The organism is Gimesia sp., from assembly GCF_048262075.1.
Classification (GTDB): domain Bacteria; phylum Planctomycetota; class Planctomycetia; order Planctomycetales; family Planctomycetaceae; genus Gimesia.
This window is the reverse complement of record NZ_JBLXFK010000014.1, coordinates 57672-115342: the sequence shown is the minus strand read 5'-3', so window position 1 is coordinate 115342 and position 57671 is coordinate 57672. Positions and strand designations below refer to the sequence as shown.

Genomic DNA, 57671 nt, shown 5'->3' with positions numbered 1-57671 from the left:
ACAGTAAAGCGGAAGGGTTGTTCTAATACGTCCGTTGACACTCTGTTTTTGGGGTCGGTTAAAACTTGAAGCAACCAGCTATGATATTTAGAATATCAGCTTAATTCTATTTACGTTAAACACTTGCGACACTAAATCAGGTATTCTGAAATGATCAGGGATAGACGAACATTCGCAAGAGCCGAAGAATTGGACCAGATTATTGTTCTCATAAACACTGAGTGGCTCACCTTGCTTTCGTATAGGGTAGCTTTGATTAGGAAGTATTAGTTAGAAATAAAGTCTGTAGAGCACGCCTAGGTCCGATTGTAGTAGTTATAATTATTGCTCTTGCGACAATTGGCCTCAAACTCAATAATCCCGTGTGGGCGCAACGAGAGTAAAGTCGATCGACACTTGCATACAGTATTAGCCAAGGGTATCCTAAGCTCAGAAGTTAGTATCAAAGCGACTTGCAAAAAACAACGGCCAAAGAAAAGCAAAATGAATCATCCTGATGACATGAGTAGTGAAGAAACGATCTACGCTGAAATTGAGCCAGTTGCGGATGTTGACGCATCACAAGAATTGGCTCGTCTCAAATGGCTTGTCGAACGCTACGAGGTTGTCGTAGGTGTCTTCGCACACTCGTTAACAGACGAGTTCCTGCCTTCTGAAGAAGCCTTAAAAGATTGGGTGAATAACCTATCATTACTTCGGGAGGCATCGTTCCCGATCAGCGACTACTTGCATAAAAATGCCGAAAAGATTCATGCATCGACACATCGAGCCTACTTCCAGCGGGTTAACTCACTAATCTCCCAAGCAATCCGAGTTCTTATAGAAGGTAAGCTTGACGAGTCTCCCGAAGCAAGTGATGAACCTACCGAAGTTAGTGACGATCCGATATGTGTAACTACCGCTGCTGACTTGTTGATCCAGGCAAATTTAAAACTGCGAAGTGCGAGTACTGTTCTTGTTAGTTGGTCCAAGGAATTTAAATCTATTGATGCAGCGATGCCCCAGTCGTTAGAAAATGCCGTACCACGTCGAGCCGTAGTTGAACGACTATTAGATCGGCAGGAACAACGTTTACAAAGCTTAGCTGATTATGATGACGTCAGTACTGCTCATGTTCACAAGCAATGCATGGCATCTCGAAAGCTCTACCTACTCTGTCACTTCATGGCGACTCTGTACCCCGATATGTGGACCCAAGAACGCCTAAACAATCTACTTAAAGTACAAGAGAACCTGATCAAGAGGATGTGTGATGGGTCACCCTCTAGGCAAAGCGTTACTCATCGACGCAATCACATACTGTCCTCAGCAGTTCTGAATCCTTGGGGTTCTTCTAAATAGTACTTGGACTTCCGCCGGAATAGTGGGCGCGAGATTAAGGCTAGGTTGCCTGCTAAAACTGTCCTGGGCTTTTATCGCCCAGGGCCGAATGTTTTCGTTTGCGATTACAAAATGTTTCGATGTGGACAAAGACACTTAAGCTTACTGTCTGACGAGTTGTGTACCGTTCCTGATATGCCAGTTCTTTTTCAGTGTTGTGAAGAATTATTCCAAGGGGGCATCATCCCAGCAGTTCCCCTTCCTAATCATAGTGCATTTGATCCTGAGTTCTCTTAACAACAGTTGAAACGCATCACAGGCGTACTGACTCCCGCGATCAGAATGAATCAGTAATCCCCCCCTGGGACACTTCCAGACGATGGCCATCCTCAAGGCATCGCATAACCGAGCAGACAGAGATTGGTATGCTGCCGGCCCCATTCGCCACGGGCCAACTCCAACCCCTTCTGTTTGTTAACTGATTTCATGGCCGCGAAGTCATAATCTTCCAGTCCTTTTTCCACTGGGAACTGAGCCTGTTTGATCCGGCTGGTCAGCGCATTCGTGGACCGGGCCGCCACTTCCAGTTCAGTCAACTGCAGCAGATATTGTTCGAACGTCTGATTTGAGCTAGCCGCTTCGTGGGCCAACTTCTCGAACTCCGCATTCATGGCCGGTAATCTCCACCCAAGATCCTAATCAATGTAACCGTTTTCCCAGGTACTGCCTGGTTCAATGAATAAGGTCTTCACTTCGCCCTGCTGAGCCAGTCCCGCACCCGCTCATCCGTGAACTCGGGACCATTGTCACTGCGAATATGATCCGGGACTCCACGACGCACAAACAGGTCGCTCAACATGCTGAAACCAAAGCAGTCTTGAATTATCTATGTATTGATTGCATCAGACCAGCTTTGGGCTTAGTATACCTTTATTCCATTTAAATCAAATGAGCAGAGGAAACACAATGACGCATGTCGACCATCTCATTCTCGTCTATATTGATTCAGATACAATTGATTTAGCACCTTTGAATGATTTGCTACCACCTAATCTAACAATTGAAACCCGTGCATTAGGTACGAAGGTCTCTATACCGCCAAAGACTATCGGTGCGGTCTTGCAAGCTCACGAATCAGCGGTGGACTGGATGACAAAACTTCAATTTCTCGACATTCCGGTAGCTTGCTTCATTTCAGATGAGGGGAATAATATCGATTTGGAGTTAGATCTGGAGCTTATGCCAGAACCAAGCTTAGGCGATGCATTTACCACCCTGCTCGAATTGATACAAGACCGCTCCAGCGAAAATCAAATGGATGATTCATCTCCAGTCGAACCCGAGTCATTTGATCTCGTAAGCTTAGTCAAGGCTCGTTTGCAGTCAGCAATGTATCGTGGAGATAGAATTGATGACGATCAACAAAGTTGGCAATCAGAAAACTATGACCGACATATCCAAACGCTTCTAACTACTATCTGTGAACCTGTAAAGAGTCAGTCAAAAACAACATTTCTAGATCTAGCCTCATGCGTTCTTGCGGCACGCTTGACAAAACACTTCATAAGTTATCGATACAAACAACCCTATCATTTGAGCAAGCAACGCACAACACCACCTGGATTGTCCACACCAACCGAAAGCATTCGAAAGCTACTGATAGGTTGGGATGGATTATTCACACTAATCTTTTCATTGGTGGATTTCATCGAAGATAATCCTGATGGGATCGAATTTAAGTTCAAGGAATTCGAAGCTGACCCCGAGTGGGTGGCATTGACCATCAATCGACTTCCTGACTTCAATACTCCTCCATCTGACTTTCGCAAAATTCCACTTATTGGTATCAAATACTGCGAATTAGCAAAGTCTACTCTTATAGACGATGAGCATCGCGCTAATAAATTGTGGAAGTATTCCACCGAAGAAAATCAAGTGATACTAAAATTATATGCACCATCTCACCAAGGTACTGAAGAATGAGTGATTTCACGAATGGCGCATCCTACTTGGTTATCGATCTCGGAGGTGAACAGGCTTTTCAGGGACTAGGTGGGCAACTAGCTTCGTGTCTTGAATCAATCACAGGTATTGAGCCAAATAAAATCTGCCTTAGCTTTGATGAGTCTCAAACATATTGCTCGGAAGACAAAAGTGATATTATCAAGCTTCAGCAACTTAGCGATCAGGTCACAATCGAGAACTCTTTTTGCCATCATAACCGCGGTGTATTTGTTGTACTCTCATGTCAGCAGTCAAAGAAGCTTAATGAACTTTTTAGTGGCGGTACGGCACTCGCGGTCAGCACTATGGGTGTTGACGAAACAAATCCAATTGCGTTTGAAGAGAATGGGGATTCAAGTCCGTTCTGGCCTCGGTTTTTGGAATTACTTCAAAGAACCCATGCTAGAAACAGAGTGATACTGTTTACACTCGATCCATTAAATTTTCCGCAAGTGAAAGACTGGCGTTTTGATATCGTTCAACTGAGGAATGAGGACAGCATATCGGAATATGTACTTACCCGAATTGGACGTGATATCTTTAATTTCTCGTTAAGAGTTGATGAACGTGACAAGGAGTTATTCGTTCGAAAAGAAGCCAAACATGGCCAGACTTCGGGTACCCATACAGGAAGCTTACTACAATCGGAGTACCAAGACTGGTTTCGCCAAGAGTTTGGCAGTCTTTCCGTCTCTTTAGCATTTCTGAGTTCTTGCTGGAAACCACTCTGTAAATTGCCAATACCAAAGGAAGATGAGCCCACGGACCGATTTATGCTACCTTGGCAAGCTCAAATTGCTGTCGGAGTGACACGAATGTGTCGAAGAATGAGTACATGGACGCTTGAAGGTGAACCGTTTGAATGCACAGTAGTCCTAGTAGGACAGGAGCCAGATGCGATACTGAAAGAAAACGGGGCCCGTTTTCGCAGTTTGATAGAACTCGATACCCCATGCCCGTTTAATTTCGATTACGAAGATGAAATTCGCCAATATGCAGAGATGGCTCAAGGCCCCCCACTACTGATGATCATCTCTGCTAGGGACGGTCATTTGCACCATCTCGCAACTTCTTTAATGTCTGACAATTCTGGCTTGTCCCATCGTTATTTCAAAGAATTGGCAGGAGAACATGGAATTGTCTTTCGTGTTCGTCCACCTGCGAAAGTGGATATCTTCACCAGAGACAGACTAGCATTAGGATATGATGGCTTTCAGTGGAATGAGGCACCATTTGATAAACTTGAAAAGGCAGCAAATAACCACTTCGAAATAAAAGATGTTCAGCAGAAATGTGTCGATAGACTAATTGAGTCCACGCAGCGATTATTAGATCAATCGCAAAGTAGTATCTTCATCTTAGTGCCTGAGGCAGAGCGAAAAACTGCATTAGAGTTGACCAGTGAATCCTTACGTCCTTCGATTTTGTGGCCGACTCAAACACGTATCAAGATAGGTGAAGTAGATCCAGCAGTACTTGCTTCGATTCTGCAGTTAGATGGCGCACACCTGATCGATCAAGATGGAGAAGTTTTTGCTATCTCCCGAAGGATAAACGCGCGTCTGGATGCAAGACATCGAATCGGTCTTTCAGAAAAGGAGTTTGACTCTATTCGCCAGAAACTACACTGTCTTCCAAGTGGTGCTATGGCGAGACGAATTCAACAGCCTTCAAACGAGGACTTTGGCGAGCTAGTCTTTCCTCGTCGAATTTCTCCCCAGTGGATAGAAGATTGGGATGAAACCAACGTTCTACTCACTACGCCTGGATTAGGAGCTAAAATCAAAGCGGAGATCGTGGAAGAGCTAACCGAGCTATACGTACTTGGTTTCGTACAGGATTTTACAGTGCATTCTCTGAGAGGACTGCAAAGCCAACTTACCACTGAAAACGTCGATAACAATATTATACAATATGACGACGATAAGATTGGGTTGGTACTTTGGGATTCGCGCAAAGGAAAAAAAGCCCCGTCAGATGAAATGGTATTCGTCAAAACTGTAGTTGAAGATATCTGCAAACAAGCCAACAGAGGCAAGCATACACTAACGAAGGAATGGTTTGTTGATCGCATGATCCCTAAAACAACAAAAACTGACGATGGAGAAATTGTTTTTCCTGGTCTTGTTCTAACTCCCGATGGCCGAGTTCTCGTACTCGAAAGATTATTTATGCAGGTAATGAATGCTCGTGGGTTACCCACTGGACTGTATGAAGGGTTGTTTGATTGGCACCGCTACGGTAGTCATAACGCGTCTAAGTCATCGGGTACTGGTACGCGAGCTGCTGAAGAGATTCACCACTCGTTACCACAGAGCTCGGTAGTGAAGGTATCTGCTAGCGGAAAACTTTCGGTCAAACGCAGTACAAACTAATTCAGAAATACAAAAAGTATGAAGCTGAAACATCACATACATATTATCATCGCCTTATCACTGTTATGTTTTGGTTTAATTGGAATGATCGGGGCGACGTCCCTGCATCACAACCATGAGAATATAGCTCGCTTCCTCGATCATCTATCGGCTGCATTGATTGTAGTTGGTTTAATTTCAATGATTGAGAAAATATTTGTCGAAAAGGAACTGATTTCGTATCTGATCGAACTTTTCAAATTAAAGAGATCTGTTCATGAAGCCGGGATTAGTGAAGCTTATGTAGGACCAGATAAATCAAAATTTGAAGAGATACTCCTCAGTAGTCACCATTTAGCGATCGTTTTCAATGACGGATATAAATGGTGCTCTGACACGTCGATTGCCAGATTGTTGGGAACTCGATTTGCAAACAAACAGACATCAACAGAAATATTTCTACTAAACCCTGAGTGCAGTTTTCTGGATGAACTTGCCAAAAAAACGCGTGATGAAGATCAAGACATCCAACTTGAAAAAAGTCGGATCGCTGAAAAAATTGACAGAACCATCGCATTACTTCAAAAGTTACATTCTGATTCCAATACTGGCTCACTTTTAGAAATAAGATTGATCTCCGCCTATCCAACTTACACATTATTTCTAGGTGATCGCTCAGCTATAGTCTCTTTTTATACGATCACTTCCAGCTCACGACAACCTGTACCGGTACTAGAGCTGTGTCCCTTGGGCAGCGACTCATTTTATGAGTTTTTTCAAAAGGACCTAACGCGTCTTAAAAGTTCGCGAGAAACGATTCTCGTTGCACCATTACCGGAGAGCACCACTTGAGCCATACTCATCACCGAACTCCTTTTCGGTATTCCATTGAGGCTTGCTCCCAGTAACTTGCTTCCATATCTCGATAAGTCGTGATTCATTTTTCGGATCTCATTCACATCCATCTCCCAAGGACTTGTTGGGTTCGCTTCATCAGAAGCACTTACCGTCCCCATGATTCTGACAGCTAATTCCTGAACCAGAATTGAAAAACCCATGAGGTTTAGTTCAGATTCACCCAAAAATGATTCTATCTCTTGGAACTTACAAGAGGATACATCGCAATGTATCAGGCCAGCTCTCCGAACAGTTGGCTGTTTCTACTCCCACCTCACGGTGAAAACTCGATAGTCAATGCCGCCATTGCACATAATTATACCGCCCCGCTTCAGAGTTTTAAGCGGCCATTTCCTCCCGCTCACTTGGAGAAGTGTGATCTGAAAAGTAGGTCATGCTCAATCGCAACACATGGGGTTATTTTTGCACCTGGTAGCGCAGGTACTATTCAAGAGGTATTTCAAGACGCAGCTCAGAATCACTATAAATCCTTTGGAATATCAAGTCCAATGATTTTTCTGGGGCACGGATATTGGAAATGGCAGAAGCCCGTTTTTCCACTCTTATCGCAACTTGCAGCAGGTTATGAGTACGCGCCATTGTTGGCAATTACAGATTCTCGTGATGATATTATAAAGCGGATTACGACCTTTTCAGCAACTCAACCATAGCTATGGAGCCCGTGGGTTGTCGCTACTTGCAGGTAAACAAACCGTCGGCATGATGAATGAGGCTGAATATGAAGAGACTCTGGCCCTGGCTGAGAATCTGTTAAATCAGCAGTTCGACTCTCCCACGCAGGCGAACCAGATCTGGGTGAGTGATATCACGTATTTGTGGACTGATGAGGGTTGGTTGTATTTGGCTGGAGTCCTTCTTCGCAACGCTGAAAAAGGAACTGGTCTATCGGGAGCGGTAACACCTCGATTGAAATTTACTTGTAACCTGCCACTCGGGAAAACAGCTTACAAAACCCTACCACCCACTACCACTTTTTATTTAAATTACCACTTGAAACTGCATTTTTCAGCTATAAAATGCGATGGCATGAAACAACATCCCTTTTTTAAAATGGTCTAGAAATCACGGCGTTTAAGGGCACTTTTACCCGATCCTCAAGTTGTCTTCGGAACCGGGGGTTGGGGGTTCGAATCCCTCCGGGTGTATTTCTTTAAATAAATCAAATTGTAACAAAGCCTTTGTTTTCGCGACGAAGGCTTTGTTCATTCCCGGATATTTTTTTTCTCCGTTGGGGGAAGAGTCGGCAGCATCTTCAGATAAAGCAACGAGTCTTTTCGCCGGTATAACGGACTCTCAAACGGCATCACCGTCAGCTCCTGATAACCACTGCCTCCCCTGTTAAATTCAATACAATACCGCCTGATCTTTCCAGACCAGTATGTCTCCCACTCTGTATTCACTTTGCCATCTTTAGTAATTCGGACCGGTGTTTTCAGACCGTGGTATCCGTAACCGCCGTCAATTTCCTGCGGTTCTACCCCCTCTGCAATCAACTGTTGAATCAGCTGAAACCGTGCCGCAGACCAGCGCCAGTAATCAATCGTTCCTGTGATTGAGATCCCAGCCAGAACCAGGGAGAAACAGAGATAAAAACCTGTCATCAGCCGCCACTTATAAATCTTCCCCTTATAGAGAAAACCAGCCATCGCGATACAGATGAGTAAATAACGATCGAAAAGAAAAAATTGACTCAGGACACTGATGGTTACGACCACAGACAGCAGAAGTAAAAATGATGCCAGAGGCACGGGAACTGAACCAGGGAAACGTCGATATCCGTTCTCACACGCCTTGCTTAAAGCTTCAATAATTCTTGAGAGCAGTAATGTCCCCGAAATGAGTGAGACCAGATGGATCAACAGAATTATTTCTTCTAAGTCAGGGGTCCCGGGACGCAGTTGATGGATGATTGCGGTGTCATGTAAGCCTTCTCCGATAAGACCAAAATAATAGAAATGTGCCCAGGTAACACGATCGAGTGCAGCGAATCCAAACTCTGCCGGTGAAGAATAAATTAACTTGAGTTCCGAAAGCAAAAAAATAAGTGCGCATCCTAAAAGTACTTTGGGTTGCCATTTTCGAGGTGTCATCAATTCAAAAGGCAACCAGAACAGGCTGATCAGCGCAAGCCCTTGCTGCCAGGCCGAACAAAAGTTGGTGATGCTCTGCAGTGGTCTATCCGTCAGTGTTCTGAATATAATTTGCAATCGTGGTAGGAGGCCACTGACATTACCGCCGCCCTGATCCAGCCAGTGCCAGACCACAAATAAAAAGACAAAAGGAACCAGTATACCCACCAGAGTTACCCACACGCGCCTCCGTTGCCAGACAGCAGGCTGAATGAGAAAAACAAGTAATAAAGCCAGTCCATATTGGCGCTGCAGAGTGACCAGACCAATCGCTACACCTGTCAGCAAAAGCACAGGAAGCTTCATCGTCCGCCCTGACAAGCCGATCGCTGATACAGCAACAAGAATCAACAGCAGGAACATCATGTCTGTCATGAAGCTCCAGGAGAGCGGTACCACCAGGGGATTCACAGCCAGTAAGCAGGATTTTGCAGCAGCAGATAGAGGTCGATCACCAAAGATTCGGAGGCTGGCATAAAATAAATATACGCAGGCAATACCAATCGCCAGCCCTACCCAGCGAAGCAGTTCTCCACTGGCATTTCCTGAGATCAGGCAAACCAGATTGCCCAGGATCAATTGGGGCAGCCCCCACGCCATCGCAGCTGGATGTAATCGAAGGGTCCCCTGCTCGAACCATTGTTGACATGCCCAACTGTAGGCCCAGTCATCATTACAGACAACTTTTGTTTCCCAGGGAATCGAAAAAGCAATGATGGTATGTATCACGATCATAAGCAGTGACAGAAAAAACAGGGAAAGGATGTCTTCCTTACCATTTCCTGTGAATGACTGCTCTGAAGCACCAGTGGATTTCATATGGCAACTGATTTCTCTTTTGGATGGCAGCTTTGTCAGATCAGTCTCAGCACCGCCGAAAACAATCCATACGTACACCAACCCAAAATAACTTAATCAATTCACAAATCCAGTCTTTTCTGAAAAGAAGAATGCAAACTGCCCCAAGAGCCCCGGAGACGTTACAGGAAAACGGGACAGAGTCTAAACGACGGCCCCCTGCTCCTGCAGTGTTTTTCGCAGTTGTTCAATATCGACTTCGCGAGGTGTGACAGACTGTTTCAGGGAGAGACTGGCTGCGGTCCCAGCAGCCTGGCCGGTGGCATAGCAGGGGGGAATCACGCGTGCTGAGGCAGCTCCTTCGTGGTCTGCGGAGATGGGCCGTCCTGCTACGAGGAGATTACTGACCTGTCGCGGCACGAGGCAGCGATAGGGAATTTCGTAATGATCTGCATGAATGCCTTCCAGTCGACCACGTGGTCCCTGGGGATCGTGGATATCAATGGGATAAGAACACTGGGCAATTCCATCTTCGAACTTGCGTCCTTCGAGCACATCCTCTCCATTGAGAACATAGTCTCCCAGGATATGTCGCGTCTCCCTCACACCAACCTGACTGCCTGTGGCAAGCAGTTGTACATTTTCCAGGCCGGGACAATGCGAACGGAAAAAGCGAATCAGCTCCCATGCCTGCCTGCGACTTTCCACTTCGGCGCGAGACAGGTCATCGGGATTTGTTCCATCGACATTCTGAACGCGGGTCGTATTCACGCGCCACTGACCGGGTGTCGGCTCGCGATAGATGTTCAGAAACTCGCGTTCCAGAGTCCAGGCGCCGGTTTTGCGTGCCTCTTTCACAATACATTCAAACAAGCGTTCTCCCGGATGCAGTTTTTCATGCTCTCGCATCCAGTCGACCACACGGTCATCATCGACATTGCCGATCGTCAGAAATAACGTGACTGGCATCATCTTACCGTCTTCGCGGCGGCCCACTTCAAAAGGAGCACCTGCTTTGGCTGCAATGTCTCCATCACCTGAAGTATCAATGACGACTTTCGGTCGCAGCAGTCCCAGCCCGGCTTTATCCAGAATCACAATATCAGAAATGCGTTCGCCGTCCATGATGACATCGACGAACGAAGTATGAAAACGTATTTGTGCGTCGGAATCGCAGACCATTTCCAGCGCTGCCATCTTGAGCGCTTCGACGTGAAAGGGAGTCACATTGGCATGTCCCAGTTCGATAAACGAACCCCAGGCAGAACCGGCTTCTGTCGTGGAAGGATCAACGGCACCTCCCATGGCCACCATACGGTCAATGACTTCCTGAAACAGCCCGGCGACGAGCTGCCTTTTTCCATCGGGTGTGTAGGACGTCATGAAAGGCCCCACCATACCAGCCGTCGAGGTTCCTCCCAGGAAACCATAGCGTTCGACCAGAATTGTGGATGCCCCGTTGCGGGCCGCGGCAGAAGCAGCGGCGACGCCGGCTGAGCCGCCGCCAATCACGGCGACATCCACGCTGGCGCGTAGTGGGATATCCCAGGTTTTTGTAATGAACTCAGTCTCGATTGTCATGGTTGTCGATCCAGGGGGAGTGAATAGTGCAAAGAGTGCAACACTCAAAATAGCAATCACTTAACCGGGTCGCAACACAGTCTCTGTACGTTCTGCATTCTGATCCGCGTGTAATAACAGAGTTCTGCCGGTTGAGTGTGCGCAGATTCTCTGTTTCGCTTGCAACGTTTTAATGAAAGCCGTTCCGAATTTCAGGCAGACACTGGCGCGAGTTCAGGTATGGGACTTCCAAACGGCAGAATTGCCACCGGGCGTCCCTGGAGGTCATGCAGTACATGCTCATGATCGATGCCCAGATGACGATATACGGTCGCCCAAAGATCATTGGGAGTCATGCGACGTTCGACCGGGTATTCCCCTTTGGGATTGGTTGCACCAATGACCTGGCCTGTTCGCATTCCGCCCCCTGAAACCAGGACAGACATCGCTTTCGGCCAGTGATCACGGCCGGGCTGCATGACGCCGGTCTGTGTACCACGCCGCACTGTGAGTTTAGGAGTGCGACCGAATTCTCCCGTGACGACCAGTAAGACCCGTCGATCCAGGCCGCGCTGATACAGGTCTTCGATTAAAGCAGATACGGCTTGATCATACGGAGGCAGGCGCCAGTCACAGTCTTTGAACAGATGCGCGTTGACCGCGTGGGAATCCCAGTTATAGGCTGCTGTCTTCGGTGTGCGTTTGCCGGGATAAGGGTGTTCCCACACCATTGTCACAAACCGGACACCAGATTCTACCAGGCGTCTTCCCAGAATGGCGCGTTGTCCGTAAGCATTCCAGCCGTAACGATCTCGCAGTTCTTTGGGTTCCTGGGAGAGATCGAATGCGCTACGAACCTTTTCGCTGGTCAGCATATCGATCGCCTGCCGATTGAAACTGTCCATGGCTTTCATTGATCCACTCTTGTCGACATCGCGTCGGAAATTATCAATGCCTTTCAGCATGGCGATCCGATCATCCAGTCGGGTTTCCATGGAGGACTTCACGCCAATATTCTGAACTTTGAATTCGGGATTACTGGGATCACCGGCGACCATAAACGGAGTTGAGGAGGGTCCAAGGTAAGCGGGGCCCATGGCAAAGGTATCGATTGAAGCACGGGACGCATCGACTTCGGAAACACACACCGGCATTTCGTTCCCGTTTTTCTCAAGCATCTTTTTGACAATGGTACTCACAGCGGGTGCGTCATTGATGGTCCCCACAGGAGTGGCGGGAACCCGACCGGTCATCAGTCGTTTGTGCCCGCCGCCATGGTCTGCAAATTCATGGTGAATAGAGCGAATCAGATTAAACTTATCTGCGATTTTAGCATGCTGGGGAAGCATCTCGCATACATCAAGACCAGGCACGTTCGTATGAATCGGACGGAATTCTCCACGATATTCTGCCGGTGCACCAGGCTTCATATCATAGGTTTCCATATGGGGAGGACCGCCGGGAAGCCAGACGAAAATCACAGACGTATCTTCGAGTGAATCGCCCATCGCTTTCGCCAGTGCCTGTTGACGCAGCAGATCATTCATTCCCAGTCCCAGCAGGCTGGCTCCGCCGAACTCAAGAAATGTACGACGCTTCATCGGTCCTGCACAGCGACCCGTTCCGGATTTTACACCCATTGCCATCATCCCAATCCGTAAAAAAACTCGATACGTTTTGAAAACCAGTACGCATCAACGTATTGTAATGTATCTTGCATCGTTTAGAATGGAAATACAAGTTCAATTTAATTCAGAAACTTCTGAAATTTGAACTGAATGATGAAAAATGATCGATAAATCCGATGCAGCAGCCAGCTTCGTCCTGTTTTGGGTCAACTGGCCTGGTCAAATCTGCTTAAGTCTGATTTCTCGAGACGGTTAATTCTACAGTCAAAAGTGAACCTACTGAGCCTGTTATTTCGGGAATCTCTATGAAATCGATCTCTCTTGTACTGTGGCAGGTTTTCTGTCTGACTGCTGTCTGCGTATTGTTACCCACTTCTGCTGAGACAGCGGAACTGGTCGGTTACCTTCCCCGTCAGACAAAGACAATTCAACTCACCGATCCCGATGCCTGTCAGCAACTGCTGGTGACTCTGACTGAAGACCAGACAGGGAGTCAGCGTGATGTGACTCGGGAAGTTAAGTATGAACCGCTGCCTGCAGGAATTGTCAAAGTAAGTTCCACGGGTTTTGTGACACCATTGTCCAACGGCAATGCCACGATCATGGCCCGCTTGAACGAGAAACTGACTGTAAAATTTCCTGTGGTAGTTACATCCTTTGAAAAGCAGCGGCCTGTCAATTTTTATAACGACGTGGTTCCTCAACTGACACGGGGTGGCTGTAACAGCGGTGCCTGTCATGGTACGCCTTCCGGAAAGAATAATTTTCATCTCTCCCTGCTCGGTTTTGAACCAGCCAACGATTTCGAATACCTCACGAAAGAATCACTGGGACGCCGTGTTTCTCCCGCAGCACCGGAAACAAGTTTGCTGCTCCGTAAAGCGACGGGGGAGATTCCCCATGGGGGTGGCAACCGGTTTGAAAAAGGGGGCGCAGAATATCAACTCATTAAGCGCTGGATTCAGGAAGGGATGCACTATGATCCTGAGACAGGTCCGACTGTCCAACGCATTGAAATTTATCCCCAGGATCGTGTACTCCCTTTACATGCGACTCAGCAGTTGACGGTCACCGCCTACTTCTCCGATGGAACGACCCAGGATATCACTCGTGTCGCAGAGTACAAACCCAACCAGCCGAAGATGTCTGAAGTGGATGAACATGGACTGGTAACAATCAAAGACATGACAGGTACCACATCGGTCATGGTGCGTTTCCAGGAACATGTTGCCGTCTTCATGGCAACGATTCCTTTAGGACAGCCGACCCCCGACCTGCCTGATCCGACGAACTTTATTGACAAGCATATTTTCGCCAAATTGAAAGTGTTGGGACTGCCCCCTTCGGATCATTGTGATGACTCCACATTTCTGCGACGCGTCACCCTCGATATGACGGGTAGAATTCCGACGCTGGTACAGACCCGCGAGTTTCTAACAGACAATCGTCCTGACAAACGTGCTCGAAAAATTGACGAGCTGCTGGACAGTCCCGGATATGCTGATCTGTTCGCCGCCAAGTGGGCAGGAATTCTACGTAATAAAGCGGGAGGAAATCTGGAACAGGTTGCGCGGGAAACATTCGCTTTTCACTCCTGGATTCGCACCAGTCTCTCTGCCAACAAGCCCTACAATCAGTTTGTCACCGAGTTGGTAACGGCACGTGGTAAGTCGGGCTCTAATCCTGCTGTTTCCTGGTACCGGGCTGTAAAAGACTCCAAAGACCAGATGTCTGACATTGCCCAGGTATTTCTGGGAGTGCGAATTCAATGTGCCCAGTGCCATCATCATCCTTATGAAAAATGGAGCCAGGATGATTTCTACGGTTTCCAGGCTTTCTTTACTACGATCGGTCGTAAAGAAGTTTACAAGCTGCCTGAAGAAGATACAGTCTATCATAAACGCATGGTTGCTGTCGCGAAAAACCCGAACACCGACCGCGAGCTGAAACCAACCCCACTTGATGGAGAGGCGTTAGACATTCCCGCTCGTCGTGATCCACGTATTGATCTGGCAGATTGGATATCCTCACCCGATAATCCTTTCTTCGCAAAGATGCTGGTGAACCGCTACTGGAAACATTTCTTCGGTCGTGGACTGGTCGAACCGGAAGACGATATTCGGATTACCAACCCCGCGACTCATCCAGAATTGCTGGACGAACTGGCAGAGTCATTTGTGAAATCGGACTATGACCTGAAGCAGTTGTGCCGCGTGATCTGTAACAGTCGCACGTATCAGTTCAGTTCGTTTCCTAACAAATACAATCAGGATGATGACCAGAACTATGCCCGCTACTACCCAAGGCGTCTCTCTGCAGAAATCATGCTCGACGCCATGAATGATGCCGCCGGCGCAAAGAATAACTTCAATCATCAACCCGTGGGTGTTCGTGCGGTAGCGTTACCTGATGACTCAGCCAATGTAGAATCGTTTTTCCTGCGTGTCTTTGGTCGCCCGCAGATGGATACTGCCTGTGAATGTGAACGAACGGCCAACGCGGATCTGGCACAAAGCCTGCATCTGATTAATTCGGACACGATGCAGAGTATCCTGTCTGCTTCTGATGGCAGAGCGGTACAACTGGCACGCGACAAATCCAAGGATGATCGCTCACACATTACAGAACTCTATCTACTGACCATGTCGAGACAGCCCACACAGGAAGAACTCGACACGGCTCTGGCACACCTGGCCAAGAAACGTCAACAGTCTGCAGCCGATCCCAAAAAACTATCTGAGGAACAGGCTGTGAAAGAAGCTTATGAAGACATCATCTGGGTGGTTATCAACACCAAAGAATTTTTGTTTAACCATTAAACGACAGTGAATGAATTAAAATGAAGTCGATCAATCGTTTAAATAGTCTCGTTTATTTACTATCACTGCTGTCGTTCCTGACATCGCAGCAGATGGTTTCCGCACAACTGCCAACCGCTGACCTCAGACAGATCAGACCGTTCTCAGCGGCGGCAGGAAACACTATCAAGCTGTCAATTACCGGATCCAACCTGGATAATGCCAGCGAACTTCGTTTTTCGCATCCGGGGATTATAGCCAAGCCGGTAATACTGCCTGCAGATGACATTTACCCGGAACCACGAATCCAAGGCTCCCAATTCGAAGTCGTCGTTTCAAAGGAGGTCCCTCCCGGCATCTATGAAGTCCGTGCCGTTTCCTATTTTGGACTTTCCACGGCCCGCCCGTTTGTAGTGGCTCCTGCAGACAATCGAGAAGTCGATGAAAAGGGAAACCATGCCAGCAGGGAGACTGCGATGGCTGTCGAAGTGAACTCAACTATCACAGGCAGCGTTCCTTCGCGAGGCATTGACTGGTACCGGTTTCAGGCCAAAGGGGGACAACGGGTGCTCGTCGAACTGATTGCGGAACGAGTTGATTCCCGCCTGGACGGCCAGATCGTTGTCTACGATTCCGAAGGACGGGAAATCACCCGCAATCGTGACTGGTATGGACGCGATCCTTTTCTCGAACTCCAATCTGAACAGGATCAGGAATATTTTCTGGCGATTTCCGACATTCTGTACCGAGGCGGTTCAGAACACTTTTATCGTCTGAATATTTCTGATGGCCCCCACATCGATTTTGTCTTTCCCCCTGCAGGTGAACCTGGCTCTCGAAATGTCTATACCGTTTATGGACGTAATTTACCAGGGGGCAGTCTGGGAAATTCTGTCTCATTAAATGGACGGAAGCTGGAATCTATCGAAGTCGAAATCCAGTTACCCGATGTGGCTACCCCGCCTGACAGTTTCCAGCCCTGGAAGCCTCGACAGGGACTTCTGAATGGACATGAATTCCGGCTGGGCAATTCGAGTACAGTCAGTATTGGATTTGCCACCGCTCCGGTTACTTTAGAATCTGCAGGAAAAGAAATTCAATCCGTATCGATACCTGTCGAAATTGCCGGGCAGTTTAATGAACCCAATGAAGAGGATGTGTACCAGTTCCAGGCCACCAAAGGGAAAACCTATTGTATTGAAATTATTGCGGACCGGATGAAATCGGAAGTGGATCCCTACCTCGAAGTTTTTCAGATCACGAAAACAAAAGAGGGAAAAGTCTCACGGAAAAAAGTCGCTGAAAACGATGACCTGCCTTCGTTTTTCAGTACCGACAATAAAGATGCGATCAATTTTGACACCGTGGATGCAGCGGCTTCATTTACGGCAGATGCGGATGGAAAATATGAAGTGGTCGTTTTGAATCAGTTTGGAGGTAGCAGCCCGGCCCATGTTTACAGGCTGGCGATCAGAGAACCCACGCCTGATTTTCAGTTGCTCGCTTCGACGGAGAGAACTTTGCCGACAAGCCGAACCGGCTACTCTGTCACCCCACTACTCAGACGGGGAGCAAACTGGGGTGTGCGCATTGTTGCACCGCGACAGGATGGATTTACCGGTGATATCACCGTGACGGCAGAAGGATTACCACAAGGCGTGACAGCAAAGCCGCTGGTGCTAAGCGGAAAAACGGATCGTGGCGTGCTGGTACTCTCCGCTGATCCCACAGCAAATCGCTGGGCAGGTGAAATTAAAATTGTGGGTAAAGCGCAGATCAAGAATCAACAGGAAGTCCGGGAAGCAAAGTTCGCCTCTCTTATCTGGGGCCATATTTTCTCAGATGCGATACGAGTACGCTCCCGTCTGACAACGCGCATTCCACTGGCTGTCAATGAGGATGAAAAGGCTCCCGTGGTAATAACCCCGTCTGAGGATAAAATCTGGACCGTGGAATTGAATCAGAAACTGGAAATCCCGATTCAATTATCCGGCAAGGGTACGCGTAAAGGAAACCTGACGATAGAGCCGAATGAGCTGTTCGGTCTGTTACGCAGCCCTCCCACAGTGAATATCGCTGAGAATGAAACAGAGGGAACACTGGTTATAAATTTTAAACCCAACGGAAATTTTAAAATCGAACCAGGCCAGTACCAGTTTGCCTTAATGGGGGTAGGCGTTACCCAATATCGGCATAATGTTCCTGCCAGCGATGCAGCTGCTGCTGAAGTGAAGCGTCTTGAAAACCTCATAACAACGATTAAATCAGATATAGAACTTACTAAAGAGACGGCTGAGAAATCCAAATCTGCCCTGGAACAGGTCAAGCAGAGTACCGATCGATTAAAACGAGCGGAAACCGCCCTGACACAAGCGACTGCCAAGGCAAATTCAACACAAAATAAAGCGACCGCGACAGATAATAAATTTGCCGCCTGGTCCAAACTGATCACAGTCCACGTGACCAAGCCTGTTGAGAAAAAATAGTCTTCCGATTTAATTCTGCGTGACTTCCGCTTCGCCAGCAGCACGACGGAATTTCCACAATGCAGCCCGGTAATTATCGATATCTGAAATCGGAATTCTTTTCAGTGCCAATTCAAAATCGTTTCTGAGCACACCACTTCGATACTCTTTTCGAAACTGCGACAAATTGTCTTCAACGAACTCCCCCCGAAGGACACATGTTATTTTCATTCAATGATCAGATTCTAGACTGTGTCTAGTTTTACTGTAGCGTCTCCAGGGCCATTTGGAACGAGTATAATAGATTGAGAGACGCTATGGTTAAATGTGATGCGCTCTATTAGGCATGTTCGCTTCTCCCTGAATTGCATAGCCCCTTATTTTTCAGTAATTCTTCGTCTAAATATTTAACAGGCAGGACTAAAAGAGCATTTCTATCTTCGTTACCCGTTCCCCTGATTGCACAGGGGCAAACCAAGGTATATCCCAGATCTTACTGTGAAATTCGATAGTTTAGTCTCTTTTCAACGGAAGCCAGTAGACAGAATGTATTAGCATGCTGATAATATCTTTTACAGGCAGGAAGTTTAACCTGACAAATTACCTCACCCGCATCAGGAATTCACTTTGCGGATCAGGCTTTTCGATTGGTTATTTGAGTCAATCAGAAGTCTCATTCCTGATTAAAAGTTTGGATTCATAATTTTCGTGAATGTGAGAAGAGGATGGCTGAAGAATCAAAGCGTGAAGAGATAGTCCAAACTGGAAATTCAGCATTAGATACGATTCTTGAAGGTGGTTTGACATCCGGACGGGTCTATTTAGTTGAAGGCGACCCGGGGACGGGAAAAACGACACTTGCACTTCAGTTCCTTCTCGAAGGAGCCAGAAGAGGAGAAACCGGTTTATACGTGACGCTCTCTGAAACAAAAGAGGAGCTGGAAGCAGTAGCGGCTTCGCACGGCTGGAACATGAAAGATATTGACGTTTACGAACTGGTAGACTCAAGTGAACTGGTTGATTCCAATGCCTCGCAGTATTCCATGTTCGAACCTTCCGAAGTGGAATTAAGTAAAACGATCCGCGGGGTACTGGAACACGTCGAACAGAGTAAACCCACGCGGGTCGCCTTCGATTCGCTTTCGGAAATGCGACTGCTGGCACAGAGCCCTCTACGCTATCGACGCCAGATTCTGGCCCTTAAACACTTCTTCACTGGTCGCAACTGTACGGTGCTGATGCTCGACGACAATACAGCACAGGATGCGGATCAGCAATTACAAAGTATTGCCCACGGGGTCATACGGCTGGAACATATGATGGGTGATTACGGCGGAGAGCGTCGTCGTCTGAGAGTGATTAAACACAGAGGCCAGAAATTTCAGGGAGGCTTTCATGACTTTCAGTTGCTGACGGGAGGTTTGAATCTGTTTCCGCGCAAGGGGCAGGCACAACCGGTTGAAAACGCAAAATTTCCACTCATCCTGAGTGGAAACGAATCGCTAGACAATCTCGTAGGTGGAGGACTCTCTGCCGGAACGAGTACCCTGCTCCTGGGACCGGCAGGAGTTGGTAAATCATCCACTGCGATGCTGTATGCGATCTCCGCTGCGAGTCGTGGTGAAAAAGCTGTATTTTTTATCTTCGATGAAACTCGTGAAGTCCTCGTAGAGCGTGCAGCCAGTTTAAACATGCCACTCCAGGAACATCTGGATTCGGGGAATATCATCATTCACCAACTGGATCCCGGCGAATTACTGCCTGGTGAGTTTGCTTGCCAGATTCGCGACGCGATCCGGCCCAGTGATGACGGCAGACGAGTCTCCGTCGTGGTGATCGACAGTCTGAACGGGTACATGAATGCGATGCCTCATGAGCGTTTTCTGATCGTGCAGATGCATGAAATCCTCAAGACTTTGGCCAAGCAGAAAATACTGACATTCCTTGTGGTCGCGCAGCATGGAATGCTGGGGCATATGGCAACCCCCGTTGATGCCAGCTACCTGGCAGATGCGGTCATTCTGTTTCGTTATTTTGAAGCAGCGGGCGAGTTACGACAGGCGATTTCAGTTGTGAAGAAACGAACCGGATCCCATGAGCGCACCATACGCGAGTTTCAAATGAAGGATGGAGTCATCCGCGTTGGTTCGCCATTAGACGAGTTTCAGGGAATCCTCAGTGGAACGCCTGCATTTACAGGAAAAATTTCGAAACTACTAGGTAAAGAGCATGAATAAGGAAGCAGTGACAGAGGATTCCGACAGTCTCTGTGTGCTGATTCTGGCTCCTACCCCGAAAGATAATGAGTTTTGCGTCAGGGTCCTGGAAGACGCCAGAATCAAAACTCGAGTTTGTGCCAACTTGCAGGATCTCTGCAATCAGGTGAGTCAGGGCAATGCCGCCGTCGCGTTGATTGCAGAAGAATACCTGAAAACAGATCAAAATGGTCTGATATCTGAATTACTGTCAAACCAACCGGCATGGTCTGACCTGCCCATCGTGGTTTTACTGGTCGCCGGAGAGCATGCCTCACCTTCACTGAATCAGCTACAGGAACTGGGGAATATTACACTGATTCGGCGACCGGTTCGAATCGCGGTTTTTATCAATACAATTCGGGCCAATCTGCGCGATCGGCAACGCCAATACAGTGTGCGGAACCTGCTGAAAGAACGGAACGAGGTCAATCAGAACCTGGAAATTCAGCAAAGACGCTTTTCACTGGCTTTAAAAGCAGGAGGCATGGCAGCCTGGGAACTGCAACATGGCAACCTGTATTGGTCAGACGGGATTCAAGATCTGCTTGGTTTCCCCCCTGGAGAATCTGTCACGCTGGAGAAATTTTATTCCGCAATCCACCCGGAGGATTTACCGAAGCTTCAGGAGGTCTGGAATAATTCTGTCAGTAAAAAACAGTCTTTTGAAGAGGAGTTTCGCATCCTGCACTCTGGTAAAGAGCAGAGATGGATGGAGTTGATGGGCGAATCTGTTGAATGGGAAATGGGGAACCCGGAACATTTCGCCGGTCTGTTCTGGGATATTTCAGCCGAAAAAGTTCAGGAAAAACGCGAACTTCGCGCTGCTGAAATCGAACGATTTCTGAGTGAGGCTACCATGACACTCGCCGCTTCACTCGATTTTGAAACCACGCTGGAAAGTGTCGCATCGTTGTGTGTACCCACCCTGGGAGACTGGGCTATCCTGGAGCTGATTGGCGATAATCATTCAGTCCGGCGGATGAAAATTGCTCATGCGAATACAGCAAACTCTCATCTTGTTGAACAGCTGATGCAAACGGATTCGTCTCCTTCCCTCAAGGAGCAGCATTCCAATTGTCATCTGTTCGGGAATGAAACTATTTTCGTTGAGAACCTCACAGAGGAGTTACTTCAGGAAATCGTTCAAACTCCGGAACAACTGCCTGCGCTGCGGGAATTAGGCGCGCAATCATTGATCGTGGTGCCGTTAGGAATCCGTAATCAGCAGTTTGGTGTTTTAACCCTGATTCAAACCGATGCGGCACATCGACATAAAATCAGTGACTTCAAAACAGCCGAAGAATTGGCACGTCGGGCATCCATCGCGATTGACAACGCCCGGTTGTATAAAATTGGACAACAGGCAAGTGCTGCCAAAAGTGAATTTGTTGCCAACATGAGCCATGAAATACGCACTCCCATGACAGCAGTTCTAGGCTATGCCGATTTACTTGCCGGTTCAGAAAATGATCCGGAAAAGCTGAAACATCTGCGTATGATTCAGAAAAACGGAAGTTTCCTGCTGGATATCATCAATGATATTCTGGACCTTTCTAAAATCGAAGCGGGGAAGATGGAATGCGTCACGGAGAGATTTGCTGCGGATGAGCTCGTTGCAGACGTGTATTCGATGATGCAGGTTCGCGCCGTGGAAAAGAAGCTCGATTTTAGTGTTGAATATGCAACAACCATCCCCAATCTGATAGAAAGCGACCCGAAGCGTCTGAGGCAGATCCTCGTGAACCTGATTGGCAATGCGATCAAATTTACCACCGACGGTTCCATCCGACTTGTCATTTCATATGATGCCTCAGGTGAGACACCTGTCATTCAGTTCGAAGTCATCGATACCGGGATAGGAATTACTGAAGCACAGCTTTCCCAGCTATTTCAGAATTTCTCTCAAGGCGATACTTCTGTCACCCGTGCTTTTGGGGGAACTGGACTGGGACTGGCCATCAGTTCGCGGCTGGCCCGCATGCTGGGGGGAAGTATTGAGGTTACCAGTCATCCCGGTTCAGGCACCACATTTACCTGTAAAATCAGCGCCGGTTTAGTTGATTCTGCTTCGTTAATTCATCCTCAGAAAAAATACAAATCTTCGACAGACGTGCCAGATCCACAGGAATTTCCACCCTCATTATCCTGCAATGTACTGGTCGTCGATGACCGACGGGATATCCGGTACCTTGTCAAACAATTTCTGATCAAATCGGGAGCAGAAGTGGAGTCGGTTAATGATGGCCTCGAAGCGATCGAACGGGTAGAACGCGGACAGAATTCGTTTGACATGATACTGCTGGATATGCAAATGCCACGACTGGACGGATACCAGACTGCAGAACGGCTTCGCAGTCTCGGTTTTAAACGACCGATCATCGCTCTCACGGCTGACGCAATGCATGGCGATATGAACCGGTGTCTTGCGAGTGGCTGTGATGCCTTTCTCAGCAAGCCAATCAACATGAAAGAACTGATTGAAATTGTAGCACGGTATACACAGTAAACAGTAGCCCTGACTGTCATCAGACGGAAGTCAGGATCAGGGATATAATCCGCGTGCCAGTTTTGCCTGGGCGACGCGTTCGACCCCCTCAATCATGGCAGCGGTTCGCATATCAAACTGATTCTTCTGCGCGCGATTTAAAGTCCGTTGAAACGCATCTTTGAGAATCCGTTGCAGGCGTTCATTCACTTCTTCCAGACTCCACATATAGTTCTGCGTATCCTGTACCCACTCAAAGTAAGATACAGTCACACCACCGGCGTTTGCCAGAATGTCCGGCAGGATAAACACCCCTTTTTCATTCAGCACTTCATCTGCTTCCAGAGTCGTCGGGCCGTTGGCGCCTTCTGCCAGCAATTTGCATTGAATACGGTCGGCATTCTCTGCAGTAATCTGATTCTGCAGCGCCGCCGGTACCAGAATATCACACTTGAGTTCCAGCAGTTCCTCATTACTGATGTGATCTCCTTCAGGATAACCTTCCAGAAACCGGTGCTCTGAGACATACTCGAGCAATGAAGGCATTGATAATCCATGACGATTAAAAATGCCGGTCGTGGCATCACTGACACCAATAATTTTCACTCCCAGTTCGCTCAGGAACAGGGCGGCATGACTGCCGACATTTCCGAATCCCTGTACCACGGCCGTGCATTCACTCAGGTTCATTTTCAGGTGCTTTGACGCTTCCTGAATCAGATAAACGACACCGCGTCCGGTGGCTTCATTTCTTCCCCGGGCTCCGCCCAGTACAACTGGTTTCCCGGTAACAACTGCTGGAACTGTGTAACCCTTTTCCTGGCTGTAGGTATCCATAATCCAGGCCATGACTCGTTCATTGGTTCCCATATCGGGGGCCGGTATATCTTTATCAGGACCGATAATCGGGCTGATTTCTGTTGCGAAGCGCCGCGTCAACCGCTGCAGTTCATGGCTGGTCAAGCCGGTCGGATCAATACGAACTCCGCCCTTCGCTCCTCCGAACGGGAGATGCACCAGCGCACATTTCCAGCTCATCCACATGGCCAGCGCAGAGACTTCCCCCAGGCTGACATCCTGGTGGTAACGGATCCCCCCTTTCGTTGGTCCCATCGTCAGAATGTGCTGGACTCGATAACCAAAAACCGTCTCTACCTCTGTGTAATGATCCCGCCGAAAAGGTAACGTGACCACCAGCGTTCGCTGGGGAAATAAAAGCCGCTGCCTGATATTATCATCCAGCCCCATGAACTGCGCTGCTTTCAGAAACTGTCGCTGGGCCAGACGAAACATGGGAGAATCCCATTCTGCGTCGCGTACTCTGGTCCGTTCAATCGCATACCGCATGGACCGGATCAGCGAAGTTCTGCTGAGTTGCGTTTTTACCAGGTAATCCTGGGCTCCGGCTTCAACCGCCTTGGCTGCCAGCTTGATATCATCCAGACTGGTTACAATCACAATCGGAATCGCGGGGGCAAATGAACGAACCCTGATAAAAGTATCCAGGTCTTCACTGTCGGGAAGAGTCAGATCGAGAAGCACTACATCCACCGAAGCCGCATCCAACTGATTCAATCCCGCCTGCAACGTTCCGGCATACTGGAGTTGAAACACAGGGGTTTTTGATTCTGCCAGTAAGGTTTTCACCAGGCCGACATGGATCGGATTGTCTTCAACCAGCAGTACTTTTACTGTATTCCCAGATGCAGTATTCATCGTTTATTCCTTTTCAGATGTAGTGGACTCAATGTGATCGGCAACCGCGGGGAGCAGTCGGTCGAATTCCCGGTCCAGATTCTCTAATGCCTTTCTGGCTTCGCTCAGTTTTTTCTCTTTGCCCAGAATTTCCAGCTTCAGCGCCGCTTCGGCAGCAGGATGTGCTTCAAACAAGGCAGCCGAACTTTTCAATGTATGGGCGGCGCGTCTGAGTGACTGCGCATCATTATCTTTTAGGGCTTCTTTGATCTCTGACAATAAGCGAGGTGCTTCGGTCAGAAAGATCTGCCCGAGTTCATTAAGTGCTTCAGCCGGAATTTCAGACCGTTCCATCGCCTGCTTCCAGTCAAGGATACGCTTTGCGCCAACTGCGTGGTGCTGCTCGACTTCTCCGACTGCTGCTTTGCTGTTTGAATCATTAACGGACTCACTCTTGTCTTTCGATTCCGGAATTGTAATTTCTTTAGTGAGCGCATCTGCTGAACTTAGATGCAGACAGTCTTCTATCGTCGAAAACAGTTCTCTGACACGAACCGGTTTAGATACGTAACCATCCATACCTGCCTCCAGGCAGCGTTCGCGATCCCCCTTCATGGCATGCGCGGTCATTGCGATGATGGGAACGTGCTCGCCTGTTTCCTGTTCGTATTCCCGAATCAGCCGCGTGGCTTCCAGGCCATCCATTTCGGGCATCTGCACATCCATGAGAATCAGATCAAAGTTATGGGTCTTCCTTTCTTCAACAGCATCCCTGCCATTCCGAACGACTGAGATATCATGACCATGGGGTTCCAGCAGAGCGAGTGCCAGTTTCTGATTCACCAGACTGTCTTCCACCAGTAAGACCTTGAGCGGGCCGATCCGCCGTGCCAGATCTTCAGTCGCTGACCGGACGGGGCGTTGTGAGGCACCATTCATACCCAGTGTTTCGGCAATCGAATTGAACAATTCAGATTGTTTCAAAGGTTTAATCAGATGGGCGGCGATCCCCAGATCTTTGCAGCGGGATATTTCCCCCTGACGATCACTGGAAGTAATCATCATGATAACCGCACTACCGAGTGTAGAATCCTGCTTGATGGCTTTCGCGACAGAAAAACCATCCATGACTGGCATATTCGCATCTACGAGTACAAGGTCAAAAGGTTGCCCCGCCTGCTCACTGGCATGCATCACATCCAGAGTGTCACTGCCGCGATTGATGGATTGAGTCTGCATGTTCCAGCTTCCCAGCATTTCTTCAAGAATCTGACAATTCGTATGATTGTCATCAACAATCAGAACCCGTAATCCATCAAGCTCCACTTTCAGCAGGGGCTCGCTCGCGGGTAATTCTTCCTCTGTTATTCCAAAACGGGCCGTAAAATGAAATTCACTCCCCTTGCCGACTTCGCTGTTCACCCAGATTTTTCCGCCCATCATTTCTATCAGACGCGAGGCAATTGCCAGCCCCAGCCCCGTACCACTGAAGCGGCGGGCCATCGACTCATCGACCTGTTCAAAAGCCTGGAAGATCTGTTGCTGTTTGTCCTCGGGGATGCCAATTCCCGTGTCGCGGACTACAAAATGCAGTTGCAGTTCATTCTTTGACTGGAAATCGTAGTTCACATCCAGAACAATTTCGCCTTCTTCAGTGAATTTAATGGCATTCCCGACCAGGTTGACAATGATCTGCCGCAAGCGGAAACGGTCACCCACGATTAAATCCGGGACATCTGCGTCCAGGTGAAATGCCAGTTCCAGATGCTTGTGATGAGCGCGGACTGCGAGAGACTTCATGGTATCACCCAGGTTCTCCCGCAGATGGAACGGCGTTTTCTCGAGATCAAATCGACCCGCTTCAATTTTAGAGAAATCAAGAATATCATTGATCACCGAAAGTAACGATTCCCCCGACTCATGAACCATCGTCAGATATTCGCGTTGTGTAGAATTCAGACTCGTATCGAGCAACAGTTCTGTCATCCCAATAACCGCATTCATGGGAGTACGAATTTCGTGACTCATGGTTGCCAGAAATGCGCTCTTCGCACGACTGGCAGCTTCGGCAGCTTCTTTCGCCTGTCGTAATTCTTCATCTGCCTGCTTTTCTTCAGTAATATCATGAATAAACGCCGCGAACAGAAATCCGTGTCCCTGCGGCACTGGTGTAATAGTCAGCTCAACAGGAAATTCGTGTCCATCCCGATGCAAGGCGGAAAGTTCCAGCCGCTTGTTCAGAAACGGCCCTTCACCTGACCGGAGATAATGTTCTAAACCATGAGTATGCTGGTGCCAGTACCTTTCGGGCATAATCGTCTCTTCCAGAGAGCGGCCAATGGCCTCTGTCGAAGACCAGCCAAAAGTCATCTCTGCCTGTTCATTCCATTCACAGATGATGCTTTTCTCATTGATCCCCACATAGGCTTCATGGGTGGTTGCCAGGATGGCACGATTCTTCTTATCTCTTGATTCCAGTTCTTCCTGGTTAGCCCGGGACTCGGTAATGTCCCGCATCACAATCACACCACCCCGTAATTCACCGCGATCATTTCGGAGTGGCCGGGCTGTCACGCTGATCCAGGTCCCCTCCGGTATATCAGGATTCTCAAGATACAACACGACTTCATCCAGCGATTCTCCACGCATCGCACGGGCCAGGGGCAGATCTCTGGAAGGACACATGGTTATCCCATCTGCCAGGTAACATCCATAAATCTGTGACCACTTATCCGGATCCACATTCTGGGGGCCGATCCCTACAATCTGCTCGGCAGCCGGATTCCAGAATACCGATTTCCCATCCTGGTCCGCAACGATCACACCGTCGCCCATACTATCCAGAATGGATTGTAGAATCCGAGACTGTCGCCTGAGCTGTTTCTGTGACGTTTTTAACTCAGCAGTCCGTTGTTCAATTCTGTCCTCCAGCTCTTCACGTGATGCCGACAGTTCCTCTGCCATATGATTAAACGCAGCCCCCAGCATCCCAACTTCATCTGATGAAGTAATGGGTACCCGGACATCCAGATTACCTCCCGCAATTTTTGCGGCTGAAGTTGCAAGTCCCAGAACGGGCCGGGTAAAGCGTCGCGCCACGAGAAACGAAACGGCCATACCAAATATAACCAGCCCCAACTGCATCAGCAGCAGCAATTTGCGCAAATAAGTCACCGGAGCATAGGCTTCCGCCAGGCTGATTTTGGTAACCATTCCCCAAGGCGCTTTCAGATCCGGTTGATAATCCACAGGGCGATAAGAGACCAGAACCCGATCGCCGCTGTAATCCATCACCTCTGATCCACTTTCGTCCTGTAGTGCTTTCGCCATCGCCGGTACATCAGAGATTGGAACAGACCATTCATCACTGTCGCGAGGCTGAAACAAATAGCGAACATGATCGCCCTGCTGAGTTGCAACCAGTAAATCACCCGTCTTCTGCAAGCCAACACGATTCGTTAATATTTCTTTGAGTGGGGTCACATCCAGCCAGACCATGAGGACCCCCAGCAGGTTTCCTGCTTTATTATTCATCGGTGCGACCAGGTAAGTCAGGTAGCGTCCATTGACTTCCTGTGGCAGATCCAGACGCGGATGCTCTTTCCCTTCTAAAAAACCTGGATCTCCGGCGTAGGTTTTACTCAAATACTCCTCATTGGTTGCAGTAATGACAGTTCCATGCGGGTTAACAATCCACAGATCTCGGAAACCCGATGTGCTTCCAAATTTTGTGTCTTCCAGAATTCGCTGCGATTGCTCACGAAACGAATTCAGATCAATCTCTCCCTCATTGAATTCCTCGATTAATTCATGCAGACTGGTACGATTCGTCACCAGGGCAGCGCGTTCCAACTGCTGCTTCACATATTCTTCGAACAAAGCGGCCCGATCTGTGACAACCAGTTGCAGGCGGAGATGAATATTGTCATGAATAATATCGCGCGCGACAACATAGGCCAGATGTCCAAGGATCCCTCCGCTTAATACCACGACGGCTGCGACGAACAGAGTATTTTTCAGCAACAAAGATCGCCAGAATGAAGGCGGCTCATTTGTGAAAGTATGTTGTTTTGTTGCAGGAGCAACCTGTTGTCGATCAGTGGAAGCGCACATGGAGCTGATCCTTCCTGACACATAACGATACCAGCGTCTGGCCGGGAAGCTGTCATCCAGTCCCGCTCCAGGCGAGGCAATTTCTTTGCAATCGTCGGACGACTGCAATCTGCAATTTATTGCATCGTATGCGTTTAGGTATATTCTATGCAGAAACCAGTGCTTTGGAAATGGGTTGTTTAAAACTTCGAAAGGATCTCCCGAACTTTCGAATCGATTTCCTCATTTTTTGAGGAAAACCCGGCATTTCAGGATTCGAAGCAGTTTAATTCGGCTTCAGGCTGGTATCAGTATTTAAGCCAGAACACCACGATACCACTTCCATAAAAACAGACAAAAACAAGCAGTTTTAAGACCACTGAAAGACAAATTCCCCTGACTGTTTCTTTAGAAAGCTGTGCTTCCACCAGTCCCAGTGGTAGTGCCCCGATGGGACCTGCAAGGAATGCCCATTCGAAAACAAGACTCAACCTTCGACATAAAAGAAAATACAAAGTCGAAATGCCGACATAAATGACCAAAGGCAAGTAGTCGCGCCAGATCGAGTTCTTTTTCAGACGCTGGAATTGAACGACGGCTAAAACAGGATCGAAGGCGATAAACAGACAGAGAGGCCAGGTAAACACAAACTCGTGGGTCCAGGCACTGATCCAGGTGGTTCCCAGCGCACCACCTGTGAAGGCGAGCATTCGATAGCAGACCGTCCAGGTCATCAGACGACGTTCCATCCGCACCAGACTCGCAGGAAGCAACGCGACCAAGAGGCTGGCCAGCAGCAATCCTGTCGACCAATAAAACCAGTTCCAGAGCCAGGCTGGGGAAGGCAGGTCAAAAGCATACTCCGGTTCGACAGAAAGGATCTGCCCCGCCCAGTCCACATATTGCTCCTGAGGAATCTCATCAACACGTAATGTCTGTTGTTGAGCCGGCAGGTACCCAGGCTCCCCGACATAGACACAGGCGGCCCTCGACTGATTGCGAATATAAACACAACCACGATGCAAAATCGGAGGCGTCCACGTCAATTCACCGGTCAGCACAGAACAGCGCGCCAGGATTTCACATTCCTCTGGATTGACTCTTAATAAAATCAGTTCACCACGCTCGTTGAGCAAAATCAGTTTGCCGTCGGCAACGATGATCCCGGCCTGACCAATCTCGTCCGCAGTATCATTGGTGGAGCGCTCCGGTCTGCCGGACCCCTGTTCCCATAATTCGTTTCCCGTCAGAAAGTCAATACAGCGAAATTTTCCCCTTGAAGGACGTTGCGTTTTTGACTGCTGATCGAAAATATCAAATCCATAGACCTGATCGCCGGCCAGCACACTGGAAAGTACATCATTCGATAAGGTCCTCGACCGCCAGATATTTTTAAGGGTTGTCCCTTTTTCAAACTCTGCGGGGATTTCGAACAATTGCGAGCCGGTCCTGAAGGGAGCGGCAATCCATAAATAAGGCTCCCGATAGAGTGGCCAAGACGAATGCTCGTCATAGCCGTCTGAGAGTTCATGCTCCAGGAGTAATGCACCGGTCTTCAAATCGTGAAGTACCAGTGCATTTTCCAGATAACCGACAATCAATTTACGCCCATTCCGCACAATGGGCATCGCTGGCGTGTAGCTGGCTGGTTGACTCCCCGACTGCCAGGCTGTTTTTCCATCCTTCAGATGCAAGGCAACCAGACTGGCATTCGGCCCCCCAACAGGCATGATGACCAGTTGATCGACGACCGTAGGCGAACAGGCGTAACCAAAGCCGGTTCCCCCATCCCCTTTGAATTCTGTGACCAGATTATGCGACCAGATTAATTTTCCATTGTCAGCATTCAGGCAACCAACCAGCCCGCTGGGACCGGCAAACAACAGACGTCCCTCAGCCAGTGTTGGTGTGGCACGTGGTCCCGGGTAAACCCCCGCCAGTTCATAAGGCCAGTCATACCAATGCTTCCAGATTTCTGTTCCCGAACGGGCATCCAGACAATAGACATACTGCCCCTGCAGGTTCTGTCCCTGGGTATAGACCCGATCTCCTTCGGCGGCAAAAGCAGAGTACCCCTGCCCCAACTCTTTTACCCAGAGAACCGGAGGTCCTGCAGCAGGCCAGGTATCAGCTAAATGAATTTCAGGGGAATGTGCATCAAAATGACTGCCTCGGACAGCAGGCCACCCGAGGTCTTTGACACCTGCCGGTAGAAAAGGATTCGAAACTTTAGTCTGTGCATGTAAATGCCCAGGAATCGCCAACAGCAAGAAAAACAACAGCAGACTTATTGTTTGATGGAGCTGGAAGGTGAATCGCCGCGCAGGGGGTGAGAACGCATTTGTCACTGGCTGCTCATTCAAAATGAAAACGAAGCAGAAGGGAAAAACAGAAAATTCAGGAATCAACCGCCGAAATTTTAGAGAGTGCGTCGAGTGCTTGAATAGGGACAGTCATGGATGAATCCAATGATTTCATTGCCTGAATCACGGGAGTCAGTATGTCTCGCAAATCCTCGTTATCGGAAGCCAGATGATGCAATACAAAACAGGCACCATCTCTGAACTCCGCGGGATCTTTGATCAATGCATGCAGAATCTCTGGCACAGCCTTTTCGTCTAATGCAATCAATGCATCACCGGCCACCCATTTCACACTGGTGTCATCTGTCAATGCTTCTACTAAAGCAGGTACTGCAGCCGGGTCGCAGATGGCTTCAAGCGATTTGGCTGCTTCCCAGCGGCGCATTTCCGAAGCATCTCCCAATGCTTCCGCTAACGCGGGGACCGCTGGTTTCCCGAGTTTTGTCAAACTCTTTCGAGCGGCCTGGCGCAACTCGCTGTCTGTGCTGTCAAGCTGACTGATCCATTCTGAAATCCGGGGGTCGCCGGATCCTGCCTGATTAAGCGCATCGCTCATTCCCATCTCTCCTTTTGCGAGGTCAGTCTTTCAATATACCCTACTGAATCAGCATTAATTATATCATTTTTCAGATCAAAACACACTATAATCTTTGCAGTGTTGCATTCGAAAACCGATCTGTCAGATTTCATTCCAGTCAGGCAGTTCACTAAGATTGCTGTATCCCATTTGAGGTATTACAATCATGTCTCGGTTTCTTAATATGGATAATTTTCCGACGATCACTTAATCCGGTAAGCCGAATGCAGCATCAATTCAACAGATTTCTGGCTTTCCCGCTCCTGCTTGTTGCGGTCAGTCTTCCACTGCGCTGGGGGCACAGCCATGAAGGTATGTACGGACAACATCTGTCTCAACACTTAAAGCTGTTCCACTCTCCTCTTCAAAATCAGACACTTCCCTCAGGCTGGCATTCACACGCTCTCTTCCCCGGTATGGTCCTGAAAGAACATGACCATTTATTCGTTCTCAACGAATTGTATGAAAACGATTTTTATTCACATGTTGTGAACGAGCATACTGACCTTGAGACGTTTGATCCGGGAATGCATGAATTTTTGCTCTTCAACCTGCTTGAGCATCATCATCCCGAAATCCGAGCATACGCTGATCGAAGCACGCAGATTTTTCTGTGCCTTCAGATTCTACTGATTTAACTCTGAGCCAGTCACAAGCTGATACTGAAACGCAACGAATATTCAAAATTTCTGATACTTAATCTTCCAAGGAACTTCCATTATGAACCAGTATATAAAAATGATCCTTTCCGCCTGTTTCACCCTGTTTGTCGGTATGATGCTGGCACTCAATTCGTCTTGCTTCGCACAGGCAGAATCAGCGAACGAAAAGAGGAAAGCTGGTGAACCGGTTGAGCCGGATATGCACGAGTTTATGGAATACGTTTTCCAACCGACTTACAAACGACTTAAACAGGCTATGGCTACTGAGCCTGCAGACAGAAAAGTTTGGAAAGCGATTAAAGCCGACTCCCTGATTCTTGCAGAAGGGGGCAATCTTTTACTTCTGCATGATCCCGGAAAAAACCGAAAGGAATGGGATGCTCACAGTATCGATGTCCGCAAAGAAGGTGGTCAGCTTTACAAAGCAGCGAAAGCAAAAGATTTTAAAACAGCTCAAATACACTATCAATCAATGCTGAAAAACTGCAATGCCTGTCATCAGCAGTTTGCAGACGGTAAGCATCAGCTGAAGCCCTGATCTCAAGACCGGTCTCAGAAATGTCATTACCGCCTGTCTGCCTTCAATGGGCAGCAGGCGGTGATTTCATTGCAGGACCTGTTTTATAAAGGCTTTTTCCTCCAGCCAACGTAGTTTATTCAGGCTTCTGCTTTAACACTTTTTCCGCGTGAGTTGCTTTACTGATGAGCTGCTTCAACTTTGATTGCGAGCATATCAGTTTTTTCGCCAGAATATCCTGCTCGGTGAATTTCGCCAGCAGTATTTCGCCATCCGTGGACCGATTGCGGTCATAGGAAATGTAGATCGATCCATCCGGTGCCTGAAAACCATCGGGGTAGGAAATGCCTTTTCGCTCATCAATCACCAGCCCCCCCTGCCAGGTCATACCATCATCGTCTGAGAGCCATGCACTTAACTGCACACGTCCCTGGTGGGCGTCAATCTGGTCTCCATGTTTCACTAGTAACAGACGCCCGGAAGCTAAACGTCGGATATGAAAACGCGCGTTGGGATGACGAATTTGCGGAGGCTGTGAAGGGGTCGCCCAGGTTCTTCCGCCATCTGTGGAAGTGGTCTGCATAATGCCTTTTGCAGTTCGGGCCAGCATCCATAGGGAACCATCTTTACGTTCGATTATCATATGTTCGTGCCAGTCGGGATTTGAAAATGTAGCAGCCCCGCGACGTTGCCAGGTGGCTCCCTGATCGGTCGAAACAAACACATTCGCACCTCGCTGGGGATCCAGTTCATGAAAACAGCCTTTAAACGGTCCAAAACCGCTGCGCTGATCTAACGAGATCGGCAGCATCCATTCGCCATTGGATAGAACCGTTGGTTTATTTAAAGTGACGCCATGCCAGATGCGACGTGGTTCAGACCATTGGGGATCAGTGGCATCGGGATTTTCACAAACCGTTGCCCAGACACCGGCCCGGCCATCAAACATATGCAGTGATTGATCAAAGATCAGCCAAAGCCGTCCGAGGGGATCGGTCCAGAGATTGCCAACCAGAATACTGCGATCAATGGGAAGTTCCGGCGAATGAGAGTCGAGGACCACACGGGGGCGCGACCAGTGTGCCCCGTCATCGTCACTGAAAGCGAGCACGAAAAATGCTTTTGGACTGTCGCCCCCCGCGACCCAACAGGCCCAGAGCCGTCCGCCACGCGTTCTTTCGATGCCAATCGTCATGCCATAATCGAGTTTGTCATAGTCATATTCAGGAAGAGGTGAAGTATTCACAACGGGCGGAACCAGCGCCAGATCGGCCAGCCGTTCCATATTTTTTATCTCTGCCTGTTTTTCTTTTTTTGACCTGGGAGTCGCTTCTGTCACGGCCACGCGTGTACCTGATCCCATAACGAGCAACACCAGTTTTTGAAACCGTAGATGATCCCCTTGCTTTACCTGTTTCTGCCAAATGGTCACACGATTAATCTCACCCGGGAAGAGCGGAAATTCCGGGAGATCCAATTTTTCAAATCCCTGTCGAATCAGATCGAGTTCCTGTGCAGCCGCTCCAGGTCGCCTGGCGGGAGTCAGGGCATACAGAGTTCCCGCTGCTTTGCAGACCGCTTCATACCCTTCAATGGTTGTTTTGAGAAAGTGTAATCCTTTCAATAATCCAGGAACTTCCTGGAGCGTGTATTGACGATCGGTAAACAGCTTTACGCCCGGCTGCATAATGGCGGGCTGATCGACCGGTTTAGGCTTTGGCTTTCTTTGCATGCCCGCTTGAGAAACAAACTCGCCGGTCTCTTCGAGTTTACCAAACATAATCCGCTCTTTGCGACTGGGAGAGGAATCTCCCTGTGTGACACAGAGCCAGATTGCTCCCTTATATTCTGCGAAAGCCGGGTATTGAAAAGACTGGGATGTTTCGAAGCGATACTTGCGCTGCCAGGTCTTCCCATCGCGGGATACATCGATGTTAAAGACACTGCGATTCACACCATCAATGCGGGTCACTTCCTGCCACCCCAGATAATACACTTCACCAAATTTGTCGAAGGTTGGTTTTGCATTCGTGCCATTGGGTACGGCAGCGATTGTTGCGCCCTCTGTCCAGTTTTGACCATCCTGACTGGTGGTGAAATAATAATTGCGATTGCCGCCATCATTGCGACAGATGGCCATCCAGGTCCCATCAGGCAAGCGGTTTACAGCTGATTCACTCAGTTGTACGGACTGGGGTTCGTTATAGTGCCCGAGTACTTCAATCGTATCATGCTGCTCATTGATGCGAGCGAGCGCGTTCTGTTTTCCTGCAAAATTATTGATGGCGATATAAGTCTGGTCTCCCCAGTTCTTGAAGGAATCAAACAGATAGAGTCCATAATCTTTAGCAGGTTTCCGAAATCCGCTGGCGGCGGCATCGGCATGAAAATACTGCGGCTGCATATCAAATCTACCAGCAGCGGTTTTCAGTTTGAGCTTATGTATTTTGTTTTCGAATGCACGCGTAGTAATATTGAAGTCGATATACCAGTTTTGCGCCTGACGTTTACCAGGTTGCTCACTGGCAAAAAAACAACGCAGAGTATTTTCGTCGTGCTGGAGAATCCGGGGCACAAAACAGGCACCGACGGGGAGTGTTTCATTTTCGTACTTCTGACCGCTACGTGCCAAGGGAATCACGGCTTCGACTTTTAACGTCTTGAGATTCACAATGGACAGAGCACAATAGATTTCGGGCCAGCCGGCGCTTTCCCCGGCACGGGTATCGTTGACCTCTGCTACGATAAAAGCCTGATTATCCACCAGAACCATTTCCGCGTCGTGTGCCCCTTTCACCTGTTTTCCTGTGACAGGGATCAATCGTTCCAGAACCTGATCGCCGGCGAGGGCCGCATCCCATCCGGCGGGAACCAGTGGCTCCTCGGCGGTCGCAAGTGCAACCATCAGAAAGAGGGAGAATGTTGCAATGAGCGCGTATTTCATATGAATTGTACTTTTCTATAGTTTTCAATGAATTGATCAAAGGTCTCTGTTATAACGTTATTTATTATGCGCAGTCGAGCAGCTTTCGAACAGTCCTACGCAGCGATAGAGCCATCTTTAGATAGACCTGCAAAGAAAAGTAAAATGTGATGAGCACAAATTCAAATCAAGAGTCACAGACGACCATGAAAGGAAATCTGCCACCGTGGACGACCGGAGATCTGCCCGCACCACCTCCCTTTACTCTTCGTAATTTATTTCGCACGATTGGCCCGGGAGCAATTTTACTGGCGGGTTCGATTGGGGGTGGTGAATGGCTGGTCGGGCCGACCATTGCGGTCAAATACGGATTAGATATTCTGTGGATTGCCACGGTCGCGGTTGTGCTGCAATTGCTGTTTAACCTGGAAGCGATCCGTTACACACTTTATACCGGCGAGCCGATTCTGGTGGGGATCATGCGATTACGGCCCGGTTCTCGCTTCTGGGCCAGCGGTTACATCTTCGCCACTATTGCCCAACTGGGGGTGCCCGCACTGGCGGCGGGTTGTGCTTCCGTACTCTTCGCCGCGTTTGCCGGTCATATTGCCGGAGAAGGAGATGCCACGTACCTCAGTTATTTAACTTATGTGGTGATTCTGGTAACGGTGGGAATTCTGCTTTCGGGCAAGACTATCGAACGCATGCTGGAAATTTTTTCCTGGGTGATGATCGCATTTATTTTTTCGTTTCTGATCATCGTAAATGTGCTCTTCGTGCCGCTGGAGCACTGGCTGAAAACGTTGAGCGGATTCTTTCAGTTTGGCCAACTCCCCGCGGATATTGACATCTTATTACTGGCTGCGTTTGCCGCGACCGCTGGTTCAGGAGGCATTGGCAACCTGGTGATCACCAACTGGTATCGCGATAAGGGTTTTGGCATGGGCAGCAGGGTTGGCTCGATTTCGAGTGCCTTCAGTCACAGTGAAGTACAGCTTTCTGCAACGGGTCAGGTTTTTCCGATCACAGAAGAGAATCTGAAACACTGGCGATCATGGTGGAAGTATGTGTCTGCAGATCAGATCTGGCTCTGGGGCATAGGCTGCCTGGTGGGCATGTTTTTGAATGTCAATCTGGCGACAGCCGTCATCCCGGAGCATACCAATATGGATCACATGGCAGCAGGTGCTTTTCAGGCCCGCTACATGGCAGAACATCTCTGGTCGGGATTCTGGTGGCTGGCTCTCTTGAATGGGTTCTGGGTGCTGATGTCGACCCACCTGAGTAATACCGATGTTTTGATTCGTACGGTGACCGATATTGTCTGGGTGGCCAGTCCGCAGGTGCGCGAACGACATAGAATGAGTATCAGCCGGCTGTACTACTTCTTTCTATTAATTGCCACGATCTGGGGACTGCTGGCAGTGAACTGGGGCCATGCGCTGTCCCTGTTCAAGATATTGGGTGCAGTCGCCGGTCCGGTACTGGCCATCGCAGCGGTACAGATCCTGATTGTGAACTCAACGCTGCTTCCCAAAGAACTGCGGCCTCACTTCTGGCGGCGCGGCGCTTTGATATTGTGTGCGCTCTGTTATGGATGTCTGTCACTGGCTCTGCTTTGGGACTTGTATTTATCGATGAGATGAGCCAGACTATACTGTACAAAGAGAGTGCTCATTGGATCATGGAGATTCCAGTTTTGAAGCCACTTACATCAACCAGAGAATATTGCACGCCTTTTTTCCAGCGAACAGTTTTGTTAGCAATCCTGTTCTGCGCAGCGATTCCCTCTCACTCTGCCGCGGCTGAAAATCCCAACCTGCAAACACCTGTATTCTATGAAAGCAAGCTTCAACAGATCTTTCAGGAAAAATGTCTTAGCTGCCACAATTCAAAAACCAGAAAAGCGGGACTGGACCTGAGTTCCCCTGAAAGCCTCCTGAAAGGGAGTGAGTCAGGGCGGATTATCCAGGCGGGAGACGCAGACGCCAGTCTATTGTTTCAGATGATCGAGTCAGCAGAAATGCCGCCCGATGAGAAAAACCATCTGAGCAAAGATGAAGTACAACTGCTGCGTCACTGGTTGAACGCCGGTGCCCGTTTTCGTGAAAAAGTCAAAACAGCGCCTGCCGTCACACAGCATGATATTATACCCCTGCTGCATCTGCGGTGTGTCGCCTGTCATGGGGGCCGTCGCAAAGAAGCCGGTCTGGATTTGCGCACGAAAGCCTCCATTGTCAGAGGAGGGAAATCCGGTCCTGCGGTCATTCCGGGCAACCCGTCGTCAAGCCTGTTAATCAAACGGATCCACGCTGGTGAAATGCCACCGCCGCGCAAACTGGTCTCAGCCAGCGTCAAACCGATGCAGGCAAATGAACGGGAACTGCTTTCCCAGTGGATTGCACTGAAATTACCAGAAGTAGAATCGCCGCACAGTGAGGAAGAAACACTGGTCACAGAGGATGATCGGAATTTCTGGTCATTTCAGCCCCCGAAGCAGCCAACGCCTCCCAAGGTTCAGGGTCAGGGCCGTGTCCGGAATCCGATTGATGCTTTCATTTTACAGCAACTGGAACCAAAAGGGTTGAGCCTGTCTCCTGCCGCCAGCAAACGAACTATAATTCGGCGACTCTATTTTGATCTGACCGGGCTGCCTCCAAAGCCTGATGAAATCGAGCAGTTTCTCAACGATACCGATCCAAGAGCGTACGAAAAACTTGCTGACCGCTTGCTCGCTTCCCGCCGTTATGGCGAACGCTGGGCGCGGCACTGGCTGGATGCCGCCGGCTATGCCGATTCGGAAGGCGCACAAAATGAAGACAAACTGCGGCCTCATATGTACCGCTATCGTGATTATGTGATTCAGGCCCTGAATGAAGACAAGCCCTACTCCCGTTTTCTGATAGAGCAGATTGCCGGCGATGAACTGGTCGATTACCAGTCAGGCAAAATCACACCGGAAGTTTATGACTGTCTCGTCGCCACCGGATTTCTGCGGACCGCTCCCGATCGCACGTTTGCGAACATTACGAATTTTGTCCCGGATCGCCTGGAAGTAATCGCCGACGAGATGGACATTCTGGGTTCTGCAGTGCTGGGTTTAACTATTAAATGTGCCCGCTGTCATTCCCATAAATTTGATCCCATTCCTCAACGTGATTACTATCGCCTGACTGCCGTGTTCAAAGAAGCCTATGATGAACACGACTGGCTAAAATCACAGGGACCGCGGACTCTGTCCTACATCCCTAAGGAAGAGCGTGACAAATATAATGAACGAGAGCAGGAACTGGCTGCGCAAGTACAACAGCTCAAGCAGGAAATCGCGAAACTGACCGCTCAGGCTCAGAAGTTGCAGATTAAAAAACTGGCCAAATCCTTAGAGGAAGCCGATCCACAATATAAACAGAAATGTGATCAGTTGCAGCAACAGATCAAAGCGGTAGAAGCCAGAAGACAGCCTCAACCAAGGATTCGCGCCTTATGGTCGCGAGGGACCCCTTCCCCCAGCTATATTTTGAAACGTGGCAACTATCTGACGCCCGGACGCCCCGTCGAACCCGGTGTGCCAGCGGTTCTTACCCGCCAGCAAAACCCACTGGAGGTGATTGCCCAGCCCGGTCAGCAGGAGCCTAAAGGGGGGCGACGTCTGGCGTTTGCCCGCTGGCTGACTCAGCCCGCGCATCCGTTGACCGCGCGGGTTATGGTCAATCGTATCTGGATGCATCATTTTGGCAGGGGAATCGTCAAGACACCCGAGAATTTTGGGCGGGCGGGGGAACGCCCCACTCACCCTGAACTGCTTGACTGGCTGGCGACGGAATTTGTTCGACAGGGTTGGAGTCTGAAGTCCCTGCATCGGCTGATGGTGACCTCAGAAACCTATCGACAGTCCTCAGATGTATCCGATGAAGCATTGCGTCTGGATCCAGAAGGCAGTCTGTTCTCCCGAATGCCTTTGAAAAGAATGGAAGGCGAAGTCCTCCGGGATACACTGCTCTTTCTGTCAGGTCAGTTGGATGAAACCCCCTATGGCCCGGCTGATCCGGTAGACGTACGTCGTGATGGCCTGGTGACATCCAAAGCTTCCGACAAAGGCTGGCGCAGAAGCATCTATGTTCTGCAACGCCGTACACAGATACCGACGCTGCTGGAAAATTTCGACTATCCACAGATGGGGCCGAACTGTATTCGACGTGGTGAATCCCTGGTCGCGCCCCAGGCATTACATTTAATGAACGATCAGATGATTCATCGACTGGCGACTGATTTCGCTGCGAAAATCCGCAGCCAGGCAGGCAGCAGTCAGACGGAGCAGGTCAGGCAGATCTATCGTCAGGCATTTGGTCGCGAGGCAGTTCGGAAAGAAGTTTCCATTGGCGTCGAGACGATGAATGCATTGAACCAGGAATGGTTGAATGCATATCCCACGACCAGAGCGGAGGAAGCAGCCCGAAAATCGCTGACGAATTATTGCCACGCGATCTTTAATCTGGCCGAATTTCAATATATCGATTGATGGGACTGTTGATCAATTATACTGCAGCAGAAAGTGAAGGCGTATGAACCCTGAAACTCCTGGCCAGAATCAAATTCCTCGACGCAGTTTTTTTCAGCAGGTCTCCACGGGTCTGCAGGGAGCCGCCCTGACCTGGTTACTGCAGCAGGATCTGTACGCAGATGAAAAACCGAAACCGCCTCACCAGACTCCCGTGTTCGGTCCCCACCATCGGCCTCGCGCCAAGTCAGTGATTCATTTATTCATGAACGGCGGTCCCAGCCAGATGGACCTGTTTGATCCCAAACCTTATCTGGACAAACACCATGGCCAGGATTACTTTCAAAAAATCGCCGGTGAGGTCGAATTCCCTGCCCAGGCAGGTGCCATCATGCGCAGCCCATTTCAATTCGCCCAACATGGAGAATCGGGGATGTGGGTCTCCGATATCATGCCTCACCTGGCAAAGCAGGTTGATGAAATCACCATGATCCGGTCGATGTATACGACCAATTTAACTCATGAACCAGCGCTGTATAAAATTCAATCAGGGAGCGAATTTACGGGGCACCCTTCCCTGGGCGCCTGGGTTTCCTATGGACTGGGTAGTGAGAACCAGAATCTGCCCACCTATGTTGTTCTTGATGATCCACGTGGTCTTCCAGTAAACGGAATAGAAAACTGGCAGTCCGGCTTTTTACCGGCTCAACATCAGGGTACCCGCTTTCGCGCCACCGGTTCACCCGTACTAAACCTCAAACCCGATTATGAACAACCGTCCGCAGTGACACAGCTCGAACGCGATCTGATTACCCGCCTCGACCGAATTCACCAGCGAAAAAGGACACACCATCATCAACTGGAAGCGCGGCTTTCCTCATATGCTCTGGCAGCACGTATGCAGATCACTGCTTCCGATGCCCTTGATCTGTCACAGGAAACCCAGCAGACTCAACAGCAGTATGGCATTGATCAACCTGTGACAGAATCGTATGGTCGCCGCTGCCTGATTGCCCGGCGCCTGGTCGAACGAGGCGTGAGGTTCGTTCAACTCTTCATCAATAGCCAGATCTGGGATACCCATAGTTCCATCGCTGCCAACCTGAAGAAGGCTTGCCAGAGAACTGACCAGCCGGTAGCGGCTTTACTTCAGGATCTGAAACAACGTGGCTTGCTGGATGACACGCTGGTCATGTGGGGTGGCGAAATGGGGCGTTTGCCGATTGCCCAACTGGCTGCGAATAAAGATGCCAGCAAGTCAGGCCGCGATCACAACAAAAATGCCCTCTGCACATGGATGGCGGGTGGAGGCGTCAAAAAAGGACTGGTCTGGGGCGCCACAGACGAACTGGGCTTTGCTGCGGTTGAGAACCGTGTCAGCGTTCCTGACTGGCACGCCACCATGCTGCATCTGCTGGGGTTAAACTACGAAGAACTGTTTATCTCACGCAATGGACTGAAAGAACGTCTGACCGGAGTAGGAAATGATCCCCAGGTCATTCGGGGTATCCTGGCTTAACCAAAGTCTCTCCTTCGCAGCAGCCCCTGTATGGTTACAGGGCTACTCAAGCGGTATCCAGGTAATTTTCCTCCTCTCAATTGACGTCATCATGTTGACTGAAAAGAAATATTAAAATCTTTTCACAATTAATTAGCATTCCTAATCGAAAACGTTAGGATCGTAGAAAACCCTCTCTACCTGATTCTTTCCGAGTCAGGACAGTCGTCGATTTTCCTGTTTAAAGTCCCAATTCGGGACAAACACAACCAATTTAATGTCACTACGAAAAGCAGGCAGTTTCAGACACAATTGATTCAGAACCGACAGGAGGCACCATGTTCAAACGTGTTACTTCGTGGTTAAATTCTTTGCTGCTCAGTCCCCCCGCTTTGTGCGCGATGCTTGTCATTTTTTTTACAGGATCCCTGTTGCTCTGTAACTATTTGATCCAAGTTGATGCAGAGGGAAGACCGCTGGCACGAAAACGCGCCGTGTTTAAAAACCACCCGGTCACCCAGGAGTTAATTGAAGCCACCAGTGAATTAAACTGGCAAACAGATCCGGAGCAGGTATCCCGCGTCGATGAATTATGCGAGACCCTAGCTCAAATGAAATCGGATCGAGAACAGAATCTTGTTTCCAGTACAGGCGATTCTGATGTAGCGGATTATCAAAACTGGTTTGTTGATATTACCGTTCCAGTCAGACAGGCATCAACGGATTCCATTCGAGAGTCGGAAATGTGATCGACTGTTGCTGGAGTGATCGATAAAGAAAGAACAGCTGCAGACATTCAATGTAAACCGTAGCGGCTCATTTTATAATGCAGCGTCCGCACGCTGACGCCTAACAGTTTAGCTGTCTTTTCGCGATGATAATCACAGGATGCCAGCGCCGCCGTTATTGCTGCCTTCTCTGCTTCCTCGGTTACTTCCACAAGTGTTTTTACGGGAACTGAAGTAGACGACAATACAGGATTCAATTCGACGGGCAAATCTGTCGCGTGTATAATTTCCCCCGGCAGGGTTACAACCAGTCGTTCAATCACGTTGCGGAGCTGTCTTACATTTCCAGGCCAGCGCGCCGTGACAAATTTCTGCATTGACTCGGGAGAAACCTGCTTCAAGGGACGGTTATGCCTCTGACAGAAGTGCGTCAGGAAATGCTCGATCAACAGGGGGATATCATCTCGACGTTCACGCAGTGCCGGAATATGAATCGGGATCACATTCAGTCGATAAAACAGATCCTCACGAAAGGAGCCGTCTTCAATCAGTGGCTCAACCGATTTATTGGTCGCAGAAATAATACGGGCATCACTGGTAAATACTTCTTCGCCTCCCACTCGCATGAACTGCTGAGTTTCCAGGACGCGGAGTAAATCCACCTGACTTTTGGCTGGCATCTCTGTCACTTCGTCCAGAAACAGAGAGCCTCCCTGGGCCTGCTCGAAGCAGCCTGGTTTCTGCCGGGTTGCACCGCTGAACGATCCTTTTTCGTGTCCGAATAATTCGCTCTCCAGTAGAGTTTCGGGCATGGCACCGAGATTGACGGCAACAAAAGGACCACTACAACGATTACTTAAATCATGTACGGCCCGGGCAACCAATTCTTTCCCTGTGCCACTTTCCCCTTGAATCAGAATTGTCGCATCGGTCGCTGCCACCTGACGAATCTGTTGAAACACATCATTCATCGCGGCGCAGTTCCCTATGATATTGGAAACCTCACCGGCATTAACAAGCCGGTTCCTTAATTCAAGATTCTCAATCTGTAAACGATGATGCTCTCGTGCCTTGCGAACCTGATGCCGAATCAGGTCCAGGTCCAGAGGCTTTGTGATAAAGTCAAACGCCCCCAGACGCATGGATTTCACCGCTGTTTCCACGGTACCGTGTGCCGTAATGACAATCGCCGTTGTTTGAGGACGGATGTGTAGAATCTGATCTATCAGTTCCAGCCCGTCCATTTCTCCCGGTAAACGAACGTCAGCAATAACCAGTTGAAAAAAACCTGCACGGAATTTAGCAAGCCCTTCTTCCGCATTTTGTGCCGTCTCTAATATATCGGCTTCGCGAGCTAAACCTTTTGCCAGCCCCGAACGAATGTTAGGTTCGTCATCGATAATCAGTATTCCAAATCCGTCAGAGTTCATAGCTTCTCGTTTATTGGCAATATCACAGAAAAAGTAGTTCCACCAGCACCCGTCTTCACATCAATGGTCCCATCATGCTGCCTTACAATCTTTTCACATAGAGCAAGTCCCATGCCGGTTCCGTCATTGCGTGTTGTAAAATAGGGGTCAAAGATGCGATCACGAAACTCGGCTGGAATCCCTTTCCCGGTATCGGTTACTTTAATGCGAAGCCATTCCCCCTCCTGTTGCAAACTGATAGAAAGAGTCCCTCCATCAGGCATAGCCTGTAATGCATTCAGTGCCAGATTCAGAAGCACCTGATCCATGTGAACAGAGTCAGCTTTGATTGCCGGGAGGGTTTTCTCTGCAAGGTTCACTTCCACCTTTACATGCTGCTGTTCTGCCTGGGGTCGAATAAACCGCGCTAACTTATTAATCAGGGCTGCTAAGTCTACATCGGAACGTCCTGGCTCAGACATGGAGGCATAATCCCGAAATCCTTCCAGAACGGCAGTCAAGCGGATAATTTCGGTATGGATCACCCCGAGCATTTCATCGACTTCCGGGCTGAGATTCTGCCCCATCAGCGCTTCATCCAACAACTGGACATGCAGAGAGAGTGCACTCAGTGGATTTTTAATTTCATGTTGCAGTCCTGTGGCCAATGACCCCAGACCTGCATAACGTTCCATTCGTCTCAGTCTCTGTTCCATCAGAGCACGCTCTGTGACATCACGCACATGGATGACCGTCCCCAGTTCTTCCTGTTGCTCGTTCCTCAGCAAAGAGCAACCGGCCCGCAGAGTCTGTTCATGTCCCTGCGTGGTAATCGTATAATCACAGTCTCTGACGGGAGAATGATGCGCATTAACATGACTGCAGATCACCGAAAGCAGGGTATGTTCAATCCCAACCACGGATAATGGCTGATCCAGGACATTACCATGCAACCCGAGCAACTCCATGCCGCGCGGATTGATACTGGTGATGGATTCATTTCGATCCGTCGTGAGGACCCCCTGATCCATGCTGCCCAGCACATCGCTAGCCAGAACCTTGACCTCACGTAAAGACCGTTCACTATTCAGATAGGCGCGAACCAGTAAAGCCAGAGCAACTGCGGTCACACAGATATTCAACACCAGCAGGATCGATAACTGGGACTGAAATCGTAATTCCCCCGCCAGTTCCCGTGCGACTGCCAGATCACTGTCAGGCAGATCTCTAATAATACGCGCTACAATTTCCTGTTCATGCTGGAAATCCGCCAGAATCCAAAGGGTCACCACCAACCCTGTCAGACTCAGTAGAGTCAGACCGCCGATAGCCAGTTGAAATCCGCGACTGACGCGTGTCTCGTAGACATGAAACATCTATAGGCCCCTGCCCTCCACACTTTTCTCATTCACCTGAGTAAGGTGCATACACTTCAGAATGACTGGAGGACCACTCTGCAGCGGGAAGGCCTCAGACACAACCCTTTCACATACCAAACATTATACTCACAACTTGTAATTTCTCAATAATTTAAACAGCATCGTCCTCCCGTGACCAATCTTCCTGCAAATCTTTGCAGGTCCCATGCAGTAGTTTGCACAATACTTTATTCAATTTTTCTATTTCAGGATTCTGGCTGAAATCATTCCGAGGGTTAACGGTTACACCGATACTGGAATCGGGGCTGGCTCCCAGGTACCACTGTCAGAAACTGGCATGAGATTTGTAATCAACCTGTCTCCAACTGCGATCTCATTAAAAGGAGCTCCATTTTACTGTCGCGTCTTCAGGGCTGTTGGGCCCGAGAACTTTAGATTGGAAGACGCGAAAGTGAACTGTGATGTGCTCCAGATCGCCTGAGCAAAAACGAATCATGATCAAATTGGGAATATTTTAATGCATCAGAAACATACCTTTGGGAATCAGCGATCTGTTAATAATCAAAAGTATCAAAACGTGCGCCAACCGTTGAAAATTTTTCGAAATTGTACGATCGTAGTAATGACAATCCTCTGGTTATTCACCTTTCAACTCCCCGGAGCCGGAGCCCAGCTTCCGGAGATTGATGAAGACGAGAAAGGGATTCTTTCACAACTGCAAATCCTGCAGCAGCAGATTGATGAATTGAAAACGCAGCAGTTGGTATCGACTCAGTATATCAGTGCGCCCCCCACTGCTCCTGCCTCCGGGATGGCTGAAGACGAATATGATTCCGACTTGCCTGAGTATCTGTTTGGAGATCCTGGTGAAAGTAATTCATTTCCCACAGCCCGTCTGACAGGTTTTTTCCAGGCAGATGCCGTCGGGTTTATTCAGGATGCCGGGAATATCCAGGCTGTGGGTGACATCCAGAATGGAGCGGACTTCCGTCGAGCCCGACTCGCTGCAACCGGTGATGTCTGGGATAATGTCGGATATATGCTGGAAATGGACTTCGCGTTTCCAGGCCGCCCGAGTTTCATGGATGTCTGGCTGGAAGTGCGTGATGTTATGGGTGGCAATAATGTGAGAATCGGTCAATATCGACAACCATTCGGGATGGACGGTTTGACCAGTGTGAAAGAACTGGCCTTTCTCGAACGAGCATTACCATTTGCTTTCTTACCATTTCGACAAATCGGGGCCATGGTTTTTGGAAATACGGAAGACGAGCAGTCAACGTATGCCTTGTCCGGCTTTCGTTTTCCGACCGGCCCCTATGGAGGGAACATCGGCGACAGTGGCGGTTTAGGTGTCGCTACCCGCTTGACCCACCTGTTGATTGATCATGGTGATGGCAATGGATTGTTGCATATTGGTGGCGGTTTCACATTCGCCAATCCTGCCAACAATCTTGTTCAATATCGCAACCAGCCTGAAGTGTTTGTCTCAGAAACCGGTGGTGCCGCCCAGGTTCCCGTCGGCGTGCCATTAGCCGTGCCTCCCTTCGTAGATACCGGACTCATCCCGACGCAGAACTTCAGTCTGTTTAACGCGGAGCTGGCTTATGCCATTGGTTCGTTTTATGCACAATCAGAAGTCACCTGTTCCGTTGTGAAAGAGCGGAATGGGACCACAAACAATTTTTCCGGTGCTTATGCCCAATTTGGCTACTTCCTGACAGGTGAATCCAGAGCTTATAACCGCAAAGGGGGTGTATTCGGTCGCGTCGTGCCGCTGGATCCATTCAGCAGGGATGGTGGCTGTGGTGCCTGGGAATTAGCTGGTCGCTGGTCTTACATTGACCTGAACGACAAGAACATCCAGGGAGGCCGATTGACGGACCTGATGCTCGGTGTCAACTGGTATCTCAATCAGTACACCAAGTTCCAGTTTAACTACATCCACGCCTTCCTGAACAGCAGTTCTAATGTGAATGGCCCCGTGATTGATAACAGTAATGCAAACATCCTGGCCGTGCGGGCACAGGTTGACTTTTAGAACGCATCACATTTATGTATAGCGTCTTTCAGTCTAATCTACTCGGGCCATACAGCCCTGTAGACGAATTGAAATCAAGTAAATAGTTCAAGAGATGCTATCGTTAACTGGGGTACGTCTCAGAAACAACCTGACCTGTTTCCGTTGTCCGGTTTTCTGAGTTGAACCATTGACGACTCTGCGTTTCATGTAATACATTATGTTACATGAAACGCAGTAGCAAATTATCCGGTGTACTTCACATCCTGCTTCACATGGCCGAGCAGTCGGGGCCCATAACTTCCGAAGACCTGTCCGGGATGATGGCCACCAATCCTGTGGTGATCCGACGGACCATGGCAGGACTTCGGGAGCGGGGATATGTGCAGTCGGAAAAGGGGCATGGTGGCGGATGGACTCTGTCGTGCGACCCATCAAAGGTAACACTGCGGGATATTTATGTCGCGCTGGGCACTCCTTCACTGCTTGCTATTGGCAATCGTACTGAATCGCCTGACTGCCTGGTTGAACAAGCCGTGAATGCCGCTCTGCAACAGACTTTTCAAGATGCGGAAGAGTTGCTGCTCGCTCGGTTTGGTGAAATTACGCTGTCCAGGCTGAGTGCCGACTATCACGCGCGTCTCATTACTCGTGGCAGTTCTCCCTCGTGTCGCGGAGCGAGTTGATGTCTCTTACCCCGAGTGAATCTCCATTCTCTGATGCGCGCACTGTCGCTCGCTATGCAGAAGGACCACCGCGCATTGTCCCGGGATTTACTGACATGCAGCGCATGACAGCTCTACTATTAGCCGAACGAGTTCCTGAGAAAGGTCGCGTACTCGTGGTGGGAGCAGGAGGCGGTTTGGAGTTGCAAACATTTGCGCAGGCTCACTCAAGTTGGACCTTCGACGGCGTCGACCCGTCCTCTGAAATGATCCGACTTGCAGAACAGACATTGGGACCACTCGCGTCGCGCGTCCGGTTGTATCAGGGGGAGGTTGACATCGCTCCAGAAGGTCCATTTGACGCAGCAACTTGCCTCTTAACCATGCACTTCATAGAGCTGGAAGAGCGACGACGAGTGGCAGTCGAAATACGCCGCCGACTGCGCCCCGGATCCCCTTTTGTGGTTGTCCACTTGAGTATTCCCCATTATGAAGATGCAGGAGAGCGGTCCAGGTGGCTGTCGCGATACGCTGCCTTCGCTGTCAGCTCCGGAATCGCCCCCCAGAACGCGGATACTGCCCGCGCCATGATTGAATCCCGTTTGAAAATCCTCACCCCCGAGCATGATGAAGCAGTCTTACGTGAAGCGGGATTCTCGAACGTCAGCCTGTTTTACGCCGGATTTTCATTTCGCGGCTGGGTGGCATATGCCTGATGCGGTTCAGAACATGTCCGCGGAAAGCTCAGAGGTCTTGACAGAAATCACGCAGTTGCCAGTCACCTGTCATGCTAGCTACCCGCCAAAGTAAGCACATGAAGGTGACTGGCAAACCACGTTATCTCCTGTTGATAATTAAACTTGAACTTCCCGCTAAACGGTGTCCAGTTTTACTGTAGCGTCTCCAGGGCTGTTTGGCCCGAGTAGATTAGATTGAGAGACGCTATGCTTAAATGTGATGAACTCTGGCTTCCGGTTTTTGATACATCCCATTAAAGGAGTCATCACAAGTTATAAAAAAATGCCCTGGCTGGATCTCAGGACGTTCCAGCCAGAGCGAAACTGGTCATGCCACTGGAAAAGTTTTCATGACCACCTGTGCAACCAACATGTAGACGGGAATACCGATGGTAACATTGTAAGTAAACGTGAGCCCCAGTGATGCTGCCAGAGGCAGAGTGGGACTGGCTTCGGGAATGGCGAGTCTCTGCACAGCTGGGACAGCGATATAGGAAGCTGCCCCACACAAAACGGCAAAGAGTGCATAAGTCCCCAGGTCAAATGCTTGCCCCAGAACGATACTGTATCCATGGGCCACCATAATTCCAATTATTGCAAAAACGTTCGGAGCAAGGACACCAAACATGATGAATCGCCAGCCAGCGGTCTTCAGGTCTTGCAAACGACGGCAGGCCGTAATTCCCATTTCCAACAGGAACAGACACAACATACCGTGAAAAATATTAACAAACAGAGTATCGTCTGCCCGCGTGACCGCCTCACCCTGCAGTCTTCCCAGAAATCCGATAATAATCCCGCCAAACAGCAGGTAAAGACCGGGATTCAAAAAGACTTCATGCAGAAGTTCTTTACTGAAAACGGGTTGTTTTTCTATTTCCACATCCAGTTCCGCTGCCAGTTCCTGCTTTGTGGCAGTCACTGTTTGGGTTCTCTCAGCAACAGCCGCCATAGAATGGACATGCGTGTGACTTCCGTCATATTGAGTTAACGGTTCGCCGTCTTCATCGACTGTAATTTCTCCACCACCGTCTGCTCCCTGCATCGCTAACGCTGAATGGACGGCAGGTTGATAGCCGGCTTCGTGCGGCATATTCCCCTGAGGATCCATGCCGTTCTGACGTAAACGAGAAACAAGGTACAGCGCAACCAGGCAGCCCGGGATTTCCATCACGGCTAACATGACAGGCATATAAGCAGCGTAAGCGATGTTGGCAGCGGCTATCACCCCCAGACAGGTCACAAAAGTACCTGCTGAGTCAGATCCATAAAACCCGGCGACAGTAGCCGCATCAACCTGACGCAATTTCGTCGTACGTCGTAAAATAAAATAAGCTATAAGACCAATGCACAGGTTCGTGATGAATCCAATCGCCATGAAACCCAGAGCCTGACCAAACTCGGCCAGAGAAAGCGAAGCCAGTTCTTCACCGCCATGCCAGCCAATCGCCACCAGCAGGTACAGGGTCAACCCCTGATACACGGCTTTCGGGAATTCGAACGGCACTTTCAGAATGGGAATCAAAAACCCCATATAGAAAAACAGCAGGAGCGGTTTAAAAAGGTTATGAGCAAAATTATGAACGAATTCTTCTAACAATCTAGTGCTCCTCAGGGTAGCAGGGCTTGTCGGAAACTTGACCGAACAGGAAATTGAACAGCTCTACCTGTTGCAATCAGCATACCCACAGGTCAATTTTATCGACTAATTTGTCTGCCAGAGCGTTTATCCCCTGAAATGCAGCGGTATTACGCTTGAAATATTTTATTGGTGACTTATTTTCATGCTCAGACAAACGCAGGTCATTTTGATTCTGCCAATGAATACCTGCAAGATATTGCACTCCGAATGCAATTTCATGCAGAACAGACGAATGAAGGACCTGACGATTTTGTTCCCCGCGAGGCTCCCGAACCAAGTAGAGCCTGTACTAAGTGGCAAGCGAAATGACGTTTGTCGGAAGGTGAGCTTTTTCTGCTGAGATGACTTCAGGATGTTCATCTCAAGTCGATTCAGCAGGATGTGGTAGAATCTGTCCCACGGGAAAGGCTGTATGGGGAGCTAGGGATACCGTCGGATGATTTAGACTGTCTCCCATTATACGGTAGCGTCCCCAGATACATTGGAACCGACTTATTCGAGGAGGAGTATGATGTTAAACCTGTTTTCCTTGAGCCCCGTTCTTGTCGGTCAGGTCTGGTGCAGAGCTTTATTCCAGGCTGCGTTCTGTTTGTCCATGGAATTTTCCCAAAGGGCAGCCAGGTGTCAAGCAGAGATGAACAACAACAGTGCGCGATACGTGTTGATGGGTTCTGATACTGGAGTGATGCCGGGCGTCACGGGGGCGATACTGCGGTGGAGTGTGTTGATCCACAGAGTGCGTTTGAGCAGTTTTTGGTTAAATCATGCTCAAACAAGGGGCTTAGATAGTGCAAAAGTCATCACCGGTTCCTGCTCTCTCCCTGCACAAATACTGAACCGCGCGCGCGACTCATTAAGGCGCATATCTTGATGAGGGGCGCGCAGGGGTCAAGAGGAGTTTATTCAGTGCGAGATTTTGGAAGGCAGGGCAACACAATAGTCTTAGACTTGAGAGACCTGTGCCTGCTCGTTGCGTTGCTGTTCATCTACCGCTTTATGGTGTTCCCAGTTACCGGCGGCTCCAGAACGTCGCTCATCCAGATTTCTCAACACGCTGGCTTTTCCATAAAGGAGCAGGTGATCATTGATCTCCAGACGAGTCTCCCCCCTGGGAGCACCGACATAGCTTGTATCGGGTTTTTCAATTCCCAGTACCAGGATCCCTTCAGAATCCAATTTGAGCTCAGTCAGTTTTTTACCAGCGAGCCAGTCGTCGGGGTTCACATTCAGTTCCACTACCAGGTAGTCTCCGGTCAGATGGAGCAGCCCTGCATAATCTCGAATTTCAAGATCGGTCCAGCGCTGCAGTGCATTTTGAATCACCCTGGAGATACGATGGTCAATCCATTCACTGTATGCAAGCATCCACAAGAGTGATAAACCGCAGGCGAGCAGCGCAATGCGCCCCCACAGACTTGAGCTCGACTCTGCCCCGACAAAGGAGATAATGAGAGAAGAGATAGCTGTTACAACTCCCGCGTTACCCAGAATCATCAGTGTCATAATGATCCGACGACGAACAGGATGACGCATGACTTTTTCCGTTTCACTGGTTGTGAAGCCGGTACTGGTAAAAGCAGACCGTGCCTGGAATCGTGCCAGTGGAGTGGAAAGCCCTGTTAATGTTAACGCCACCGTCGCCACTCGGACCACAATGATCGATACAACAATAATCACTATCAGTGAAATGATCGCAAACATATTTCTACTGGATTCATTCTTCTAAAATTGAAAGAGATGACTTTCTATGCCGTTATTTTTTTGCAATGACCCACACCGCGTGGACAAGTCCGGGGATATAACCACACAAAGTCAAAACAATATTGAGCCAGAAATGCATTCCCAGTCCGACCTGCATTAAGACACCCACTGGTGGCAAAATGATAGCCAGGATAATTCTTAATACATCCATGAAGGTAGAGGATTGAGGTTGAGCGTGTTGCGGATACGAAGTGGACATAGTCTATTTCCTTTCTGAGAGGCAGAATACTATCTGCTGTGATGTCACTTGAAACGGATTCTGATTTCTCTGTAGTTTTACAAACGATCCCGATTCACTTCAGGATCAAAACTTTCAATGTGACTGAAGAGATTAGAAAGCATATCCCGTACCAATCTCACCACGACGTAAACAGAAACTGTAAAGCACTGATTAACAAGGACTTAGACAGCAGTAAGAACAAGCTAAGTGGAAAGCGATCCTGGCAGCAGGGCGACCGGGTTGAAAGTAGAGCCATCAATGGAGAACTGTGGGGAGAGGAGTTCCTGCGCCATAGGATTCAACTGAAGAGTAAGTGAATCAGGAATTCTCAGATTTCCACGCGGCGAGTTCATCGCTGAGTCGTGCGACCTCGGACTCAAGTACGGGAATCGCGGCGGGGACTTCCTCAAGCTTCCCCTGATGTCCATAATCCTCAATTATTTTCGCCGCTTCTACGGCTGGAGAAGCATTAAAGTTAGCACAAAGGCCTTTCAGACTGTGTGCTGCCCGCGTCAATTCTTCTACATCTCCTGCGACTGTCTGTTCATTTATTTCTTTCAGTAAGCCGGGGGCGTCCTCGAAAAAGAAATTGACCATATCATTCAGGATTGCAACGTCATTACCGACTCGTTTGAGGGCTGCCCGCATATCGATCGCTGGCCGGGAATCTGCTATCGGCGGTTTAGATACCGGAGCATCCTGTAACGATTCCTTTTCTGACTCTTGAAGGGAGGGTTGGGGACTCGCGAGACTTTTTCCGGGTAAGTGACTCTTTTGATTACGCATTGCCAGTCGCTCCAGAACCAAAATCAATTTTTTGGCATCAATGGGTTTTGAAATGTAACTATCCATACCGGCAGCAATACATTTATCGCGATCGCCGCGCATCGCATAAGCCGTCATGGCAATAATGGGAATGTGCTCACCAGAGCCATATTCGTTCTCGCGTATCATGGCAGTTGCCTGCAGACCATCCATCGTTGGCATTTGTATGTCCATCAGGACTACATCAAATGATTCATTTCGCAGATAATCAACGGCTTCACGACCATTATCGGCAATCACACACTGATGCCCCCGCTTCTTCAGAATCGCGGTAATCACTTTCTGATTTGCAGGAGTATCTTCTGCCACCAGAACTTTCAAAGTCTGTTTCGATTCCCTGATTTGAGATACACTGGAACGTTCCAGTTGAGGGCCTTTCAAAGCAGTCATGATGGCATCCAGCAGGTCAGATTGGGAAACCGGTTTTTCCAGAAATGCAGAAATTTCAAGTCCCTCGCATCGTTCACTGAAAATCTGGTGATCGGCAGAAGACAGCATGAGAATCGTCGCGGAATCAAGCAAGCCTTGCTTACGGGCCCGCTCAAGCAGCATAAAACCATCGGTCTCCGGCATCAGCGCATCAACAATAACCAGAGGATATGCCTTGTCTTCGTCAGTAACGGCAGACAGTCGGTCTAATGCTTCTTCCGCTGAGTCGACTGGAGTCGGCGACATGGACCAGTTCGATAGCATCTCTTCCAGAATCACACGGTTTGTCCGATTATCATCCACCACCAGCACCGGAAGGTCACGTAATTCAGACACCGATGATTTGTTGTTTTCAAGATCAGACTCTTCAGGTTCGACTACCGTCAGGTTAACCTGAAATGAGAAACAACTCCCTTTTCCAGATTCACTGCTCAGTTGCATTTCCCCTTCCATTAAGCCAATCAGTTCATGACAAATCGCCAGACCTAAACCCGTGCCGGAATAGTGTCGCGTGGTCGATGCATCAGCCTGCGCAAAGGGTGCGAAGATTCGTTGCTGATCTTCCGCAGCGATTCCTATCCCGGTATCCGATACACTGAATTCCAAATGGACCTTTTCGCCCGGCTGAAGTTCAGGTGATGGATTTACTTGTGTCTGTTTCTGGGAATCCCCAGTCTGTTCGGCAGAGGACTCAATCAGCTTAACACTAACAACGACTTCTCCCTGCTCTGTAAATTTAATCGCATTCCCAGCCAGGTTCGTCAAGATCTGGCGCAGGCGAGTCGGATCTCCGAGAACCCGAGACGGTACTCGCTTATCGATGCGGCAGATTAATTCCAGTCCTTTCTCGCAGGCTCTCAAGGAAAGCGTTTTTACTGCTTCGTCGAGCATAACCCGTAGATTAAACGGCACTGGCTCCAGTTCAAACCGTCCCGCTTCCAGTCGAGAAAAATCCAGTATGTCATTCACCAGTAAGAGCAGTGAATCGGCTGAATCTTTTGCTGTCTGTAAATAATCTCGTTTGAGAGGCGTCAGGTTTTCCTGCAAGGTCAATTCGAGCATTCCCAGGATCGCATTCATCGGCGTTCGAAGCTCATGACTGACATTAGCCAGAAATTCTCCTTGTGCACGGGTAGCCTGTTCGGCTTCATCCTTGGCTTTGCTGAGTTCCTCTTCACGACGACGCCTGGCGGTGATATCTCTTTCGATACTTGATGACCCCACCACCAGATGATCCATGCCACGAATGGGGGAAACAGTAATGGCGACATCAATGATGGTACCATCTTTTCGCATTCGTTTCGTCTGAAACTGATCGAGTCGGCGACCTGTTTTCATCGCTTCCAGAATCTCAGATTCTTCTCGCGCCATCCCTGGAGGCAGCAGAATCGAAACGGTTTCACCAATGACTTCTTCTTCCAGCCACCCGTAGATGACCTCTGCTCCGTTATTCCAGGATGTGATCGTACCATTGGGAGCTTTCCCAATAATTGCATCTCCCGAAGAATCAACGATGGCTGCCAGCCTGGTTCGTTCTTCTTGCCATTGCACTCGTTCAATCACATGCCTGATCAGGTTACTAACCCCCCGAGACAGCGCCAGCAGATTTAAATCGGGAGAGGTGAGCCTGGTATTAAAGAACTCAACCACAGCAATCACATCCCCCTCGATCTTAACAGGGAATGCAAAAGCGGACCGAACTCCCAGGGCTGCAAAGTCTCGCCGTTGATTGATGGCATCTTCATTTTCAAAGTCCGTGACCCAGACAGGTTCGCCACGACTCCAGACGTACCCGGGCAGATCTTCTCCGGGCATGAAGCTCTGCTTCTCTGATTCAGTGCGTAATTCGAGAAAATGATCTCGATTTGCCAGATGCCAGATTCTGGATGAGACTAGACTATTCCCTCCCTGGCTGCACAGGTAGGCATGCCCAACAGGCCAACCTGATATTTCTCCCAGGTTGGCAACACAAATTCGCAAAGCATCTTCGAGGGCATCGCTTGTCGAGGACGAAAAACTCGCCTGCTGCAGTAAAGCCGCCTCTAGTTTCTCGCGTGCAATGAGTTGCTCAGCTTCCTTCCTGTCAGAAACATCTCTGATAAAGGCATTAAAGATAATCTGACCATGCCATTCGATCTGCGTGACAACCAGTTCAATCGGAAATTCGTGTCCATTCCTGCGAAGAGCTGTCAACTCCAGCTTGTTATTGATTACCCGTCCTTTTCCCGTCGATTTGAATAACCGCATGCCATCCAGATGCTGTTCAAGATACTGAGGAGGGATGATTAATTCTGAAACGGTATTTCCATTTGCCTCATCTCGGGTCCAGCCAAATATTTCTTCGGCCCGCCGATTCCAGTCAATCACATAACCATCCATGTCCATGGTAATGATCGCATCCATTGCGGAATCGACAATGGTCTGTAATCGGTCATCGGAAGCCCATAAAGCATTATTCGGGAATTCAGGCTTTGAAGAGAGTCCCATTTGATTTCGTGCCCGACTGGTAAAAATGGATTAGAAAAGTATTAGCGAAATCTCTGAAGAAGTAATGGAATTAATTTAGCAGAATGTTATTAAAAAATCCACGACTACAGGTGGAGGGCAGGAACTCTGAAGAGAGGCATATTCTAAGAAAATCTCGACGATCAGAAATGGATTCCAGCATTACAGATCTTAAACTCAAATTCAATCCAATCTGCAAATCACCTGGGAGTTTTTAAAACTTTTGCTTGATCAGGATCGGAATCTGATTCCTGTGTGACAGGCTCATCAGAATCAGCAGCGTCTTCAACCCCGTCGAACAACTTCCGTCCCTCGCGGGCTGCATCTTGAACGATCTCCTCTCCTTTTTTCACTGCCTGTTCTGTATCCTCTTCGACTTCATTTTTATGGATCGTTATGGTTGCACTATCATCCCTATCAGCAAACGAAACCCAACCTCCTAATACCATGGCGACAATTGCTACAATGATCAGTACGATAATGATTACGTTTTGCATCTGTTTTCTCCAGTAAATCTACCTACCACTGCGGGGGGTATGATAAACCCGGCCGACGGCATTCTTCTGAATGCCGTCGGCCGGTCGTCTCAGCAGTTTCGAATCAAGCATGTTTTACTTGCTTCAAATACTTATTCTGTGGGAATTCTTTTTCCTGTCAGCAGACTGATTACTGCCAAAATGAGAAAGATAAAGAAGCAGATTTTAGCTGCGCCATAGGCCATACCGCCGACCAGACCAAACCCAAATAGACCCGCTACTAAAGCAATTACTAAAAACATTAATGCCCAACTCAACATGGTGATACCCTTTCAATTAGTGGGGTTGTTAGTTCCTGCGAAACCGGGTTATCAATTCCGATCCGGCTGGAAGCATTGGAGTTAAACTTAACCAGCCGACCAGGAATGACCCTGGTTCATTCAATTTACATGTTTCAATTTCAATCACATTGCTGCGATGTTATTTAACTTCGCAATCGCTGTGCCAAGTTGAAACCACGAGACAGCAAATTGACCTAAGGCGTTACGAGGAAATATGATAGAACTCTTAGAAAATCTGTACAGAATCGAGCACTGATTATTTCATCGTGTAAAGATCGACTGCTGACCGCTCGCTGGGGAACTTGTTTGCGCGTTAAGCGACCGTTTGCAGATCTGATTAGAAGAACAGGTTCCCTCAGTCGGGAGCGATGTAAGAAGAGACGGGAAACCTGCAGAGCGGCTGTGCAGAAATCGTCGTTACCTGCCGATAAAAGCGTGTTTAAGAATGACTAAACCTGGACACAGGCTAGTCATCATCAATACTCACAGTTTTCTCAAGTGAGATGCCGAACTGGGCAATGCGATCTCGAATCTTGCCTCGAGTAATTCCAAGAATTTCTGCAGCGCGAGTCTGATTACCGCCCGTTTCATTCAAAACTCGCGTTAACAGATACCGCTCCATGGCTTCCAGTGTTTCGCTGTATAGATCTGTTGATTGATTTGCGAGACGTTGATCTACAAACAAACGTAAATCCGCTAACGGCAAATCATCTCCATCGACCTCATTTTGAGACTCTAGCGGGGCAGCCTGTGAGTTGAACCGTCTGGATAATTCATCTGGTAGAAATGAAGGAACAATGATTGGAGAAGTGCTCTTCAACAGAGACTGCCGAACCACACTTTGAAGTTCCCTGACATTCCCAGGCCAGTTATACTGAATCATCAATTCCAGAGCCTCTGAAGAAATCCCTTCCGTTTCTGTACGCCCCATTTCGTAACATGCTTCATTCAGATAATGCTCGACCAGTAATGCGATGTCATTACCGCGTTCG

37 protein-coding genes and 2 pseudogenes (1 of these 39 only partly in view) are annotated in these 57671 nt (G+C 48.9%); 18 read left to right on the top strand and 21 right to left on the bottom strand.

Annotated features, from left to right (window positions below; translation table 11 throughout):
* The first annotated feature begins 483 nt into the window (after nucleotides 1–483).
* Complete coding sequence (locus ACN0YH_RS22775; RefSeq protein WP_417381893.1) at nucleotides 484–1341, top strand: hypothetical protein; 858 nt, start codon at nucleotides 484–486, stop codon at nucleotides 1339–1341.
* A gap of 52 nt (nucleotides 1342–1393) precedes the next feature.
* Here the strand turns inward: ACN0YH_RS22775 and ACN0YH_RS22770 are convergent, their stop codons facing one another.
* The 4 genes and pseudogenes from ACN0YH_RS22770 to ACN0YH_RS22755 all read right to left on the bottom strand — a co-directional run.
* Nucleotides 1394–1522, bottom strand: a complete 129-nt coding sequence (locus ACN0YH_RS22770; protein WP_417381954.1) for an IS3 family transposase — start codon at nucleotides 1520–1522, stop codon at nucleotides 1394–1396.
* A 23-nt stretch (nucleotides 1523–1545) separates the two neighbouring features.
* Nucleotides 1546–1707 carry a hypothetical protein gene (locus ACN0YH_RS22765; protein ID WP_417381892.1) on the bottom strand — a complete coding sequence of 54 codons (162 nt, stop codon included), beginning with the start codon at nucleotides 1705–1707 and terminating at the stop codon, nucleotides 1546–1548.
* 2 nt (nucleotides 1708–1709) lie between these two features.
* Entirely contained in the window at nucleotides 1710–1991 is a 282-nt protein-coding gene (locus tag ACN0YH_RS22760; RefSeq protein ID WP_417381891.1) for an ATP-binding protein, read from the bottom strand.
* Nucleotides 1992–2018: 27 nt separating this feature from the next.
* Nucleotides 2019–2176: pseudogene (locus ACN0YH_RS22755) on the bottom strand (IS3 family transposase); the annotation flags it as partial.
* A 110-nt stretch (nucleotides 2177–2286) separates the two neighbouring features.
* Here ACN0YH_RS22755 and ACN0YH_RS22750 point away from each other — a divergent pair.
* The 5 genes and pseudogenes from ACN0YH_RS22750 to ACN0YH_RS22730 form a co-directional block, all read left to right on the top strand.
* Entirely contained in the window at nucleotides 2287–3303 is a 1017-nt protein-coding gene (locus ACN0YH_RS22750) for a hypothetical protein (protein WP_417381890.1), read from the top strand.
* Entirely contained in the window at nucleotides 3300–5699 is a 2400-nt protein-coding gene (locus ACN0YH_RS22745; RefSeq protein ID WP_417381889.1) for a hypothetical protein, read from the top strand. The genes ACN0YH_RS22750 and ACN0YH_RS22745 overlap by 4 nt, the downstream gene beginning before the upstream one ends.
* A gap of 18 nt (nucleotides 5700–5717) precedes the next feature.
* A complete protein-coding gene (locus tag ACN0YH_RS22740; RefSeq protein ID WP_417381888.1) occupies nucleotides 5718–6530 on the top strand; it encodes a hypothetical protein in 813 nt (270 codons plus the stop codon).
* Nucleotides 6531–6802: 272 nt separating this feature from the next.
* Entirely contained in the window at nucleotides 6803–7246 is a 444-nt protein-coding gene (locus ACN0YH_RS22735) for a hypothetical protein (RefSeq protein WP_417381887.1), read from the top strand.
* Nucleotides 7247–7331: 85 nt separating this feature from the next.
* Nucleotides 7332–7451: pseudogene (locus ACN0YH_RS22730) on the top strand (IS3 family transposase); the annotation flags it as partial.
* A gap of 347 nt (nucleotides 7452–7798) precedes the next feature.
* Here ACN0YH_RS22730 and ACN0YH_RS22725 read toward each other — a convergent pair.
* The 3 genes from ACN0YH_RS22725 to ACN0YH_RS22715 form a co-directional block, all read right to left on the bottom strand.
* Nucleotides 7799–9544 (bottom strand): ArnT family glycosyltransferase, encoded by a 1746-nt coding sequence (locus tag ACN0YH_RS22725; protein ID WP_417381886.1) that lies wholly within the window; start codon nucleotides 9542–9544, stop codon nucleotides 7799–7801.
* Between the two features lie 183 nt (nucleotides 9545–9727).
* A complete protein-coding gene (locus tag ACN0YH_RS22720; RefSeq protein WP_417381885.1) occupies nucleotides 9728–11104 on the bottom strand; it encodes an FAD-dependent oxidoreductase in 1377 nt (458 codons plus the stop codon).
* A 191-nt stretch (nucleotides 11105–11295) separates the two neighbouring features.
* Nucleotides 11296–12723, bottom strand: coding sequence for a DUF1501 domain-containing protein (locus ACN0YH_RS22715; protein ID WP_417381884.1), 1428 nt, complete (start codon nucleotides 12721–12723; stop codon nucleotides 11296–11298).
* 293 nt (nucleotides 12724–13016) lie between these two features.
* Between ACN0YH_RS22715 and ACN0YH_RS22710 the strand changes: the two genes are divergently transcribed.
* From ACN0YH_RS22710 to ACN0YH_RS22695, 4 genes are all read left to right on the top strand, one after another.
* Nucleotides 13017–15530 carry a DUF1549 domain-containing protein gene (locus tag ACN0YH_RS22710; RefSeq protein WP_417381883.1) on the top strand — a complete coding sequence of 838 codons (2514 nt, stop codon included), beginning with the start codon at nucleotides 13017–13019 and terminating at the stop codon, nucleotides 15528–15530.
* 20 nt (nucleotides 15531–15550) lie between these two features.
* Nucleotides 15551–17995, top strand: coding sequence for a hypothetical protein (locus ACN0YH_RS22705; RefSeq protein WP_417381882.1), 2445 nt, complete (start codon nucleotides 15551–15553; stop codon nucleotides 17993–17995).
* 704 nt (nucleotides 17996–18699) lie between these two features.
* Complete coding sequence (locus ACN0YH_RS22700) at nucleotides 18700–20211, top strand: ATPase domain-containing protein (protein ID WP_417381881.1); 1512 nt, start codon at nucleotides 18700–18702, stop codon at nucleotides 20209–20211.
* A complete protein-coding gene (locus ACN0YH_RS22695; RefSeq protein WP_417381880.1) occupies nucleotides 20204–22738 on the top strand; it encodes an ATP-binding protein in 2535 nt (844 codons plus the stop codon). Before ACN0YH_RS22700 ends, ACN0YH_RS22695 begins: the two co-directional genes overlap by 8 nt.
* A 36-nt stretch (nucleotides 22739–22774) precedes the next feature.
* Here ACN0YH_RS22695 and ACN0YH_RS22690 read toward each other — a convergent pair whose 3' ends face one another.
* The 4 genes from ACN0YH_RS22690 to ACN0YH_RS22675 all read right to left on the bottom strand — a co-directional run bounded on the left by ACN0YH_RS22690 (nucleotide 22775) and on the right by ACN0YH_RS22675 (nucleotide 31423).
* Nucleotides 22775–24433, bottom strand: coding sequence for a Glu/Leu/Phe/Val dehydrogenase dimerization domain-containing protein (locus tag ACN0YH_RS22690; protein WP_417381879.1), 1659 nt, complete (start codon nucleotides 24431–24433; stop codon nucleotides 22775–22777).
* 3 nt (nucleotides 24434–24436) lie between these two features.
* Nucleotides 24437–28525 (bottom strand): response regulator, encoded by a 4089-nt coding sequence (locus tag ACN0YH_RS22685; RefSeq protein WP_417381878.1) that lies wholly within the window; start codon nucleotides 28523–28525, stop codon nucleotides 24437–24439.
* A gap of 287 nt (nucleotides 28526–28812) precedes the next feature.
* Nucleotides 28813–30852, bottom strand: a complete 2040-nt coding sequence (locus tag ACN0YH_RS22680; protein WP_417381877.1) for a PQQ-binding-like beta-propeller repeat protein — start codon at nucleotides 30850–30852, stop codon at nucleotides 28813–28815.
* Between the two features lie 49 nt (nucleotides 30853–30901).
* Entirely contained in the window at nucleotides 30902–31423 is a 522-nt protein-coding gene (locus ACN0YH_RS22675; protein WP_417381876.1) for a HEAT repeat domain-containing protein, read from the bottom strand.
* A gap of 741 nt (nucleotides 31424–32164) precedes the next feature.
* Here ACN0YH_RS22675 and ACN0YH_RS22670 point away from each other — a divergent pair.
* A complete protein-coding gene (locus ACN0YH_RS22670) occupies nucleotides 32165–32644 on the top strand; it encodes a hypothetical protein (RefSeq protein ID WP_417381875.1) in 480 nt (159 codons plus the stop codon).
* A 115-nt stretch (nucleotides 32645–32759) separates the two neighbouring features.
* On the opposite strand, the gene ACN0YH_RS22665 is transcribed toward ACN0YH_RS22670, so the two are convergent.
* Entirely contained in the window at nucleotides 32760–35567 is a 2808-nt protein-coding gene (locus tag ACN0YH_RS22665) for a sialidase family protein (protein ID WP_417381874.1), read from the bottom strand.
* Between the two features lie 149 nt (nucleotides 35568–35716).
* On the opposite strand from ACN0YH_RS22665, the gene ACN0YH_RS22660 reads away from it, so the two are divergent.
* The 4 genes from ACN0YH_RS22660 to ACN0YH_RS22645 all read left to right on the top strand — a co-directional run bounded on the left by ACN0YH_RS22660 (nucleotide 35717) and on the right by ACN0YH_RS22645 (nucleotide 42291).
* Complete coding sequence (locus tag ACN0YH_RS22660; protein ID WP_417381873.1) at nucleotides 35717–37192, top strand: Nramp family divalent metal transporter; 1476 nt, start codon at nucleotides 35717–35719, stop codon at nucleotides 37190–37192.
* A 53-nt stretch (nucleotides 37193–37245) separates the two neighbouring features.
* Nucleotides 37246–40065 (top strand): DUF1553 domain-containing protein, encoded by a 2820-nt coding sequence (locus tag ACN0YH_RS22655; protein WP_417381872.1) that lies wholly within the window; start codon nucleotides 37246–37248, stop codon nucleotides 40063–40065.
* Between the two features lie 43 nt (nucleotides 40066–40108).
* Nucleotides 40109–41563 carry a DUF1501 domain-containing protein gene (locus ACN0YH_RS22650; RefSeq protein ID WP_417381871.1) on the top strand — a complete coding sequence of 485 codons (1455 nt, stop codon included), beginning with the start codon at nucleotides 40109–40111 and terminating at the stop codon, nucleotides 41561–41563.
* Between the two features lie 317 nt (nucleotides 41564–41880).
* Entirely contained in the window at nucleotides 41881–42291 is a 411-nt protein-coding gene (locus ACN0YH_RS22645) for a hypothetical protein (RefSeq protein WP_417381870.1), read from the top strand.
* 47 nt (nucleotides 42292–42338) lie between these two features.
* Here the strand turns inward: ACN0YH_RS22645 and ACN0YH_RS22640 are convergent, their stop codons facing one another.
* Both ACN0YH_RS22640 and ACN0YH_RS22635 read right to left on the bottom strand, forming a co-directional pair.
* Nucleotides 42339–43700 carry a sigma-54-dependent transcriptional regulator gene (locus ACN0YH_RS22640; RefSeq protein ID WP_417381869.1) on the bottom strand — a complete coding sequence of 454 codons (1362 nt, stop codon included), beginning with the start codon at nucleotides 43698–43700 and terminating at the stop codon, nucleotides 42339–42341.
* Nucleotides 43697–45055 carry a two-component system sensor histidine kinase NtrB gene (locus tag ACN0YH_RS22635; RefSeq protein ID WP_417381868.1) on the bottom strand — a complete coding sequence of 453 codons (1359 nt, stop codon included), beginning with the start codon at nucleotides 45053–45055 and terminating at the stop codon, nucleotides 43697–43699. The genes ACN0YH_RS22640 and ACN0YH_RS22635 overlap by 4 nt, the downstream gene beginning before the upstream one ends.
* Before the next feature lie 625 nt (nucleotides 45056–45680).
* Here ACN0YH_RS22635 and ACN0YH_RS22630 point away from each other — a divergent pair.
* The 3 genes from ACN0YH_RS22630 to ACN0YH_RS22620 all read left to right on the top strand — a co-directional run bounded on the left by ACN0YH_RS22630 (nucleotide 45681) and on the right by ACN0YH_RS22620 (nucleotide 48459).
* Nucleotides 45681–47099, top strand: a complete 1419-nt coding sequence (locus ACN0YH_RS22630; RefSeq protein WP_417381867.1) for an OprO/OprP family phosphate-selective porin — start codon at nucleotides 45681–45683, stop codon at nucleotides 47097–47099.
* Between the two features lie 206 nt (nucleotides 47100–47305).
* Nucleotides 47306–47764 (top strand): Rrf2 family transcriptional regulator, encoded by a 459-nt coding sequence (locus ACN0YH_RS22625; RefSeq protein WP_417381866.1) that lies wholly within the window; start codon nucleotides 47306–47308, stop codon nucleotides 47762–47764.
* Entirely contained in the window at nucleotides 47764–48459 is a 696-nt protein-coding gene (locus ACN0YH_RS22620; protein ID WP_417381865.1) for a class I SAM-dependent methyltransferase, read from the top strand. The genes ACN0YH_RS22625 and ACN0YH_RS22620 overlap by 1 nt, the downstream gene beginning before the upstream one ends.
* 349 nt (nucleotides 48460–48808) lie before the next feature.
* Here ACN0YH_RS22620 and ACN0YH_RS22615 read toward each other — a convergent pair whose 3' ends face one another.
* The 7 genes from ACN0YH_RS22615 to ACN0YH_RS22585 all read right to left on the bottom strand — a co-directional run.
* On the bottom strand, nucleotides 48809–50080 hold the full coding sequence (locus tag ACN0YH_RS22615; RefSeq protein WP_417381864.1) for a sodium-dependent bicarbonate transport family permease: 1272 nt from the start codon (nucleotides 50078–50080) through the stop codon (nucleotides 48809–48811).
* A 984-nt stretch (nucleotides 50081–51064) separates the two neighbouring features.
* Nucleotides 51065–51823 carry a TrkA C-terminal domain-containing protein gene (locus ACN0YH_RS22610; protein WP_417381863.1) on the bottom strand — a complete coding sequence of 253 codons (759 nt, stop codon included), beginning with the start codon at nucleotides 51821–51823 and terminating at the stop codon, nucleotides 51065–51067.
* Between the two features lie 52 nt (nucleotides 51824–51875).
* Nucleotides 51876–52034, bottom strand: coding sequence for a YqaE/Pmp3 family membrane protein (locus tag ACN0YH_RS22605; protein WP_145232569.1), 159 nt, complete (start codon nucleotides 52032–52034; stop codon nucleotides 51876–51878).
* Between the two features lie 387 nt (nucleotides 52035–52421).
* Nucleotides 52422–55844 carry a PAS domain S-box protein gene (locus tag ACN0YH_RS22600; RefSeq protein ID WP_417381862.1) on the bottom strand — a complete coding sequence of 1141 codons (3423 nt, stop codon included), beginning with the start codon at nucleotides 55842–55844 and terminating at the stop codon, nucleotides 52422–52424.
* 218 nt (nucleotides 55845–56062) lie between these two features.
* Nucleotides 56063–56359 (bottom strand): hypothetical protein, encoded by a 297-nt coding sequence (locus ACN0YH_RS22595; protein ID WP_417381861.1) that lies wholly within the window; start codon nucleotides 56357–56359, stop codon nucleotides 56063–56065.
* A 131-nt stretch (nucleotides 56360–56490) separates the two neighbouring features.
* The gene (locus tag ACN0YH_RS22590; protein WP_291167079.1) at nucleotides 56491–56658 is read right to left on the bottom strand and encodes a DUF1328 domain-containing protein; all 168 of its coding nucleotides are present in this window, start codon (nucleotides 56656–56658) and stop codon (nucleotides 56491–56493) included.
* 487 nt (nucleotides 56659–57145) lie between these two features.
* On the bottom strand, nucleotides 57146–57671 hold the final stretch of the coding sequence (locus ACN0YH_RS22585; RefSeq protein WP_417381860.1) for a sigma-54-dependent transcriptional regulator. Its footprint extends 941 nt past the window's final position; the window shows 526 of its 1467 coding nt (coding positions 942–1467); the start codon falls outside the window, past its right edge; its stop codon occupies nucleotides 57146–57148.

Excerpts from the sequence above, each read along its gene's own strand:
- ACN0YH_RS22775 (WP_417381893.1), top strand. The coding sequence starts at position 484 with ATGAATCATCCTGATGACATGAGTAGTGAAGAAACGATCTACGCTGAA.
- ACN0YH_RS22765 (WP_417381892.1), bottom strand. The coding sequence starts at position 1,707 with ATGGCCATCGTCTGGAAGTGTCCCAGGGGGGGATTACTGATTCATTCT.
- ACN0YH_RS22760 (WP_417381891.1), bottom strand. The coding sequence starts at position 1,991 with ATGAATGCGGAGTTCGAGAAGTTGGCCCACGAAGCGGCTAGCTCAAAT.
- ACN0YH_RS22750 (WP_417381890.1), top strand. The coding sequence starts at position 2,287 with ATGACGCATGTCGACCATCTCATTCTCGTCTATATTGATTCAGATACA.
- ACN0YH_RS22745 (WP_417381889.1), top strand. The coding sequence starts at position 3,300 with ATGAGTGATTTCACGAATGGCGCATCCTACTTGGTTATCGATCTCGGA.
- ACN0YH_RS22740 (WP_417381888.1), top strand. The coding sequence starts at position 5,718 with ATGAAGCTGAAACATCACATACATATTATCATCGCCTTATCACTGTTA.
- ACN0YH_RS22735 (WP_417381887.1), top strand. The coding sequence starts at position 6,803 with ATGTATCAGGCCAGCTCTCCGAACAGTTGGCTGTTTCTACTCCCACCT.
- ACN0YH_RS22725 (WP_417381886.1), bottom strand. The coding sequence starts at position 9,544 with ATGAAATCCACTGGTGCTTCAGAGCAGTCATTCACAGGAAATGGTAAG.
- ACN0YH_RS22720 (WP_417381885.1), bottom strand. The coding sequence starts at position 11,104 with ATGACAATCGAGACTGAGTTCATTACAAAAACCTGGGATATCCCACTA.
- ACN0YH_RS22715 (WP_417381884.1), bottom strand. The coding sequence starts at position 12,723 with ATGGGTGTAAAATCCGGAACGGGTCGCTGTGCAGGACCGATGAAGCGT.
- ACN0YH_RS22710 (WP_417381883.1), top strand. The coding sequence starts at position 13,017 with ATGAAATCGATCTCTCTTGTACTGTGGCAGGTTTTCTGTCTGACTGCT.
- ACN0YH_RS22705 (WP_417381882.1), top strand. The coding sequence starts at position 15,551 with ATGAAGTCGATCAATCGTTTAAATAGTCTCGTTTATTTACTATCACTG.
- ACN0YH_RS22700 (WP_417381881.1), top strand. The coding sequence starts at position 18,700 with ATGGCTGAAGAATCAAAGCGTGAAGAGATAGTCCAAACTGGAAATTCA.
- ACN0YH_RS22695 (WP_417381880.1), top strand. The coding sequence starts at position 20,204 with ATGAATAAGGAAGCAGTGACAGAGGATTCCGACAGTCTCTGTGTGCTG.
- ACN0YH_RS22690 (WP_417381879.1), bottom strand. The coding sequence starts at position 24,433 with ATGAATACTGCATCTGGGAATACAGTAAAAGTACTGCTGGTTGAAGAC.
- ACN0YH_RS22685 (WP_417381878.1), bottom strand. The coding sequence starts at position 28,525 with ATGTGCGCTTCCACTGATCGACAACAGGTTGCTCCTGCAACAAAACAA.
- ACN0YH_RS22675 (WP_417381876.1), bottom strand. The coding sequence starts at position 31,423 with ATGAGCGATGCGCTTAATCAGGCAGGATCCGGCGACCCCCGGATTTCA.
- ACN0YH_RS22670 (WP_417381875.1), top strand. The coding sequence starts at position 32,165 with ATGAACCAGTATATAAAAATGATCCTTTCCGCCTGTTTCACCCTGTTT.
- ACN0YH_RS22665 (WP_417381874.1), bottom strand. The coding sequence starts at position 35,567 with ATGAAATACGCGCTCATTGCAACATTCTCCCTCTTTCTGATGGTTGCA.
- ACN0YH_RS22660 (WP_417381873.1), top strand. The coding sequence starts at position 35,717 with ATGAGCACAAATTCAAATCAAGAGTCACAGACGACCATGAAAGGAAAT.
- ACN0YH_RS22650 (WP_417381871.1), top strand. The coding sequence starts at position 40,109 with ATGAACCCTGAAACTCCTGGCCAGAATCAAATTCCTCGACGCAGTTTT.
- ACN0YH_RS22645 (WP_417381870.1), top strand. The coding sequence starts at position 41,881 with ATGTTCAAACGTGTTACTTCGTGGTTAAATTCTTTGCTGCTCAGTCCC.
- ACN0YH_RS22640 (WP_417381869.1), bottom strand. The coding sequence starts at position 43,700 with ATGAACTCTGACGGATTTGGAATACTGATTATCGATGACGAACCTAAC.
- ACN0YH_RS22635 (WP_417381868.1), bottom strand. The coding sequence starts at position 45,055 with ATGTTTCATGTCTACGAGACACGCGTCAGTCGCGGATTTCAACTGGCT.
- ACN0YH_RS22630 (WP_417381867.1), top strand. The coding sequence starts at position 45,681 with ATGACAATCCTCTGGTTATTCACCTTTCAACTCCCCGGAGCCGGAGCC.
- ACN0YH_RS22625 (WP_417381866.1), top strand. The coding sequence starts at position 47,306 with ATGAAACGCAGTAGCAAATTATCCGGTGTACTTCACATCCTGCTTCAC.
- ACN0YH_RS22620 (WP_417381865.1), top strand. The coding sequence starts at position 47,764 with ATGTCTCTTACCCCGAGTGAATCTCCATTCTCTGATGCGCGCACTGTC.
- ACN0YH_RS22610 (WP_417381863.1), bottom strand. The coding sequence starts at position 51,823 with ATGTTTGCGATCATTTCACTGATAGTGATTATTGTTGTATCGATCATT.
- ACN0YH_RS22605 (WP_145232569.1), bottom strand. The coding sequence starts at position 52,034 with ATGGATGTATTAAGAATTATCCTGGCTATCATTTTGCCACCAGTGGGT.
- ACN0YH_RS22600 (WP_417381862.1), bottom strand. The coding sequence starts at position 55,844 with ATGGGACTCTCTTCAAAGCCTGAATTCCCGAATAATGCTTTATGGGCT.
- ACN0YH_RS22595 (WP_417381861.1), bottom strand. The coding sequence starts at position 56,359 with ATGCAAAACGTAATCATTATCGTACTGATCATTGTAGCAATTGTCGCC.
- ACN0YH_RS22590 (WP_291167079.1), bottom strand. The coding sequence starts at position 56,658 with ATGTTGAGTTGGGCATTAATGTTTTTAGTAATTGCTTTAGTAGCGGGT.